Origin of the sequence: Reichenbachiella agarivorans, from assembly GCF_025502585.1 — a bacterium.
Lineage (GTDB): Bacteria > Bacteroidota > Bacteroidia > Cytophagales > Cyclobacteriaceae > Reichenbachiella > Reichenbachiella agarivorans.
The window spans coordinates 415,001-472,671 of sequence record NZ_CP106679.1; the positions used below are offsets into that span (position 1 = coordinate 415,001).

Sequence of the window (57,671 nt, forward strand, 5' to 3'; positions counted from 1 at the left end):
CGAGGGCAGAACCAAAATAGAAACAGTCGCACCGGTAGATGTGATCAATGTCTCTGAAATATCAGTAGGCATGGCACAAGTAGATATTGCACAAATGTTGGTGGCTACAGCTCCTTCATTCAGTGCGGTCAAATCTCAAGGTGGTGACTTGAACTCACACGTAGACTCACCTACATTGAGAGGACTGGCTCCTAATCAGATGTTGGTATTGATCAATGGTAAGAGAAGACACTCCTCTGCACTACTGACTAGCAATCAAACTGGAACTTTTGGCAATGCGGTTGATATGAGTTTCATTCCTGCTTCGTCCATTGCGAGTGTACAAATCCTAAGAGATGGTGCAGCCGCACAATATGGATCTGATGCGATCGCAGGCGTTATGGATATCATCCTCAAAGAAAACACGGGGGTGCTTTCTGGTAACCTGACCATGGGTGCTACACCCAACTTTGGTACTCCATCATTTGACAACAACTATGGTGGTTTGACGGCTGGTGAAAAAGAGCTTCAAAAAGAAGTGCCAAGAGACATGGATGGTGAAACCGTGCAATTCGATGTTAACTATGGATTAGACCTAGGCAATGACGGATTCTTGAATATCACGGGTTTTGTAAGGCAAGACAAAAGAGCAATCAGAGCCACCGTCTTGGACTATGAGCGATATTTGACCTACGATGGCACCTACCTCAACAACGAGAGAACAGACAAAAATGGCAATCCCATGATCACCAACCCTGAACTCATCGAAGCAATGGCAAAAGGTTCATACAATGGATATACACCTGAGCAATTGAGTACAAATGTTGGGCTATTGAATGCCAGAGGTCTGACTCAATATGACGTATCTTCCTATCTGGGATCTCCTGATGTCAACATTGCTGGGTTATCTTTCAACCTTGGGTTACCGCTGCGAAACGATTTTAACTTTTATGCCAATGGAGATATAGGATTCAAATATGTAGAAGGATTTAGCTGCTACTACAGGTCTCCATCTTGGACATCCAGAGCAGGCGCTCAAGGCTTGTATCCTAATGGATTCAGACCGCTGATGATGACCAACCAATCAAACACGGCCTTGACCACTGGCGTGGAAGGGAAATTGGGAGATTTCAAAATCGATGTAAGCAATACCTTCGGCAGAAATGCCATGGACATCCGGATGAAAAATACGCTCAATGTGACATATGGGGATGCCTCTCCAACAGAAATGTACTTGGGTAATCATTCATTCACACAAAATACAACAAACATTGACGTGTCTCGATTCCTTCCAGACGCACTCTCTGGTATCAACATCGCCTTTGGTGGTGAAATGAGAGTAGAAAAGTACGAGATTGTCAAAGGTCAATTGGAAAGTTACTCCAACAGCGATGCAGGAACCTATGAGGCTACTAGCATTGACCAACCCATGGTAGGTCCTGATGGTTTTCCGATTGAAAACGAAAACTCTAGCCCAATTGTGGATAGCAATGGATCCCCATTGTTGACTCAACCTTATGATGGTGGAACTACAGTAAAGAATTACTCTCAAGGCTGCCAGTGTTTCACAGGGTTCGGCCCCAACAATGAAGCCAATGCAGTACGTACGGTGATGGGTGCCTATCTAGATATCGAAGCAGACATCACAGACAAATGGTTGGTAGAAGGTGCTACCCGATATGAAACCTTCCTTGACTTTGGAAGTGTATTGACAGGGAAAGTAGCTACTCGGTATTCAATCCTAGACAATCTGGCGGTAAGAGGCTCTGCAAGTACTGGTTTCAGAGCACCTTCATTGCAAGAGCTCAATTACTCTCAGACTTTCACCTATTTCGTAAATACGATTCCTGCTGATGCCACGGTCTACACCAACAACAGCACAGAAGCGAGACTATTGGGTGTATCGCTAAAAGAAGAAACCTCTGTCAACTACAGTGTAGGTATTGCTTCCGAACTATTCAAAGGCTTCACCTTGACTGCAGATGCTTATATGATCACAGTGAAGGACAGAATTTTCCTGACAGACCCATTTACGGCAGCTGATGCGCCAGTTCTTGAGCCATTGATCGGAGATGGTGAGGCACAGTTCAGAATCAACGGAGGAACTATCTCTACCAAAGGTCTTGAAATCGTATCCAACTACGCCACCCAAGTTGGTCCAGGTAGACTGGGACTAACATTAGCCGCCACTTTCAGAGAAAACAAGTTTGAAAAAGCTACTGTTCCTGATTTGAACACAGCTCTTACAGATGAAGAGCTTGCTGAGAAATATGTAAGAAGAGCCAGCATAGCACAGTTCGAAACAGGAACTTCCTCTACAAAATTCATTGGTACGGTTACTTACAACATTGGCAAGTTCAATTTCATGGTGAGACCGACCTTCTATGGTGAAGTCACTAGCAGGCAAAATGACATGTCATCTATTGTAGATGTAAATGGAGCCTACGATATCTACACCGAAACAGCTCCTGCTACAGGAGAAACCGCTTATGCAGATCAAACTTACAGCCCAGAATGGGTATTTGACATGGGGATTACCTATACAGTGAGTCCAAAACTCAACCTATCAGTAGGTGGACAGAACGTATTCAATAACCTGCCAGATGTAGTGAGGTATGAAAACAGAGATTTTGGTCTATACTCTGATTATCAGCAGGGCTCTAGAGGAGCATATTACTTTACTCGTTTGAGCTTTTCATTCTAATTGATCATTAAAATATATACAAGATGAAGAATACATTTAAACATATATATACACTCCTAGCAGTGGTAGCAGTAGGCTTCTTATCCTCATGTGAATATGATCCCGCTGAACCTGCCTTGGAAATCGCCAACGGAGCAGGCACCCTGACTACCTACAAAGCATATACACTGGACTCCATCGCTGGACAAAACACCGAAGTGTACGGCAAAGTAGTCTTCTGGAAAAGTTTGGATAACAAAACACTGGTTCAGATCTCGCTATACAACATCTCGGAGAGTGCTGAACACGCCTCCGCTATCTTATCTGGTGCTTTCATGACTGGGGGGACAGAACTCATGTCTCTGTATACGATCACCAATACAGGCGAAGGCTATGATTTCGGCGAATTCTCGACCTCTAAGTTTTACATCATTGATGATGCTGCCTTCTTCGAAGAGCTGGATACCTATGATGCCAGCATCCAGATTTTCATGAGTCCGACGGACAACACTGTCATCTCTGGAGGAGATATCGGATTGAATGCAGATCCTGTTGAATAATATTTTAAACATCAAAAACTATAAAAATGGAAACTAAAATTAATAGAAGAAACTGGTTGAAGGCAGGCATGTTGACTGCTGGTGGCTTGGCCGTATCTCCATATTTCACCATGGCAGAGCTGGCAAAAGCGCCCATCAAGTTCAACGCCAAAGGCAATGCCCTTTACAGCCCTTTCTTTGAAGAATATGTACCGAAGGCATTTCCAGACGCCAAAGTCTTGAAAGCAAAACTCAATGCAAACGAAAACCCATATGGTCCCTCTCCGAAAGCCATCAAGGCGGTTCAGGAAAAGGCCTTCATGGGCAACCGCTATGCGTGGACAGAATTGTTTGATCTGATTGACAAAATCGCCGCACAAGAAGGAGTAGATCCAAAAAGAATCATGATGGGCCCTGGCTCATCTGATCTCTTGGAGAAAACGGCCATGGTGCTCTTCATGGAAGGTGGCAACATCGTCTCTGCGGATCCTTCTTACATGTCTTTGATTCAAGTAGCTCAATCCACAGGTGCAGAATGGAAAGCCATTCCCCTCAAAAAGGATTGGTCGCATGACCTCAAAGCCATGGAAAAAGCTATTGATTCAGAAACCAAACTGGTTTATATCTGTAATCCCAACAACCCAACTGGCAGCATGACTGACCATGCAGAATTGTTGGACTTCTGCTCTAGGGTATCCGAAAAAGTGCCGATCTTCATCGATGAAGCATACTTAGGTTTCTTAGACGATGCTGCGAAGAAGAGCATGGTGTCTTTGGTCAACGAAGGCAAAGATGTGATCATCGCACGTACTTTTTCCAAAATACATGGTATGGCAGGTCTGAGAGTTGGGTACGTAGTAGCCAGTGAAAAGATCGTAGACCAAATCAGTAAAATCACCCGTGGTGGAATGGGCATCTCTTATACTTCCATCTTCGCAGCGTCGGCGAGTATGGACGATGTAGAGTTTCAAAACAAATCTAGAAAACTCAATACCGAAGCAAGAAGCTATGTATGCAAAGAGCTAGACAAGCTAGGATATCAATACATCCCTTCCTCTACCAGTTTTGTGATTTTCCCCATTGAGATGGACGGTAAAGTCTTCTTGGAGAAAATGATGGATCTCGGTGTGGCCGTCCGCTCATTCAAAATCATGGATAAAACATGGTGCAGAGTAAGTATTGGTACCATGGACGAAATGAAAATATTTACAAGCTCACTCAAACAAGTATTAGTCTAGTCAACTGATGCAACCAGCAAGGCACGACTCATTCGCTCGTGAAAAGTGCCTTGCTTATTCTCCTAAACTCATCACAATGTTCTAACCCCTGCTGAGTCACTCCAATCTCACGATGGGGTCAAGCAGTACTTTGTTGCACACTTATCGAGAAAAAAATGAACTTCGCTTTACAAAAAACATTAGAACTGGTACTGGTCATAGCGTTAGGATTCTTCTTGCAGAAGAAACTCAGTTCCAAGGAGAGTCTCAGTGGTATCAAAATCATCATTTTGAGCATTGCTCTTCCTGCCACCATATTCGTTGCCTTGCTCAAAATAGACTTGGATGCCACATTGCTCATCTTTCCTGCACTGGCATTGGTCTTCAATCTATTGATGTTCTTAGCTACCAAGTATATGTCTGGCTCAGTAATCCCTACAGACAACGAAAGTCGCTCCAGAACCCTCACCATGCTACTGCCATCCTTGGCGCCTGGACTGTCTTGTTTTCCCTTCATTATGGTGTATTCGGGAGATGATAGTTTGGCCTTGGCTGCTCTGGCTGATGTAGGAAACAAAATCTTTGTCTTGATCCTACTATATATCCTCGCCATGCGCTGGTACCACAGCAGATCCGTCTCTACTACTGTCACCTCATCGTCTAGCAAACTAAAGAGTCTGGTCATCGCCTTGATCAACGAACCGATCAACTTGGTGATTATCGCTGCACTCATACTGCTCGGATTTGGACTGAATATCAACGCCCTTCCTTCATTTATGAGCAGTACTATCTTGAGAATCAGTGCCATCATGACACCTCTGGTGTTGCTGTTCATCGGGATGTCAGCCAAGATCAAATGGAAAGACCTCAGACACATCACCAACATCCTATTTTGGAGAGCTGGATTGACCTTTATGCTATCGGGACTGTTTATCCTGCTATTTCCTGCGTTGAGTCCTGCATTGGTACTCCTGATTTTGGTCTTCCCACAGAGCTCTTGTAGCTTTTGGCCTTTTGCCCATATGAGTGCGGTCAATAGTCTGGAAGAAAAGGACAATCAAACGAGCCCTACATTTGACATTGACTTTGCCATCTCTGTCATGGCCTGTTCACTGCCGTTTTCTACGTTGATGATTATATGCATCTACTCTTTCAGTTCCTTTTTTACCAGTCCTCCACTAGTACTCAGCTTGGGGTTCGTGATGTTCGCCTTGCCGCTAGTCTATAAGTATGCAAAAAAGTATAAAAAGGTACTGGAGCAAATGACTTAAAACAATAAACACCTAATAATGATGCAATTGAGGGGGTTAATGGAAAATGCTTAAATGGAGTCGCTGGTTATTAACCAAACAGATGAAATTACAATTGATGTCTTTAATAAGAAATCAATCACTTTTTAAACATTTTCTATTCTCTCCAAAGTTGCTATCACATGGTTCAAGTCGAAGCAATCAAACCAATCACTCTACCTCCACATTGCGTCCTTTTTGAGTATCGCTTTTCAGCTGATGGTTATCCTATTGGAGGATTCTTTCTAGACGACATCACTCAATATCCCACTATTTTGCTTTTGATGGGTGGCTAGGTATTAGCTAATCTGAATCTCAAACGAAAGACTGTGCACTACGTTCTTTCTGACACCCAACTTATTTCTTATCTATACTATCATCTTAAAGAAGTCTCGTGATCCACAATAGGGCAAATGACTTATGATAACCCTTGAAGGGATATTCAAAATCGAACTCGGGTTACCAATCTTATTCGCAAAAATTCATCATCCAGCCTCTCGCATTTGTCCTCCGAATATCTATCTCCCTGTTCAATCGAATTTTTCCTTTAAGTCCCTCCATAATCGGTCAATCCAAGCATCGACTCACTAGTAGTAGTGAGTCGATTTTCACTAAGACTAGGGATTTCGTGTCAGATGACGTAGACCTATTTTTGCATTATTTAGAATTCATATAAATAAAAAGCAATAAACTCCATGAGATACATCATTTACACATTAATTCTGACCCTTATCAATACCGCAACTTGGGCTCAACAAGGCAGCATTTCGGGAACTATCCAGGAAGAGAACAAACAGCCTGCTGCCTATGTTAACGTAGGTATTCAGAATACTAGTATAGGCACAACCACTGACAGTCAGGGTCGCTTCGAACTGAGAAACATAAAAGCTGGCAACTACACGATTCAAACTTCGTCTGTAGGCTTCATAAGCCATGAAATAGAGGTAAGTATAGCTGCTGGTGAGCATGTGATACTTCCTATTATTACTCTCAAAGAGGATATAAAGAGTTTAAACGAAGTGGTAGTAGAAGAGGAAAAAGACAATCCATACAAGGATGTGGCGCTTTCCAACTCGCTCAAACTCAAAACTCCAATACTTGAAACTCCGCAAAACATCCAAACAGTAAGTGCAGGTATGCTCGCAGGTCAACAGGTGATCAGCATGAGTGATGGCGTAATCAGAAATGTAAGTGGCACAGCTCGCATCGCACATTGGGGCGATATGTTTACAAAAATCAACATGAGAGGCAGCCGAGTACAGGCTTTCAGAAATGGAGTCAATGTAGTCAACTCTTCGTGGGGACCATTGACTGAGGACATGAGCTATGTAGATCATATTGAATTTGTAAAGGGACCCGCAGGGTTCATGCTATCCAATGGTGACCCTGCTGGACTCTACAATGTGGTGACCAAAAAACCAACAGGAGAAACCAAAGGTTCTGTAGGTATGACTATGGGTAGCTTCGATCTCTACAGAGCCACTCTGGATCTAGATGGTAAACTGAGCAAAAATGGCAAACTACTATACAGACTGAATGCGGCAGCACAAAACAAAGGCTCTCACAGACCCTACGAATACAACAACCGCTTCAGTATAGCACCAGTCATTTCGTACCAAATAGACAACAAGACAAGGATCACTGCAGAATACACCTACCAACATGCCAACATGAGTAATGTAGGATCATACTATGTTTTCTCAACAGAGGGCTATGGCACTTTGCCACGTGACTTTACTACACTCCCTAAAGGAATGTCTCCCACCAATATTGACGACCAAAGTATATTCATCAACCTAGAACATCATCTCAATGACAACTGGTCATTGACCACACAGATCGCTTATTTGAAATACGAGCAAGAAGGATCTTCCTTCTGGCCAGCAGCGGTAAACCCTGATGGCACTATGCTCAGAGGCTCATCTATCTGGGATGCTGAAAGCAAAACTGTACGCGGACAAGCTTTCATCAATGGCGAAGCTATCACAGGAGAAGTAAGACACAGAGTGCTAGGAGGTATTGACATAGGTACCAACAATTACATTGCTGACTGGAATCAATGGCATGCACTCGACACTTTAGGCAATTTGTTTGACACCAACAATCCCAACTATGGCACTCCCCCCAATGGCTTTCCAAATTTCGACAGAACCACCAGTCTGGAAAACAGAGCCAGCATTGGCTCTGCCGTTGATCAACAGTACTCTGGGCTCTACCTACAAGATGAACTGGCCTTCTTCGACAACAAAGTGAGACTGACATTGGCAGGGCGCTATTCCTACGTGACTCAAACCAACTATGGAATCACCTCAGATGCTAAACGATTCACGCCAAGAGTGGGACTGAGTGCATCATTGAACAACTCGACCACCGTGTACGCGATGTATGACCAAGCCTTTATTCCTCAAAATGGAATTCTCAAAGATGGAGGTGATGTACAACCGATCACCGGAAACAATATGGAAGTCGGTGTGAAAAAACAATGGGCTGGCGGGAGATGGAGCACTACCCTGACAACCTATAGAATCATCAAGAGAAATGAACTGACTGGTGATCCGGTAGATCCTACCTCGGGTCTGAGCGTGGAGCTGGGAGAAAAAACTTCTCAAGGTGTAGAATTTGACCTGAAAGGAAATATCATCACTGGACTCGACCTAATCACCAACTATGCATATACCGACTCAAAGGTGACTGAAGTAAGCGAAGGAATAACGTCCATTTCGAAGGGCGATGTAGTACCAGGTTTTGCGAAGCATACAGCCAACGCATGGTTGACCTATACCTTGCAGCAAGGAGCCCTCCAAGGTACGGGTATTTCTCTTGGAGGAAGCTATCTAGGTGAAAGAGCCCTAGGGACCTGGAGCAATGACACAGATGCAGTAGAAAATCTTCCAGACTACTTCAAAATGGACGGAGGACTGTCATGGACCAATGATAAACTAAGAATCAACTTGAATGTCTACAATCTACTGGACGAATACCTGTACGATGGTGGATACTACGGTTCGCTTTCCTCCTACTGGTGGCAGACCGAGCCAGGCAGAAATTATAAGCTCTCTGTGGCTTACAACTTCTAAACAATGTTTTTTTTTCACAAAAGGCTGCTCACAAAATGAGTAGCCTTTTTATTGATCTATGTGGGTGCTAAACCCACGCAATATCCGCACATTTCACTCAACCGTCAGTAAGGTGGCGCTCAATGATACCCTACTCTATACTTGATCCACAAATCAAGACAAACACTCCAGTCAGCAGCCAGCCCACACCACTCGAAACATGCGCTAAAGCCTATATTGAGTTCTATCCAAATACCCCCTCCTAGGCAAACAGCCAAGTAATTATCACTCGAAATGACAGGAGAGTATCTAATGATCGCGCCTACCAGCATCTCTTACCCAAAGGATTGCTACAACTGCTCCCAAACACTGCATGTATTATCATTACTACAGCATGAGTAATCAAAACATACTTATTCAATCATGACAATATAATAAATGAAGGAATAACCTAATCAATCAACAACATGAGCTCACTATTGATTAATAGTATCTCATTATTTATTAACATATGCTCACTATATATTGATATCAACTCAGCAAAAAATGATAAAATGACAAAGTAAAATGAAATAAACGCAGTAGAAAATCAAATAACCGCAGCATAGGATAACATTAACTCAGTACTACTCAATCATTTAGTGATTTTTACTTATTGACTGTTAATAGTTTATGATTTTGGAGTATATTTAGGTTGAATCAACCTTATTCTATTATGCTGACCTTGCATGTATCGCGATTGCTGCATATCCGTGGCATTCAAAAACCCTATAATTTCTTGAGAAATCTCGGACTGAGTCATAATGTGGCGCACCGTATGCTGTCCGACAAGGCAGTGGGCATCAAGCTCTATCAGCTGCAGAAACTTTGTCTCGCGCTGCATTGCACTCCCAACGACCTGATGGCTTGGGATAGCACGCAGACTTCTCTTTCGGCTGATCATCCCATCATGGAACTGGTAAGGCCCGCCGAGGATAGCCTCACCGTAGGAGAGCTACGCCAGCTCCCACTCGCTAAACTCAATCAAATCAAACAATTGCTCAAGGACATGGAATCATGAGATGGATTTGGCATATACTTGGCTGTTTTGGGAGGAAATGGATGGGATCAGCTTAACCTAAAATCCACCAATCACCGATTCATCAAATCAACAATCCCTGCGACAATCTGCTTGGGTGCTTGGGATATATCGAAGCGCCATGCGTAGGCCGGAGCTTCCAACACTTCCAGTTGATTGGCGAGCAATTTAGGATCAAAGAAATGTCCTTTTCTTGCACTCAGTCTCTCTGCTAGTGTCTTTTGGTCTCCGTGTAAGTACACCCAAATAATATCCCCATCATAATACTGGGACAAAGTCTCTCGGTACTTTTCCTTCAGGGCAGAGCAGGCGATGATGGCTCCCCGCTCTTTGGATTTTGTCTCAATATGCCGTGCCAGAGCCAATAACCAGGGCTCTCGATCCTCATCATCGAGCGGATGACCAGCAGCCATTTTATCCTTGTTGGCCTTGGGATGAAAATCATCCCCATCGTAGAAAGGCACATCTATCGCCTCTCCTAGCATCGCTCCTATGGTACTCTTGCCTGAGCCACTCACGCCTAGCACTACTATTATGGGCTTTGTTTCCTTACTCATCGATCAATTGAAATACTCCTTATAGTCCTCCACTGGTATTCTTATCTACCCAGAGTTTGAAATCACCTGCTTCAGCATGATTGTAACCTGGGTTATATACTATCATTCCATATACACAATACTCCTCGCAGAGCCATTTTACCTATTCACTTCAAAAATCTGAAGTGGCCCCATGTTGTTGGCGATGACTATAGAATTGGTTTTCCCATCCAAGATTTTGATTTTCTTGGAATCAAAAGGCACTAGAAACCCAGAAGTAGTCAATGATTGCGCTGCAAAATCACCCTTTCCATTACCCAACATCACCAGACCAATCCCTGCGTCATTTCGTGGTGTTTCGATTTCCGACGAGTACAGACCTCCTACAGAGACTATATCCAAATGTCCATCTTGATTGACATCCATGATCGCCCAATCATTGATCGATGAAAACTGGGCCTGGAATGGCAATTCTTTCAGCTTCATCTTTCCATTTTGATTTTCGATATAAACACTGGCGAAACTCTCTACACTGAAATGGTATGAACTATCCAGCATATCCGTCCCGAAAATATCCTGCATACTCGCTGTAGAAAAGGAGTTGTAATCCTTGTATGCCACCTTGATCGCAGGGATCTGCTGAGACGAACATTGTCTACCTCGGACAGGATACTCTTTGCCTCCATTGCGGTAGCTGAGTACTATATCACTCTTGCTGTTCTTGTCAAAGTCGTCTGCATAAATCGCAAATGGTGCCTGTGGAGACGCTTGGTATTTATAATTCTGCCCCATGTTGCCCAGCACGAAATCCATATCTCCATCCTTGTCAAAATCTGCCTGATCAATGCTGAACCACCAGCCAACCGTGTTGCCTTCGAAGTAATTGTCACTCTGATCCTCAAAACCTGCTGTAGTCTGAATGTACACTTTGATCGGCATCCACTCTCCTACGACAATCAAGTCAGCCTTTTGGTCTCCATTGATATCCGTCCAGATGGCATCTGTGACCATGCCTACATTTTGGACTGCTGGGATCAAATCAACAGTGACCTCTACATACTTGAGTGTGCCCGATTCTAGTTGGTTTTCTAGCAAAAAGCTCTTGCCAGGATAAGGATAGTTATGCGCTGACAATCGACCTCCTACAAACAAATCCATGTCTCCGTCCTGATCGTAATCGAACGGTCTCACACATCCGCCGCTGTAATACATCATCGGTAGTACATTGATCGCTCTGGTGAAAACACCCTGATCATTGAGATACAATCTGTCTTGGTAGTTTTGATGCCCTGCCTCGTCTTGATTGCCTCCGCTGACTATGTAAAGATCCAAATCACCATCGTTGTCCGCATCGTAAAATTCTGCATCTAAATCCTCGTGCCATATATTGCCCGATGGGTCTAAGACAGATTTGGTATATGTGCCATCCATATTCTGGACGAACAACCAACCTTCGTATCCTGAAGCTGCGCCATAGTAGAAATCCTCCAGTCCATCTTGATTGACATCAGCCACTGCCAATGCAGGCCCGAAATTGGACATCTTGTGAGGAAGGAGAACTTGGACATCAAAGTCATTGAACTCATTCTCGACATGCCACTCATCCTCGGCAAGCACCTTGCTGGTCACTTCTGAAAATAGAGTTTGAGTGGTGTTTAGCTGCGCTGCAAAACTCTTTGGTTGATCCCAAGAGAGAGTCAAGAGTTGATTAGCTGCCACATTGTACTGCTTGTCTATCACCTTTCCGTTTCGGAGCAAAAGCAATGAATCCACTGTACTCGCATCGGACAATCCAAAATGCAATATCGGTTCTACTGCTGATTGAAAACCTCGGACAGGATTCAATTGACCAATTTGCATCTGACCGTGTTGGTAGATTTTCACTTCCGATCCGTAGCCTCGATTGTTGGCTGCTGTACTTGTGACTGCAATTCGCAGATAATTACTTCCTTTGATCTGCTCGCTGTTGTTTCTGAAGATGGCTGCCTCACTGTCAATGTTGTTGATGACCAAATCCAAGTCACCATCATTGTCCAAATCTGCATAGCTCGTTCCATTGGAGAACCCAACCATTTCTACACCCCAGTCCTGATTCACTTTTTCGAATCCAAGACCACCTTTGTTTCTGAACATGAAATTGTCAATAGGTTCGGAGGGAATGCTATCCGCTAGTAGTTTCAATTCCTGATCGCTGGCCTTGTCCAGTACTCCTTCGAGAGCGAGAAAGAAATCACGGTTATTTATTTCCTTTCTGGTGCCGTTGGATATATATAAATCCTTGAAGCCATCATTGTCAAAATCAGCAAGCAGAGGGGTCCAGCTCCAATCGGTCGATGAGACGCCTGATATCCAAGCTACGTTGCTCATGACTGGTAGCGAATCCACGATTCCTTGATTCAACTGAAGTGCGTTGTACATGTATTGGTAGTGGAATCCGCTGTTGACCGTGGACCAAAACAAGGCAGGATTCATGCTCGCCATGTTGGCTTTGGATCGTCGGTTGTCTGCGGCGGACATATCTACCTGTATCAAATCGATGAGTCCATCATTGTTGACATCCGCTGCATCCGTACCCATGCCATAAAATGCAGTTTGCTTGGTGATTTTCTTTAATTCGTTTCTGAAAGTACCATCGCCATTGTTGATGTAAAAATAATCCGGCGTACTAAAATCGTTGGAGACATAGATATCATCCCAGCCATCTTGGTTGAAATCCACAATGCTGGCACTCAAACTCAGTCCAAATGAAAGCAAACCAGATTCCTCAGTCACATCGGTAAAATGACCATTGCCGTCATTTCTATAGAAGTGGTCACTTTTTTCCATCACTGGGTTATTGACCCACATATAGTAGGAAAAATTGGTAGTAGTAAATGGTGTGATAGGATAATTGGCTACAAAGACATCCAAATCTCCATCATGGTCATAATCAAAGAAAGAGGTCTGAACTGAATTGCCTGTATCCGCCAACCCATAAGCTTGGGCCGACTCAGTAAAAGTCAAGTCACCGTTGTTGATGTAGAGTTCGTTGCGTCGGTCATCTCCTAGTCCAGCTACGCTGTAGTAGAGATCCATGTAGCCATCTGCATTGATATCAACTATGCTGACACCCGTGTACCATTTGTGCAAACTACCTGCTAACCCTGATTTTGAAGTCAAATCCTCAAATATCAAATTTCCTTTGTTCAAATAAAATCTATTTGACACCATGTTGCCAGTGAATACCAAGTCCTGTAAACCATCATTGTCAAAATCCGCGATGGCAACCCCTCCACCCATGTAGAGATAGGGGTATTTGAAATAATTCAAAGTATCGGACTCAGTAAGTGTATTAGAAAATGAAACCTGTGAGTATTCCGTTGGGATTTTCTCAAACCTTTTTAGCGTATTTTCCCCACATGAGAATAATACTGACAAAACCACTCCACTACAAAAGAACCAAAAACTTACTTTCATATCTCTATGCTCTAATTATATACTAAGTTGTAAATAAAAAAAGGGCTGGAAAATCCAGCCCTTTTCAATTTATATTGTTTGGGCTTAGTTACCGCTCCAGACTGTATTTTGTTTCAGATTTTCTGAAATATCCAATGCACGCAATGGAATTGGGAAAATATTATGCTTTGCTTCATATGGACTTGAATTAAGAGAGGTAACGGTTCTCTTTTCATTGGCTATAAAAGTATTAATTTTATTTACCGCATAGTTAGGGTCATCTTGACTCCATCTTCTCAAGTCAAACAATCTGTGGCCTTCCATAGATAACTCCAATCTTCTTTCGAATCTGATTTTTTCTATAGCGGCATCACCCGTACCGAAACTTGCTGGTGTGTACTCAGCAATCACATAGTTTGCTGCATCATTACCACTTTCGTCCTTTACTCTAGTTGAGTTTATCGCACGCTTTCTCACTTGATTAACAAGCGCCATTGCTTCAACGAATTTACCTTGCTCAGCCTTTGCTTCTGCTGCCAACAAAAGAACATCAGCATACCTGATCACATTGTAATGTAGACCTGAGAACTGCTGTCCCCAATCGCCAGTACCTTGTGTGCTTGTTTCACCATTTTTATACACATTTTTCTTAGGTAGATATGGGCCTGCATCCAATTGTGCTCTTACCCAGTCAAACCCTTCGTGAATACCGTATCCATTGTACTCAATGCCTCTTCTTCCTATCGTATAATCCAATCTTGGATCAAGCTCTCCTGGATAAGTCAAGAAAAAGTCACTAGAAGTAAGACCATAGTCATTGTTGATATCAGATGCATTGTACCCTGTTACGTCTGGCAAACCATTCTTGGTTTTGAACGCATTGGCCAAATCCTGTGTAGGTTGATAGAATCCACAACAAGTTCCAAGTGGGCCACTACCTGGAAAGTTCAGTGTTCCTCCCTTGTTGCCATTGGCATTGTTGGTCGCTCCATCATTTGCTTCAAATTGAATCGAGAAGATTGCTTCCGCTGAATTTTTACCCGCAGCATTAAAGTTATCATTGAATTCTGCATTCAAAGCGTATGGTCCATTGTCGATCACATCATTGAAGATAGCCTCTGCTTCAGCCCATTTTTGTTGGTAAACAAGGGCTTTAGCCATATATGACTTAGCTGTCCAGGAATTGGCTCTTGCTACGCCATTGTCTTCTGGGAGATTGTCTATTGCAAACTGAAAATCAGTCTCTACTTCAGCCCATAGTGGTCCATCGTTTGGTTGATCAGGATTCTCAATGGCATTCACCTCATCTATATATGCTACATTTCCATACAACCTTGTCAGTTCAAAATTATAATGTGCTCTTAGGAATTTAGCCTCAGCAATCTTGGTAGTCAAATCTACGTCGGTAATCGAGTTAGCTAATGAAATCACAGCATTCGCTCTGTTCACTCCAGCATATAACGCTACCCACTTGCTATTGAAGTAACTATTACCAGTTGTCCAATTGTAGGTTTGCAAGGCATGTAGTGCAGGTTGATCTCCATTGGTACTACCTTTGTGCGAATCATCCGTCAATACGTCCATCCACCAGTTATCACCGGTTGGTTCCCAATCACCTACTGCTCCTACCTGACCATCTAGTGCACTGTATGCAGCAGTCAAAAGCAGGTCTACACCATCTGCATTGGCTAATGCAGCATCACTCAAAGCACCCTTGTTGGTACCTTCTGAAAAATCCTCACTACACCCCAGTACAACTAAGACTGTCAGGATATATATTATTATGTTTCTTTTCATCTTATTAATTCTTTATTAATTAAAAATCAACACTTAAACCAATCAAATAAGTCTGAGAAGTCGGGTAACTACCAAAATCTATCCCTGTATCGATATCAGAGTTGTTGAATCGCCCAATCTCAGGATCCAAACCGCTGTAATCAGTAATCGTGAAGAGATTAGATGCCTGAACATAGACTCTTGCTCTAGACATTCCAGCTTTTGAAGAAATAGTACTAGGTAGTGTGTAACCTAACTGAATGTTTTTCATTCTGAAATAGGACCCATCCTCTACAAAATAACTATTAGCCTGAGTTTCATTGTTAGTCACATTTTTACTCAATGCAGGTACATTCCCATTAGGATTAGTTGTTTCGTTGAAGGCATCTAATACTCTGGTACTTCTGTTTCCATCGTAGAAACTAGGAAAATCTGTGAAGATTCGAGTGTAGTTGTAAATCTCATTTCCTTGAGACCCTGTGAAGAATAAGGCCAAATCAAAACCTTTGTAAGCTACATCAATGTTGATACCGTAGGTAAAATCAGGGTTAGGACTTCCAATGTTTGTACGATCGTTATCATCAATTATACCATTGTTATCAATGTCAGCATACTGAAATCTACCCACGCCCTCTGCAGGAGTGTCAAAACCTTGATCGGGAGCAGCAGATACTTCTGTCTCACTTCTAAAAATTCCTATGACTTTTCTACCATAGAAACTAGAAACTGGACCACCAACGGCTGAATTGGTAAAAGTGATCCCTCTTAGGTTTCCTCCCACGATACTTGTCCCAAGTTCATCTGTTTTGATGATCTCATTCTTGTATTTAGAAAATTTCAAACCGATGTTGTAGGTAAAATCCGAAGTTGTTCCTGTGTTTCCGTAGTTCAAACTCAAATCAAATCCTCTGTTGTTGATTTCTCCATTGTTGATATATGGATTCCCGTTACTGGCTACTGGAGCAGTTGATGGAAGAGACGTAGAGATAATGTTATCCTTACTTGTCAAATCAAAATAATCAAAGGTGATTTCCAATTTATCGTTCAACAAACCTATGTCAACACCAATGTTCTTCTGTACTGAAGTCTCCCAAGTCAAATTAGGGTTTCCTGGTGTTGACAAGACGGCTCCTGGAGTATAATTCCCTCCGAAGTTATAAAACGCCAACTGATTGTTTGCTTGATTTACATTGATGGTAGGTGTAGCATTTGGAATCGATTGGTTCCCCATTTCTCCATAGGAACCTCTCAACTTCAAATTAGAAAACAAGTCTGGGATGAAAGCTTCTTCACTCAAAACCCATCCAGCACTTACCGCAGGGAAAACTCCTGTATTGTTTCCATCCTCGAATCTTGATGTCTTGTCTCTTCTAACTGTAGCAGTCAAAATATATTTACCTGCGTAGTTGTATTTCAATTGACCAAAGTACGAAAACAAGGTTGAAGTGGTATTGGTAGAACTTCCTATGGAAGTAGCGCCTACTCCATAACCCAATAGTCTATTGTCTACTACATCATTCAATAAAAAATCTTGTTGTGAAACTGCTGTAAATTCAAAGTGGTCTGAGATAGCTTCTATACCTGCTATCACTCCAACGTTATGTTTCCCAACAGTTTTTTCATATCTCAAAGTATTGGTCCACACATATCCAGAGCTTATGTATCTCGCAGTTGTCAAATTGTTGGTTGTAATCGCTTCACTGTGCTCTGGGTTCAAAGAATTGAATACATCCCCAGTTCCAGACCTATAGTTGACGCCAATATTTGATCGTGCAGTCAATCCATCGATGATATCTACTTCCGCATATGCATCTCCATAGATTCTCATGTTAGAGTTCAAATTGTCCTTTGCTCTGGTCATAACTGCTAAAGGGTTCTGTGCATTTCCCAAACCAGCGGCCGATTGATACGTCCCTGCAAAGTTCCCCCCCTCATCATAAGCAGGCATCAGAGGAGAAGCTCTATAAGCCAAGCCCAATGGACTGTCATCGCCATTTTGACCTGGGAACAAAGTTTGTCTAGAATAAGCGAAACTCAAATTTTGACCAATTCTTAATCTTTCCTTGATACTGAATTCTGTATTGGCTCTACCCGTGTATCTGTCATATCCAGTACCTGTCAAGATACCTTCTCTATCCAAATAGCCCATTGACATCATGTACTTACTAGCTTCTGACCCTCCGTTTACCGACACATAGTAATTTTGGTATGTTGCATCTTCGAAGATCTCACCAAACCAATCAGTACCAGCACTGGTTTTTGTCAAGCGATTGGTTTCTGCATCATATGGTAGGTCTCTGTCTCCTCTGTAGTAACCAGAAATATTCGGTTCTGCACCTACACCAAACTGAGGATGAGATGGCGCAACACCATCGTTAATAGCACTTTCCCAGAAAACTTCACCCAATTGCTCAGAGTTCAACATGTCTGGAGCGGTTACTGGAGTTTGTACACCATAAGAAATATCTAATGTGACTTTTGGCTTGCCTGACACATCATATCCACCTTTTCTTGTTTTGATTACAATCACACCATTGGTTGCTCTGGCCCCATATACTGAAGATACCGCAGCATCCTTCAATACAGTCACACTCTCGATATCACTGGTGTTCAAATCAGTCAAGAAATCAGGATCGTTGGTTTGATAGCCATCGATGATGTACAATGGATCGTTGTTACCAGTAGTTGCTACCCCACGGATTCTCACGATCGGTGCAGCTCCTGGGCTACCATTGGATACGACTGTGACACCTGACAATCTACCCTGAAAACCTTCGGCTGCTGACGTAGATGGAATAGAGAATGCCTTCTCTGTATCCAATGCATCAATCGAACCAGTAATGGTCTTCTTAGACTCAGATGAATAACCAGTTACAATAACCTCTTGCAAAGAAGCAACATCTTCCTCCATGGTTACATCGATCACTGACCTACTTCCTATTGCCAATTCTTGCGTTTTCATTCCGATGAATGAGAAAACAAGCGTTTCAGCATTATTGCCAACGGACAATGTGTACTGTCCTGAAACATTGGAAACGGTACCGTTGGTGGTTCCTTTGACTAAAATACTCACCCCTGGTAATTCATCGCCAGTAGTGGACACGATCTTTCCGCTAATGCTCCTGTCTTGTGCTTGAACTGTGTAATTATTCAGTCCCAACAAGATCAACAACACTACTGCCATGTTGGATAACTTGGCAGAACATATATATGATATTAATATTTTTTTCATGTTAATAAGTTTTCTTAGTGAGACTTAATTAAGGAGCTGCTACCACAAACCCAGTCTGAGTTACAATATCACTCACGTTTCCTGCAGCATCTACTTCGATGAAATAAACATCATAAGTACCCGCATCAAGAACGAGTGTAGAATTACCAGACCCACCAGCTCCGAACTCTGCCAATGTGGCTGGAGCTTCTGTTCCGCTCTTTAAGATCAACCATTCTCCAGAAGTCATCACGGTTACTACCTGCGTACCTGGATTGCTATCAGTTGCTGTCCCTGCTGCTATTGGAGCTATGTTGTCGATAATTAAGGACGCATCATCCAAAACAGTCGGCACATTGCCTGCCATATCTACAACCTCACTGACAGAGACATTCAGGTTAGTACTTGGGTCTTCATCAGATTCTCCATTTACTGTATAATCCAATGCCCAAACTGCTGCATCAGCAGTAGCCCATAGTGTATCCTTGACTGCTACCCCAGATCCATCTGCATAAGAAATATCAATGAAAATAAAATTGCTCTCTGCCCTTACTGCTTCATTAAATTGGGCAGTGATAGTGACTACTGTACTGTCATTAGCAGCAGACTGAGAGAATGAAATTGAACCAATAGGAGCAACATTGTCTACTTCTTGAATAAGTAAATAAACATTCTCAATTGTTCCTCCTCCATAGGACTCACTCAAAGTTGCACTTTTCACAATTGCTTCTGCTTGTCCATTGCCTGTACCCCCAGTAAAAATGGCAAAGTACTCCATATTGCTACCCTTATAAGATGCGGCAGAAGACAAAGTAGCCCCAGAAACAAATGGTGAGATGGCACTATCCATATCCCCTCTAAAAAAGGCAGATGTATCAGCTGCATTCAGACCATTCATAACTACCGTTGGCGCTGAAGCCAGAGGAGCTGAAAACGAAAGGAAAAGCGTATCAGTTGCCCCATTCTTTGCCTTTCCAAAATTCATAGAAGATTCAACAGCCGCTTCAACAGAGCTAACAATGACAGAATAAGTTCCTGACAATCCTCCATTGGTGGCTGTAATTGTGACATCTCCTACAGAAAGAAACTGAATTTCTGCAGTGGATGTCGTTGATGAAAGGATTTGAGCTGGCCCTTCAACTGTCCAAGATGTGGTACCTCCTATATCAGCCTGCAAATCATACGTGGCTGAAGTTTCGGGAAGTGCTCCAGTTGGCCCTTCGATAAACAGTCGAGGATCACCCTCCACTGTATTGTCCTCATCACAGGATGCCAGAAAAAGCATCACCAGAGAAAGCAATGAGAAAAGTGTCAGGCCTGAAAGCCTGAACTTCTTTTGTCTAAGTTTAATCATGCTAATAGATTTAAAAATTAGTAAATAGATTTAGTAATAATCGTTCATCAAACTTCCCAATTCCACATCCAATTTGCGTTGGGGATTTGTCACAAAGGAAGTAGGTAATTCCTTCAAAATGTCTCAAAATGTCCTTTCAGACTCTTTCTACAAAGTTTTTTCTGTTACATCTTGTGCGTATTCGGAGGGATTCACACCATATTGTTTCTTGAAACAATCTCTGAAATACTGCAAATCATTGAATCCTACTTGGTACGTAATCTCCGAAATATTCATTTCGTCCTGACGGATCAATTGCGCGGCACGCTTCAACCGAATTGACCTGATAAATTCATTGGCAGATAACCCAATAAGCCCTTTGAGCTTTCGATACAGCTGCATCCTGCTCATACCCAGTTCTCGACCCAGATCATCGACATAAAACTCCGAGTTGGACATGTTGGATTCAATGACAGCTACCGCTTTTTGCATGAACTCTTCGTCTCTGGATGCAATCTTTATATTCTTCGGCTCTATGTTGAAGGTATTTTTGTGTAGGAGCTGTCCACGTATCTGGTCTCTGGTTTTGAGGGCATTTCTCACTCTCAACGTCAATAGTTTGGGATTGAAGGGTTTGGTTATGTAATAATCAGCGCCCAATTCAAACCCATTGAGCGCACTGTCATTGGATGCCTTGGCTGTGAGTAATATGACTGGAATGTGACTTGTTTTTTCATCTAACTTGACTTCTCTACATACTTCGAATCCATCCTTGCCTGGCATCATGACGTCTGAGATGATGAGGTCTGGAATCTGGGCTTTTGCTTTTTCAATCCCCTCTTCTCCATCCTCGCCTTCGATCACTCGGTATTCTATCTCCAGGATGCTCTTGATGTAGCTTCTGATGTCTGCATTGTCCTCCACAACCAATACCAACGGCAGCTTCTTTCCTTCTTCCTCCAGCGCAATGTCGTTGGACGAGGTTGATTCATGGATTTGCTCCTCTAGTTCATAGATAGTCTGTTTCTCCAGAGACTGGGCTGGCAGGTCACCTTCTTCGACAAAATCCTCTGCATCAAAATGTGCCTTTCCCTTGAACAAATGAACTTCAAAAGTGGTGCCCTCATCCTCCTTGCTATGAAACTCAACATGTCCATGGTGTAGCTCCACCAGCTCCTTGGTCAAAGAAAGTCCAATGCCTGTACCCTTTCTTTTCTTCTTTTTGTTGTCTCTGACTCTATAATATCTGTTGAAAATATATGCTTGTTCCTCTTCAGGAATCCCAATCCCATCGTCTTCTACTTCCAAAATCACCTTATCTGCATCCTCTTTTAAACCGATGACAACCCTACCGTAATCATTGGTGTACTTGAATGCATTGGACAACAAATTCACGACAACCTTTTCCATCTTTTCTTTATCAAACGAAAGCTCGACCTTGGTCTTGGGCAATACGACTTTGTATGCGATACTTTTAGTATTGGCCATGGATGAAAACGAATGCACGATAGGTTTGAGAAAAGCGACCAGATCAGTCGTGACCAATTCCAATCTCATCTTGCCAGATTCGAGTTTTGAGAGTTCAAGGAGTTGATTGATCAGGTTGAGCAGATTTTCGGCGCTGCGCAGCATCATACTGGCTTGCTCTTTACTGCTCGAATATCTCTCCGTCTCCACCATAGCCTTGAGTGGCCCGAGGATCAACGTCAGCGGTGATCGAAATTCGTGAGAAATATTGGCAAAGAAACTGGACTTCATTTGATCCAATTCTTGCATTTTAGAGAGTTCCATATGCTCTAGGTACAGCTTGGATTGAAGCCTCTCTCGATTGACTACCGTCTGAAATGCCCAAAATAGAATTCCTAAGACCAACATACCATAGACAATGTGTGCCCAAGTAGTATCATACCAAGCTGGGGAAATGCTGACCACAAAAGAAGCCTCCTTCGTGCTCCAAGCACCTCCATTGTCTGTGCCCTTTACTCTGAATCTGTATTCTCCTGGAGGTACATTGGTATAGTATGCCTCTCGTCGATTACCAGCTTGCTGCCATTCACGGTCATAATTTTCGAGAATGTAAGCGTACTCGTTTTTACTGGATTGACTAAAATTGATCTGTGAAAATTCAAAACTGAGGTCATTTTGATCATACTTCAACGAAACATGACCTCCATCCAACAAACTACCCTCAAGTCCTTCCTTCTTGCTCCCCTTGATGGATTCATTGGAAATCTTGAAATCTGCCAAATAAATCTGGGGTTCTTCAAAATCATCTTTGATCTGCGTGGGATCGATCACATTGAAGCCATCTACACCTCCAAACAACAAAGAACCATTTGACAATTTGAAACTCGAATTCTTGAAAAATTCCATCGCCTGAATCCCATCACTGAGATCAAAATTCCGAGCTTGACCTGTTGAAACATTGAATCGGATAATCCCCTTATTAGTCCCTAACCAAAGATTTCCTAACTCATCAGCTTGGATCGCATGAATGGCTTCATCTACAAATCCATTTTCTGTCCCATACTTGATAAAACTTTCGCCTTTCTCATCGTATAGATTCAATCCTCCAGAAGTTCCAATCCATATTCTACCCTCTTGATCCTCGAGTACACACTCGACTGTATTGTCACTCAATGATGTGGCATCACTTCCATCATGGATGAACCTGCGAAACTTTCCTAATTCAGTATCTGGCATCAAGTTTAACCCAGTTCCTTCTGTGCCTACCCATATTCTACCTTTGGAGTCTTGGTAGACATGTCTGGTCAAATTGGAACTAATACTATTGGGATCCCTATCGTCCAATGCATATGATGTGAAAGAAGATGACCTAGGATCATACATGACCAATCCAGAGCGAAAAACTGCAAACCATATTCTACCCTGATCATCTTCCATCATAGAGAATACATTTTCTTTGCCTAGGTGCTTTTCAAATCCATGCTTCAACAAGAAGGGTTTAAAACCCTTTTGACCCTTTCTTTTCACCAGTACTCCTCCCTGCCAACTGCCAACCCAAACATTCTCATGCTGATCTATCATGAGAGTTAAAACTTGATCACTCATTTGAGGATATTGATCCTTTCTGTAGTGCGAAAAGGTTTCATTTTTGACATCCCAATAATCTAAACCTCCTCCGTCAGAAGCTATCCATACGTTATGATCTTTGTCCTCAAAAAAAGAGCTAATGGCATTGTGAGTCAAAAAGCGGTCATCGTAGGGGTTGTGTTTATACACTGCCAGTTTACGGTTGCTTTCATCCAGTTTGAAAAGTCCTTTGTTGAAAGTCCCCACCCAAATGACTCCATTGGTATCTTCAAAAACAGACCATATGGAGTTGTTTTTGATACTGTACAAGCTTTTGGAGTCGTTGGTAAACCATCTGTATTGATTGTTGGTCAAGTCCACTCTGCACAATCCATGATTTTCACTACCAATCCATAGACGCTGCTGCTGATCCTCCACGAGCATCAGTACAAAAGGATCTTCTCCTCGGGCATTGGGAGTCGGTATATGCTCGAACAGGTATTTTCCACTCTTGTCATAGCTCACTTTATCAATCCCTCGGTCCGTACCGATCCAGATATGATCCTTTCCTCCATAGTTGATACAGCGCACAATATCTGAAATTGGCGTATTGGGATTTTCATCACTATGTCTAAAGGGAATAAAACGCTTGGTGTTGGTATCAAACAAATTGAGTCCTCCACCCCAGGTAGCCACCCATAGATTGCCCCTTCCATCTCCAATCACCCCGTTCACTACGTTAGAAGAAATACTCCAAGAGTCATTGTCATTGTGTCGATATTGTGAGAATGCATTGTCCCTTTTGTTCCATACCAAAAGGCCATTTCGCTCGGTCGCAAACCAAATATTCCCCTCTCTGTCCTCATAAAAACCATTGATGGTAGCAGAAGCAAGTTCTGATGGTACATTATCAGCTTGCAATTGATAGAAGGTTTCGGATGCCTCGTCATAGATGCTATACCCTGCTGCCAATGTCCCTACCAAAACCTTGTTGTCAGATGTCACATATAGAGAACGGACATAATTGCTACGAATAGATAAAGAATCATCAGCATCGTGCAAATACGATTGCATGTTGATACCATCATACTTGTTGAGCCCACCTCTCGTCCCCAACCATAGGAATCCATGCTGGTCTTGGACGATCGCCGAGACTGTGTTTTGAGACAGCTCCTGATCTGTGGTTAAAAACTGATAGTCAGATATGCCTTCCTGAGACACCACAGACTGAATAGTAATCAGGCTGATGAATAGTAATATCCCCAATGCTTTCATAATACATTCTTTGGTGTAAATATTTCAATAATTATCCGTAAGCCGAATACACTGTACAAATTACCTCTGTTCTTTGGTATATATACCGCCGTAGAACAGAGTACTTCAGAATGATCTTTGTTCTCGTTAAAAATCAAAGTACACAAAACAAGTATGATAGTAAAATATACTAAAATTCTTTTTGGTATCGCAGCAATTGCTGCCATCTCGTTGGTCTCCTGTCAACCATCGACAACCTCTACTTCCAAAAAGTCCCAAGATAAAAGAGTGACAGACTTGATCAGCCAAATGTCTACCGAAGAAAAAGTCGGGCAAATGACGCAGATTACACTCAGTGCACTCTACACAGATGGTCAGTTAGATCTGGAGAAACTCAGGTATGGCATAGTCACCAAAAACATTGGATCTATACTCAATGTAAATGGCCTTCCACTGAGTATCACCGAATGGCACCAGTTACTTACACAAATTCAAGACATAGCCACACAAGAGACTAGTCTCAAGATTCCAATATTGTATGGTATCGATGCGATCCATGGCACGACTTATACGCAAGGTTCAACGTTGTTTCCCCACAACATAGGAATGGGAGCCACTAGGAATACTGATCTGGTGGGACAATCAGCCAAAATCACTGCTCTAGAAACTCGTGCCTCGGGTATCAGATGGAATTTTGATCCAGCATTGGGAATTGCCCGTCAGCCACTTTGGTCACGATTTGAAGAAATGTACGGAGAAGCAACCGCACTCTCCATTGCTATGGGTAGTGCGGCTATCAAAGCATATGAAGAAGACGGGTTGGATCAAATCACCGCGGTAGCATCATGCATGAAGCACTACTTGGGCTACTCTGTTCCACTCAGTGGCAAGGATCGAACTCCTGCATATATACCAGAAGCACAATTGAGAGAGATATTTTTACCTCCATTCATCGCGGCGGTCAACAGCGGCACCTCTACAGTCATGATCAACTCAGGTGAAATCAACGGCGTACCCGTACATGCGAGCAAGTATTACTTGACAGACCTACTCAGAGGAGAATTAGGATTCGAAGGGTTGGCTGTGACTGATTGGGAAGACATCATCAGATTGAACTACAGACATCACGTGGCTCCCACCAACAAAGAGGCTGTAAAAATCGCAATCAACGCAGGCATAGATATGAGCATGGTACCACAAGATTACTCATTCTATGATGACTTGGTCGCTTTGGTCGACGAAGGTGAAGTGCCTATGTCTCGGATAGATGAAGCGGTGTACAGAATCATGAAATTGAAATTTGATTTGGGCTTGTTTGACAATCCATACCCGGAAAAAGCTGCCATAGCCAACTTCGGCAAAGAATCATACCAAGAAGTGGCACTGACGGCTGCATTGGAATCTATCACCCTGCTAAAAAACGAAAATGGAACACTCCCATTGGATACAACTGCTAAAGTTTTGCTCATGGGACCAGGAGCCAATAACCTAGGTGCATTGCACGGATCATGGTCCTATACTTGGCAAGGTCAAGATGAAAATCAATTCGCAGACGAGACCTTGACTCTCAAAGAAGCATTGGAAGCTAAAATTGGTGTCGCCAATGTCATCTGCAACACAACTGGCAATTTTGATGATTCTGAAAACACCAACATTGCATTCCTCAACAGCCATGCAGCCAAATCGGATGTGATCATGTTGGTGATTGGTGAAAAATCCTATGCTGAGTCTCCAGGAGGCATTCACGACCTCAACTTGGCAGATAATCAAATACAACTCGCCAAGGCTGCCTATGCCACTGGCAAACCTGTAGTACTACTCATCGCAGAAGGACGCCCTAGAGTGATCTCATCTATCGTGGATGGTGCAGACGCCATCATGCAATTGTACCGACCCGCTAGTCAAGGTGCTGCTGCGACAATGGAGATTTTATTTGGAGATTACAATCCCAATGGCAGACTACCATACTCCTATCCACGACATGCGGGAGACATCATCCTCTATGACAGAAAACATACCGAAGAAGTTACGGAATTCGTCCCGGATTCTTATGGCGGAGGTGGTTACAATCCTCAGTGGGAATTTGGACATGGACTCAGCTACACTACTTTTTCTTACGGAGAGATCAAATTAGACAAATCTGAATACACGACTACAGACAAGATCCAAGTAAGTGTAGAAGTCACCAATACAGGTAATAGGGCTGGAAAAAATAGCATCGACCTCTTCGTATCAGATCACTACGCTTCATTGACTCCTAGTTTCAAGGTATTGAAGGGCTTTACCAAGGAGAACTTTGAAGCTGGTGAATCTAAAATGATAAGATTTGAATTGGATTCAGATGATCTTTCTTTCATCAATTCAGAAGGGGAAAAGACAATAGAAGCAGGAGAGTTTAGTGTAAGAATTGGTGATAAGATATCAACCTTTAGATTGAAGTAGGTCACTACATAGATTTAAAACGGTATTTGCTTTTTGATTTTAACACTTAAAAAGGCACCAACCTAAATGCAGCACTTCTGCTTCTTCTTTATACCCAGAAAATAATAGTTAATAGTTCAATTTTCATTTTAGTCTTGATAGAAAACCCCAGCTGCTTGGGGTTTTCTATTTTGTAAGTTTCTGTGAATGACTACTGCTCTTTTGGGATGCGATCCCAATATTTTTCTATCAGTGCTTTGGTCATTTTGATACCTTCATGCTCTGACACACCGTCTCCTTCGAATTCTACACCTATGTATCCATCAAAATTGCTCGCATTGACCATGTCAAAAATCCTCTTATAGTCTGTCTCCACCGCTTCACCATTTTCATCAAAACGGAAAGTCTTGGCACTAATCCCAAAACTATAAGGCAGCAAATCCTTTACTCCTTGATACTTGTCATAGTCTGCAAAATTGCCAAAATCAGGCAGTGCTCCTACGTTTGGATGATTGGCAATTGCCAAAACCTGAGATAACCTGGTCCCATTGCTAGAGAAAGAATTCATATTCCAAGAGCCATCAGGCATGCTGACACCATGATTCTCTATGATCACCATCAGCCCCTTTTCCTTCGCCAAATCTCCCAGTTCCCTCATGGACTTCACCAAGGCAGCACTAACATCCTCATCTGTGCCAAACCCATTGCCATTGACACGTATTGAGAGGCATCCTAGAAATTCCGCCGCTTCCAGCCATTTGACATGGTTTTGTACCGCTATCTGACGAGCGACCTCTGTGGTATCACCCAGATTGCCTTCGTGATCCACCATGATCATTGTGCTCTTGACATGATAGCGCTCACAGCTGTCCTTGAGTTGCTGTAGATAGGCTGCATCGTAGTTATTATCAGGAAACAACTGCGAGACGTACTCTACCGCGTAGATCCCAAACTCCTGAGCAGCCACTCTAGGAAAATCTAGGTTATCCATTTTACCACTTTTGATCGCTCTGTGGAGAGACCACTCGGCCAAAGAAATTTTCACATCTGGTTGTTGCTTCTCTTCACTTTTTGTCAAAGTGCAACCTGTATTTATCCATATAATGGATACAATTGACATATAGAGTAATAAGCTTTTCATCATGCTAGTTTGTTTTATGTTAGAAACTAAAAAGAGCGAAGTTTACTCATCACTGATTCACTGCGCTCTCTACCATTCAATATTTTAGATGACTATCTATAATTATTCGATCACCACAGTTTGGATTGCATGTGGCAAAATAGTCACTTTGATTCCCTCAGATTTGACATAGAGATTGTAATCCATTTCCATATCACTTTGATTCATCACCACAGTCACCAGAGAGCCATCTTCATTGATAAACGACGTACTCAACAACTGACTTCTGCTCGATACAGTACTCACTCGTTTGGCTCTAGGACGAATAAATTTTGAAAAGTGCCCAATGTAGTAAAAAGATGGAGTATAGATCAACTCTCCTGTGCGGGTATCAGCATGGATGGGTGAAAAACAGAAGTTTTGAACGTGATTAGGTCCGCCCGTCTGATCCAAGAGGATATTCCAATCCGTCCATCCGACAGTACCTTGGTTAAAGTCATTAATCATAGATCCACCATATCTCTCAGCGTTAGGCCAATATTGATATTTAGCAGAATCAAACTTCTCCACACAACCCTCGGTAAATAGCAGCTTTTTATCTGGATAGGCTTCTTGCACTTTGTCCAAATTATCGAACATCGGTTCTCCGCCAGTCCATGTTTCGTACCAGTGAAATCCAATCCCCCAAGCATACTTGGCAGCCTCAGGGTCTTCAAAAATCGTGGCAGCCCTATGGTTGATCAAGTCTCTGTTGTGATCCCATACCACGATTTTCTTATCTCCTAGTCCTTCCCTTTCCATGATCGGACCTAGATGATCTCTCAAGAAATCTCGCTCATCCTCTGCAGTGTAGATACATGACTCCCAAGTCTGGCTAGCCATAGGTTCGTTCTGAATCGTGATCCCCCAAATAGGCATTCCCTCTTTCTCATAAGCTTTGATGAACTTGGTGTAATACAATGCCCAAGCATCCCTGTATTCAGGCAGGAGTTTTCCTCCCTGAAGCATATCCTTGCTGTCTTTCATAAATGCAGGAGGGCTCCATGGGCTCACGTAAAACAACAATTCACCACCTGCCATCTCTAGGGCTCTCTTGATCATCGGTATGCGATACTTATAATCGTGACTGATGTCAAATGTTTTCAATTCCTTGTCTTCGTCAGATACGTAGGTATAACTAGCAGGGCTAAAATCACAACTATGAATTGGTGTACGCAACAACGAATATCCGATACCTTGTGCTTGACTATAGTAGGATGTAAGAAACTCTTGTTGCATTTCTTTGGACAACTGTGCAAAAGTCTCGGCTGAAGCATCCGTAATAGCTCCTCCGATCCCTATAAATTCTTGAAATGTTTTGTTAGGATTAACAAAAACCGAAACTTCACTTTCAACTGGTTGGCCAACAGGTTTGAAATTTGCCTTACCTGTGATTGACAATCGTAGTTTGGTCCCACTGGCTGTGGTATATATCATTACTTTTTTACCAATCGCCGAATAAGCAATTGCTGCATTTTCAGCTTGATTTTGTTCTACGACTGGCTTCTTGTTTTCTGGCATGCATCCCAACAAGGAAACAGCAACAAGTGCTGTGATGAGTTGATTTTTCATGTATTGAATAGAGTTATTAATTTAAATAAATAAGTCCGCACAGTAATATACCGTGGTGACCCTACCATAAACATCCTCTGAGATATTGTCATGCCCATTAGTCTGAGACAATGCTTATGCAACAAATCTAGTACAAGGAGGATTAAACAACACTTGTATTTCTTTCAAAAAAGACAGGGAATTATAACGTATCTAATCGTTATACAAAGGTTATCAAGTAATAAAAAAAATCCCAAGACCGCAGCCTTGGGGAGGGGTGATTAAATCCGAAGATTCGTTCGCCACAGCAAAGCTAAATCATTCTAAACGAACAAAGCCTGAGCATGTCTGCTCAGGCTTTGTTATCAATTTTTGAATCTTATTATTTGATCAAGGTCTGCTTGCGATCTGGGCCTACAGACACGATATCAATAGAAAGTCCTACTGCGTTCTCGATGTATTCCACATATTTTTTCAAACTAGCCGGCAAGCCATCATAGGATGATACACCTGTCAAGTCTTCTGTCCAGCCTTCTAATGTTTCATAAACTGGCTCGAAAGTATCATCGGACAAATCAAATGGCATATGATCGGTCAAAGTACCATCTTGACTTTTGTAGTGTGTACACACTTTGATTTGTTCAAATCCAGAAAGCACATCTGCCTTCATCATGTACAATCTCGTAGCACCATTGACCATGATCGCATATTTCAAAGCCGGCAAGTCCAACCATCCACATCTTCTTGGTCGGCCAGTTGTTGCACCAAATTCAGCACCATTTGCTCTCAAAGTTTCACCGATTTCATCATTGAGTTCGGTTGGGAATGGTCCACTACCTACTCTTGTGCAATAGGCTTTGAACACACCGAATATCTCGCCTATTCTGTTGACTGCTACACCTAGACCTGTACAGGCTGCTGCGGTAGTCGTGTTTGAACTCGTCACGAATGGATAGCTACCAAAATCAATGTCTAGCAAAGAACCTTGTGCACCTTCGGCCAATACTTTGTCTCCTGCACTCAAATGCGCGTTGAGCATGTATTCACTGTCTATCAATTCAAATTTCTTCAAGAATTCTACTCCTTTGAAGAAAGCCTCTTCCAACTCCGTCAAGTCAAACTCAAAATCATATCTCTTCAAGATGTCAAGGTGACGCTTCTTAGAGGCCTCATATTTGAACATGAAATCAGCACCTAAGGTGTCGCCTGTTCTGAGTCCGTTTCTTGAGATTTTATCTTCGTAAGTTGGGCCGATACCTTTCAAGGTTGATCCGATCTTCTTATCACCTTTGGCATTTTCGTAAGCTGCATCCAATATCCTGTGTGTGGGCAAGATCAACTGTGCCTTTTTTGATATTTTCAACTTGCTGGCGTCATAGTTTTCAAACTTCTCCAACGCCAAAATTTCCTTTTGGAATATAGCTGGATCCAATACCACACCATTTCCAATTACATTGATAGCTCCTTTATGAAAAATACCAGAGGGGATCTGGTGCAATACGTGTTTCGTATCTCCAAATTTCAATGTGTGGCCCGCATTGGGTCCGCCTTGAAATCTGGCAATCACCTTGTAATTAGGTGTCAAGTAATCAACTATTTTTCCTTTACCTTCATCTCCCCACTGGAGTCCCAGCAATACATCTACAGACATGCGCTTATTATTTATTCAGTTCCTTTTTTGCTTGATCCAAGTCATCTACGATTGCAAATATTGCATTCAGTTTGGTGATGACAAGTAGTTTTTTTACGTGATCAGAAGGGTTAACTAGTATGACCTCTCCACCTTTATTTCTAAACTTGGTCAAGATAGTAATCAATACTCCTATACCGCTACTATTGATATATCTCACTTGAGAAATGTCAATCGCGCATTTGGTAATGTTGTTGTTTAATGTGTTGTTGACACTTTCGATGATCTCTGGGCCATTTTCTTCCCCAATCAGGTCACCTTCAAATTGAATGATCATCAAATCATTCTCTTGATTGAAATTAAAAGTCATTTCTTGCGAATTAATTAATGATTCTTGTCTTTTTTATCTTTTGCGAAGAAATACAAGGAATGATGGGTAATATCAATGTCAAACATTTCTTCTAAGGTTCGCTTGATGTTCTGAATCCTAGGGTCACAGAATTCCAGAACTTCTCCAGAACCTTGCATCAATATATGATCGTGCTGCTTGAAGCCGTAAGACTTTTCGTACTGTGCTAGATTTTGTCCAAACTGATGCTTGGTGACCAAATCGCACTCTACCAGTAGATCTAGTGAATTGTAGACAGTCGCTCTACTCACACGGTAATTTTTGTTCTTCATACTGATATATAAGGTCTCTACATCAAAATGACCCGATTTACTATATATCTCTTCCAAGATAGCATAGCGTTCTGGTGTTTTGCGCAGTGACTTTCCTTCCAAAAATTTAGTGAAGATGTTTTTTACTTCTTCGTAAACTTTGGTTTTGATATCAATATGTCCTTCTGTTTGGCTCAATTCTTTACTTTATCGGTGATTTTTGAGTACCGGCCTGCAAATATAGTTTTTTATCGAAATTAATCTTCAAATAAATCAAAGCGGTACACACTCTCTATACCCTCGACGCTCTCCAGTTTGTGAATCATCGTCTCCAAATGCGATGTATCATCGACATAAACCTTAATATTTCCTTCAAAGATTCCATTGTCTGTATCAATACTCATCGATCTCATGTTGACCTTTAGGTCATTGGATATAATCTGCGTGATGTTATTGATCATCCCTAACCGATCGGTTCCTATGACTTTGATCCCAGCCAAGAAAGCAATCTCTTGCTGTGAGGTCCATTTGGCTTTGATGATCCTATAGCCATAGTTGGACATGAGTTCGGTAGCATTGGGGCAGGTAGTCCTATGAATTTTGATTCCATCACTCACTGTCACAAATCCAAAAACGTCATCCCCAGGGATAGGTTTACAGCAATTGGCAAATTTGTAATCCACCATGCTCATGTTGTCTCCAATAATCAACAGCTCACTGTTAACCTCCTTGGCCTTTTTGGTGGCATGCACCACTTCATCTACAATGTCTGCCTTCCTTTTGGGCTTCTTGACTTCTTTGACCTCCGAAATCTTCTTGATATCCTTTGGGTCAATTTTACCTTTTCCTACTTCGTAAAAGAAATCCAAAGGAGATTCAGCACCAAAATAGGCCATCATTCTACTGATGGTGTCATTGTTGAGATCCAGCTTGATCTGCTTGAGTTTTCGGAGTACAATCTCTTTCCCCTCAGATGCTGCCTTTTTCTTTTCTTCCTTGAGGTAATCCTTGATACTCGATATCGCCTTGGAAGTGATCACATACTTGAGCCATCCCTCGTTGGGTTTTTGCTTGGAAGAGGTAAGGATTTCTACTTGATCACCATTTTTGATTTTGGTATTGAGTGAAACCAGCTTTTTGTTGATTTTGGCACCAATGCAGCCTCCACCTACTTCTGTATGGATATCAAAGGCAAAATCCAAGGCACAGGCTCCATTGGGTAGCGTGATCAGTTTGCCTTTGGGTGTGAATGCATATACCTCCTCTTGAAAGAGGTTGGATCTAAAATCATCAACAAATTCAATGGCAGACATGTCATTCTGCTCTAGGGATTCTCTGACCTTGGCGATCCAAATATCCAATGAAGATTCGGACGATCCGTCCTTGTACTTCCAGTGCGCTGCATATCCCTTCTCTGCGATATCGTCCATTCGTCGGGTTCGTATCTGTACCTCTACCCACTGACCTTTGTTGGTCATCACGGTCGTATGCAGGGATTCATACCCATTGGTCTTGGGGATGCTGATCCAATCTCTGAGACGATCAGGATTGGGCGTGTAGTAATCCGTCACGATTGAGTACAGATGCCAGCATGCTGCCTTTTCATTGTCTTCCTCTACATCGACAATGATTCGGATGGCAAACAAATCATATACCTCCTCGAAAGGTATGTTTTGCTTTCTCATCTTGTTGGCAATCGAAAATATAGATTTTGGACGTCCTTTGATCTCCACATTGTAGCCTAGATCATTGATGGTCTTCTGAAATGGTCGGATAAAATTTCTGATAAATCGGTTTCTCTCCTCTTTGGAATCATTGATTTTTTTGACCAAAAAATTGTACTCATCAGCCTCTCTGTATTTCATAGAGAGGTCTTCTAGTTCGGTTTTGATAGCATAAAGCCCCAATCTATGCGCTAGTGGCGCATACAGATAGAATGTCTCGGAGGCGATTTTGAGTTGCTTGTGACGCGGCATGCTTTCAAGTGTCCGCATATTATGTAGTCTGTCGGCCAGCTTGATCAGGATCACACGCGTATCCTTGGATAGAGTCAGCAGCATCTTACGGAAATTCTCCGCCTGCTCAGACATACTCTCTCCTGGGACACCTGATATTTTGGTCAGGCCATCAATGATCCGCATGACCTTGGAACCAAACTCGCGTTGCACATCATCCAGCGTCCAATCGGTGTCTTCTACCACATCATGGAGCAGTGCAGAAATAATTGATGTCGTCCCCAGTCCTATTTCAGAAGCACAGATATATGCCACCTCCAGCGGATGATAAATGTAAGGCTCTCCTGTTTTGCGGCGCATATCCTTGTGTGCCTCTGCAGCAGTTAGAAATGCCTTACGAATTTCTTTGGCATCATTGTCTTTCAAAAAAGGCTTGGCACGCCTGAGCAGCCTACGATACCGTCTTAATATTTCCTTTTTCTCCTCTTCTTCATCTATGAGCACTGTCTCTCCCATTCTTATTCTTTAGATAAAAAACCTACCAATCAACCTTTGTACAAAGATCATCATACAGGCTAACAATCAATTACGAAAATGATTGAAATATTTTTGAGTTTGATACTGAAATATTCATTTATCCCATTAGTTTTGCACTTCCAAATTTTTCGATCACGCGGATGTGGCGAAATTGGTAGACGCACTAGACTTAGGATCTAGCGCCGCGAGGCATGGGGGTTCGAGTCCCTTCATCCGCACTCAACAATCACCCTCTACCTGATTTTCGGGTTAGAGGGTTTTTTAATTTTGATAACTAGTACAAATTAACACAGACAGTTTTGGACATACAATTAGATCAAATCTCAAAGACAGAAGCCCTAATTAAAATTAGTTTAAAGGAGGCTGATTATCAACCTAAAGTTGAGGAAAAGATCAAGGAGTACGGCAAAAAAGCCAGTATCAAAGGTTTCAGACCAGGAAAGGTTCCTATGTCCGTCATTCGAAAAATGTACGGCAAATCAGTTCTCGTGGACGAAATCAACCAAATGGTCTCTCGTCAGGTCATGGACTATATCAAAGAAAAAGAAATCCAACTCTTGGGCGAGCCACTCCCTAATCAGGACAAAATAGCTGAGCAAGATTGGGATACAGCCAAAGACTTTGACTTTGAATACAGCATCGGAATGGCACCAGAGTTTGAAGTCTCTGTTGATAAAAAAGTAAAAGTTGACACTTTCGCTATCAAAGTTGATGACAAATTGATCAACGAAACACTTGAAAATCTAAAAAATCAATTTGGTGATGTAACCAACCCTGAAACTGCCGAAGAAGGCGATTCATTGTATGGCTTCATCCAAGCAGATGGCGAAGAAGAGCCTGCAGGCACGACTCTTGATCTGAAAGAAGTTGAGAAAAAAGATCAAAAGAATTTCATCGGAAAGAAAAGTGGAGACACCATCGAATTCGATCCAAGCAAGTCTATCAAAAACGAAACGGTAAGAGCTCAGTTCTTGGGTGACAATGCAGAAAGCAAAGGTAAAATTACTTTTGAGATCAAAAATGTAAACCGTACCACACCTGCAGAACTCAACCAAGAGTTGTTCGACAAAGTTTTCGGAAAGGATCAGGTAAAAACTGAAGCAGAATTCATCGAGAAAGTAAGGACTGCTATCTCTGACAACTACACGAGAGAAACAGATGGCTATACGCAATTGAAAATTAGAGATACTTTCATCGACAATATCAAAATAGAGTTGCCAGATGAATTCTTAAAAAGATGGTTGAAAGTATCTAACAAAGATATCACAGACGAACAAATCGAAACAGAGTACCCACTCTACACCAATGATTTGAGATGGTCTATGATCAAAAACAAGATCGCCAAAGCCAATGACATCAAAGTAGAAAACCAAGATGTAGTAGACGAAGCTAAAAACATGATTCGTCAGCAATTTGGCTCGATGGGTATGTCTGAACAAATGGAAGCCAACATTGATGCCTTTGCGGACAACTACCTCAGAGCTGAAAATGGCAACAACTATATGAAACTACATGAGACAGTCTTCAATGATAGAATCATTGCATTCATCAAGGAAAATGTCACTATCAAGGCAAAAGAAGTAAGTGCTGAAGAATACAGAGAAAAAGCATAAACTTTTGCTGAATAAGATTCGTCTAAGAATAAAAGTCCTTTGATATAAGGGCTTTTTTTGTTTTTTTGTATCTGTATTAAAAAATTATAAAATGGACAAGAAAGAGTTTAGAGATTTTGCCGTCAAAGGCAGAAACATCAATGGGAATACCTTCGACCAATACACTGGCCATATTGAAAATATGACTAGAGCCGTCATCGAAGAAAGACCTACGAATTTTAGAGAAATCGACGTATTCTCTAGACTGATTATGGATAGGATCATCTTCTTAGGTACTGGTGTAGACGACAATATCGCCAACATCATCACCGCACAACTGTTGTTCTTGGAGTCTGTAGACTCTAAAAAGGATATCCTACTCTATGTCAACAGTCCAGGAGGATCTGTTTATGCAGGTCTTGGCATCTACGACACGATGAACTACGTCAATCCAGATATCAACACCATCTGTACAGGACTAGCCGCATCTATGGGAGCTGTGCTATTGGCGGGAGGAGCTGCAAAGAAAAGAGCTGCACTACCTCATGCACGAATCATGATTCACCAACCGATGGCTGGCATGCAAGGACAAGCTTCTGACATGGAGATATCTTTGAAGCAGACCCTTTCTGTCAAAGAAGACCTTTATAAGATCTTGTCGCATCACAGCGGCAAAACTTATGAAGAAATCGAAAGAGACTCGGACAGAGACTACTGGATGAGAGCAGATGAAGCTAAGAAATATGGCTTGATTGACGAAGTACTCGTGAGAGAGACAAACAAATAATTTGTATATTTAAGGTAAAGAAGAGGAAATGGCACAAGTAACATGTTCGTTTTGCGGCAGAAATAAGAAAGATGTGGATTTGATGATATCAGGCATACACGCGCACATCTGTGACAAATGTATCAGTCAGGCTAATCAAATCCTGTCAGAAGAGTTGAAGACGAAAAATGACATTTCCTCTCCTAACTTTAATCTCATCAAACCAAAGGAGATGAAGGAACACTTGGATCAATATGTGATTGGACAAGATGAAGCCAAAAAAGTCATCTCTGTAGCGGTGTACAACCACTACAAACGCCTGATGCAAGACAAGAAAGATGATGATATCACGATCGAAAAATCTAACATCATCATGGTCGGAGAAACGGGCACAGGTAAAACCTATTTGGCTCGATCATTAGCAAAAATCCTTCAAGTACCATTTTGTATCGCAGACGCTACGGTACTGACAGAAGCAGGCTATGTAGGTGAAGATGTAGAGAGCATCTTGACAAGACTCCTCCAAGCAGCTGATTATGATACCGAAGCAGCTGAAAGAGGCATTGTCTATATTGATGAGCTTGACAAAATCGCTAGAAAATCCGACAACCCATCCATCACTAGAGATGTGAGTGGAGAAGGTGTACAACAAGCATTGCTCAAGCTGCTAGAAGGAACCTCAGTGAATGTACCCCCACAAGGAGGAAGAAAGCATCCAGATCAAAAAATGATCAATGTGAACACTGAAAATATACTATTCATCTGTGGAGGTGCCTTTGATGGCATCACAAGAAGCATCGCTTCTAGATTGAACACGAGACCACTTGGATTTAGTTCGGCATCCAAGGGAAAAGATTTGAGTGAACTGAACCAAGATAATTTGCTGCAATATGTAACTGCTCCTGACCTAAAATCATTCGGATTGATTCCCGAATTGATTGGTCGTCTCCCAGTGTTGACACATTTGGATCCATTGGATGGAGAAGCATTGAAAAGAATCTTGACTGAGCCAAAAAATGCCTTGGTAAAACAGTACACCAAGCTTTTTGAAATGGAAGGGATAGAAATAGATTTTAAGAAAAATGCCATCGACTACATCGTAGAAAAAGCATTGGAATACAAACTAGGAGCAAGAGGACTTAGATCGATCTGCGAATCCATCGTCAACGATGCGATGTTTGAATTGCCATCAGACACTAAGACCAAAAAGCTTTCGATCACCAAAGCCTATGCAGAAGAGAAATTCGAAAAATCGAAATTCAATAAATTGAAAGTCGCTTAAGAAGGTAGTATCTAAAAAACTGTGTAAGTGAGGTCTGGGGTATAAACTCAGACCTTATTTTTTTATATTTAGATACACAGTTAATAAGATGAAACCAGAAGATTTTATTGATGATGCCTTTCTTAAACAGTTTAAGGATGGTAAGGAGTTTATGTCTTTTATGGATCAGATGTACAAGCGTGGAGTTGAGAAGATGCTCGAAGGAGAGCTTGACGCCCATTTGGGTTATGAGAAGCATGATAAAGCAGAAAAACAGACTAACAATTCCAGAAATGGGTTTGGTAATAAATCTGTCAAAACTGAGCATGGGGAACTTAGTATCAAAGTGCCCAGAGATCGTGATGCCACCTTTGATCCTCAGATTTTACCCAAGCGAAGTAAGATGTCTGAGGGAGTAGAAAAGCTCGTAGTATCTCTCTATGCTAAGGGTATGTCCAATGCAGATATAGAAGAGCAGCTCCGGGAGTTGTATGACTTTAGGCTTCCTCCCTCGACTATATCTACGATCACTGCTAGAGTAACAGAGGATGTGATCGCTTGGCAAAACCGACCATTAGATCCGCTCTACTTTATTGTTTGGATGGACGGTATTGTCTTTAAAGTGCGCGACAATAATAAAGTCATCAACAAGACTATTTACCTAGCTGTAGGCCTTAATAAAGAGGGTAAGAAGGAGGTTTTGGGCCTTTGGTTGGGCAAGAATGAAAGTAGTTCTTTTTGGATGACAGTACTTACAGACTTACAAGCCAGAGGTGTAGAAGATATGCTCATCACCTGTACTGACAACCTCAATGGTTTTACGCAAACGATCAAATCAGTATTTCCTCAGTCCACCACTCAGGCCTGTGTGATACATCAGATTCGCAATGCAAGTAGGTATATGTGGTATGGAAAGATAAGAAGTTGTTCTCTGCCGACATGAAGCTCATTTACACTGCTCCAACCAAGCAAATGGCTGAGCAAGAACTCCAAGTCTTTGAAGAAAAATGGGGAAGTAAATATCCTTATGCCGTCAAAAGTTGGAAAGTTAACTGGGATGAGCTCACCGTGTTTTTTGATTTCCCTTTGGAGATCCGAAAAATCATTTACACTACCAATTTGATAGAAAACCTCAACGGAAAAATAAGGAAGTACACTAAAAATAAGATGTCCTTCCCAACTGATGATGCTGTTAAAAAATCGGTATATCTAGCCCTAATGGAGGCTACTAAAAAATGGACAATGCCCGTCAGGCACTGGCCAATATTACTAAACCAATTTATGGCTATATTTGAAGAAAGGGTCAAAGTCTGACACCCTAACCCTAAATCTCATTTACACACTTTATTGGATACTGTCCTTAAGAATCTTTAATAAAACTTAGAAACAAAAAGAGCCTCTTCACATGAAGAGGCTCTTTTTGTTTAACGTGTATATTATAATGGGCTTTCTGAATTGAATAATTAAGAAAACCCATTACATTATTACCTTATTTATCCCACCAAACAGGATCCAATAGATTACCATACACCTCAGCTACTGGATTGTACAATCTCTCGTTTTGAGGAGTAATTAATCTTACAGGAATACCAGTTACTAAACCATCTGGATTAGGTGTCAAAACAGGAAAACCAGTTCTTCTCCAGTCTGAGTATGACTCAACTTGAATAAATAATGCTATCCATTTTTGATTCATTATTTTCTCCAAAGTTATAGTCGCTGCAGTTTCAGAAGCATAAACGCCTTCATATGCAACATCACTCGCCCCTGTAATCTTCAAAATAGAGGCACTTACTGCTTCATTATAAGCAGTAGCAGCATCAGAAGCATTAGATAATCTTAGTTGCGCTTCAGCTTCAATGAATTTAGACTCAACATAACTGACCAACGGAATCGGTGAATCTTCTGATGCGTAATAGTCTCCTACATAAGATGTCGCTAAAACATCCACATCATCAAATGGTGTACCTGAATAACCACCATTTGCATCTTTAGATAACAATACCGGCAATCTTGGATCACTGCTAGCTGTTAGTACGTCTACAAACGTTTCACAAACTCTCATGTATGAAGGACGACTAGCTTCATAATCATTCCACTGATTAAGAGCTGTTCCCCCAGCAAAAATCATATTACAATCATCAGTTTCAGTCATATTCGCACTTGTAATATAACTTAATGCATCCGTTGCAGACCCAGTTGGATCAATTGCGCTCAACCTATTGGCATATCTTGCCTTTAACACGTAAGCAGTAGAAATCCATTTCGCTACATCTCCTTCGAAGATAAAATCATCCGTAGTAGGAAACAGTGAATTAGACGATGCAGGACTCTGCAAATCTGTAATTGCCTCAGACAATAAAGTTTGAATCTTACCAAGTACAACTTCCTGCGACTCATACGCTGGTTGCAATATACCTACACCAGCTTCATCAAATGGAATATTACCCCAAAGATCAGTAGCCAAACCAAAGTTAAGAGCTAAAAGCACTTTTGATATGCCTGCATACCAAGGGTTTTCATCTCCATATAGTGAAATCAACGCATTTCCATCTGAAATAGCTCCTGCATAAATTGTATTCCACTCATTTTCATTGGTCAACTCAGTAATGTTGTATTGAGCAATTTCAATAGATTGAGAACCAGCACTTGTACCCGCCATTTGCTGAGTCATTACACTAGACTGTCTGGCCAATTGACCGCCATATGACGCAAAAGTTGCAATTTCAATACTGGACAACATCAAAGCAGGTGTAGCACTCGAAGGATTATTTGGACTTGCTATATAATCCTCAAAATAACTATCACAGCCCGTGCCGCCGATAGACAAGGTCAAAATAAGACCTAATATTTTATATATACTTTTCATTTCTAATTCGATTTAAATTTAGAATCCTAACGATAAGGTAAACAAGTATGATTTAGATCCAGGGTTATTAAAATAATCTAACCCGTTGATATTAGATCCTGCACCTGTAAGACTACTTTCTGGATCTACACCCTTGTAATTCGTATCCAAGAACAAGTTTCTCCCTGCTGCGGTCAACTTAAGATAATTCACTCCTAGTTTAGAATCTTTGAGGTCGAATGTATATGAAAGAGACATATCTCTTACTCTGAACCAATTCACTTCCTCCACAAATTCTTCAGCAGCTCCTCCTGCATCCCCCACTACAAATCTATAATAGGTATTAGCTGTAATCTCGGTGGCGTTAGTCTGACCTGACACATCAACACCATCAACAACAGTACCAGGGGCGTAAACTCCCTCCACTAAGTAATTTCGCTCTCTGTCTTCAGACTCAGCAGTACCACCATATTGATTAATTCTAGCATATGTACCATTCCATATCGACCCCCCTCTTCTAATATCAAGCAAGAAAGAAAAAGACAGGTTTTTATATGTAATTGTATTCCTAATACCTGCCAACCAATCTGGAAGTGGATTCCCTACGTTTCCAGACTCAGGGCTAATAATTGGTCTACCATTCGCTCCAATCAACTTATTACCTGCATCATCACGTTCCCATTTGGTACCATAGAATACACCTAGAGGCTCACCAACTATTGCAAATGAACCAATTGAGGCAAATGCTGATTCAATAGAGACCTCTTCTACACCTTCAGCTAGTTTGGTTACTTCACTGATATTTTTCGACCAGTTTAAGCCAATTGTCCAATCAAAATCATTTGTACGAATTGGATTGATACCAAGTGCAATTTCATGCCCCTTATTCACCAATTCACCAGCATTGGTATAAGAACTAGTATAACCACTAGACCCAGGAAGTGGTAAATACATAAGTAAATCCTTTGAAGTCTGATTGTAATAAGTATAATCAATTTCAAACAAACCATCCATGAAGATCAAATTCAAACCAACTTCATTTCCAACTTGTATTTCTGGCTTCAGATCACTGCTAAATAAAGCGTCTGATTGAGAGAAAGCACTTACTCCATTATACGGAACAGATAATCCGTTTGTAAAACCATCTGTGAAAGTAGGTGATGAATACAAAGGTCTTGTAGCATAAGCCACAGGGCTAATACCAACTTGAGCATAACTGTAACGTACTTTACCGAAAGTAAACCAATCTGGTTTAGGAAATAACTCAGTAAATACTACGCTTGCACTTGCTGATGGATAAAAGAAACTATTGTTCTCCAGTTCAAATGTTGAAGACCACTCATTTCTCCCAGTTAAACTTAAATAAAACCAATTGCCATAATCAAAGCTAAGTTCACCAAAAAGCGCTTGAGATCTAATTTCACTTTCAGATTGTGAAGCATATAGATCGCTGGTATTATTCAAATTATAAAAATTAGGTATAGTCATCATCCTACCCCTAGCAAATACGTTATCTGAAGTTCCTATTCTGAAGTTATGACCTAATCGTGCATTCACAGTCAACTTTTCTCCTACTTTACCTCTATAACTTAAGATACCGTCGCCATATAATTCAGTGGAGCCAATTCTATTTTCATTGATTTGACCTAGCCCTCCAAAATCATCTCCTTGAGAAGAAATTGCAAAGACACTCTTCCTGTTGTCACTATACACATCTGACCCTAATCTGTAAGTAAAATTGAAATTATCACTTATTTTGTAATCAAGATATATATTCCCTAAGAATCTATTTACATCACTAGTGAACGGGTTCTCATATGCTGTGTAAAATGGATTATCATATACACCAAAATATGTGTTCTGAAAACCAGCGTCATTGATATAGTTTCTTGAATCATAATTGATAGGCATCCTTAACAAGCCCAACATGATACCTGCAAGGTTAGAACCATTTTGTGGTGCAATCTGCGAACTATGAATATAGTTTGCTGTACCTCCTACTTTTACATTTTTGCTCAAATAAGTATCTAGTGTCAATCTAGCAGTTGTTCTATCAAATTCTGAATTAGGTATCATACCACTTTGTCTCAAATCACTTACCGAAAGACGTACACTAGTGTTTTCATTGCCACCAGTCACTTCTATACTGTTCGTATATGAAACCCCAGTTTCAAAAAAGTTGTCATTGTTGTCATATATCACATCACCTGGACCTGCTTCTGGCCCCCAAGACAACTGAGTACCTAGTGCAACATCATCGGCAGTAAAAAACAAACCGTCAGGCCCTGGATCTCCCAATGGAAGTGCTACACCATTATTTCCAGCTATGTATTTATCATTCATTTCAGGTAATTTATTGACCTGAGTAAACTCTACGCCTGTAGACACCTTTACTCCAAGTCCTTTCTCTCCCTTTCCACGCTTGGTAGTATAAATTATAGCTCCATTTCCAGCACGCTCTCCATACAAAGCTGCAGCCGCTGGTCCCTTAAGAATGGTAACAGATTCAATATCAGCTGGGTTAATATCCACTGCTCTGTTAGAGTTGTTTACACCTTGCAAATTTTCATTAAAAGGATAATCTCTAGGAGATGACTGTGTTGTGGAGTTATCAATTGGAATACCATCCACAATTATCAATGGCTGAGTAGCACCAGTCAAAGTAGCGGCACCTCTCAATAACACCTTGCTAGAAGCACCTGGTGTACCTGCAGAACTTGTGACCTGAACCCCAGGAGCCTTAGCTGCAAGAGACTGAATAATATCATCCTCACCAGATCTCACAAGATCGTCATTGTCCAAACTACTAACAGCATATCCCAAAGATCGTTTTTCTCTTGAAATACCTAATGCCGTTACAACTACCTCTGTCAATTGCTTGGCATCAGAAGCCATGGCTACATCAACTACTGATCTAGAACCTATCTCAACTTCTTGAGCTGCCATGCCTACGAATGTAAATACCAAAGTACCTCCATCTGATGGCACGCTTAATTTCCAATTTCCGTCAATGTCGGAAGTTGTACCAGTTGTTGTTCCCTTGAGTATAATGTTAGCTCCAGGGATTGATTCGCCTGTGTCATCGGTTACCTTACCAGACACGGTACGATCTTGTGCCCACGACTCTGTCACGAGTGCAGACAACAACATGAAACAAATAAGTAGAATCCTCTTCATATCGTATGTTTTAATTGTTAAAAAATGTTTAATAGTATGTTTTCTGAATCCAAACATATGGGTTTTCGTTTACTTTCACTAGTCTATACTAACAATTATTAGTTGGTGCGCATACTGTTTTTTTGCAGTATTTTAACTGTACGTAGAATCTTGTACTTAAAAGAGGTACATAACCCGAATAATCTACTTAATAAGTACCACATTACTGAATTATTAAATTAATCTTTGGAAACAACTACGTACTCCTACACTACTACTATTGTCCTATTTCAAGTACCAAAAACTCAATTCGTCGGTTTTTTGACATATCATTTGAGTCATTTTCAATTGTAAGAGGCTGACTTTCCCCATAACCTTTATAACTCAACTGGGTTGATCTGACTCCTTTATTTATTAGAAAATCATATACTGTCTTGGCGCGCTGTGTCGAGAGCTTCATGTTATAATTTTCCGATCCCTGTTGGTCACTGTGCCCAGCAATTTCCATCCTCACTTTAGGGTTGTTCTTTAGAAAGTAATAAACCACTCTCAACTCTGAAATAGACTCTGGTTTGAGATTAAAATCATCATGATCGAAGAAAATATTCCCTAATCTACTAGATGCACCCACTTTTATTGGTTGCATTTCGATGTTGAGCAGATTCTGATCAAAAGACTTGAGTTCGTTCAAAGTGAACGAAAAATCCATAAACATGTACCCCTCACATGTCACATACACCCCGTACCTGTACCCCTCTGTCAACACTAAGGTGTACTCTCCATTGGAGGCATCAGATTCAAGTTGTGAAAAATAATTTTCATCCGAAAGCTTATATACTTGAATCTTAGAAGCTAACGGGCGTTTGCTTTCTTTATCAACCACTGTCCCCTTCAAATACGCACTTTGACGAGTAACTTGAAAAGAATCGGGTAAATCAAAAGCATACAATTTGCTTTGAAAACCCCGCTTGGTCTCCTTCTCTATCGTGTACACGCCCGTCTTGCCGTCTGATGCTATATACAAAGAAACTTGATCATTCGCATCATTGAGAGGATATCCCAAATTGATTGGTACTTTCCAAAGAGAGTCTCTCTCAATTTCACTCATATATATATCCAATCCCCCCATTCCTTCCAGTCCATTGGAAGCAAAATAGATTGTTTCTCCATTGGCGTGTAAAAAAGGGCTTATTTCGTCCTTAGCCGTATTGATCCTTTTTCCTAGATTAAAAGCAGGCTGCCATTCTCCATTCCTATCCTTAGTCGATATCCAAAGATCCTTTCCACCCTGACCTCCACGACGATTGGACACAAAAAGAATGGTTCGACCATCAGCAGAGAGAGAGGGTTGTGCCTCCCATGCGGCCGAATTGATGTTTTTCCCGATATTCATGGGCTTGCTCCATACATCTCCTACCTTTTGTGCTGTATAAATATCACAACTACCGTACCCTCCTCGTCCATCACAGGATGTAAACACAAGTGTACGACCATCTGCAGAAACAGAAGCTGCCCCCTCATTGCCATCTGAGTTAATATTTCCAGAAATAGACTGTGGAATGGTCCAACCACCCGTCATACTATCTAGATCACAGTAATAGATATCCTCGTCATCTGAATTATTCAAACCTACCCTTCTCGTAAAATAGATCCGCTGATTATCCACAGACAAAGCTGGGAAGTACTGTAGTTGAAATGAGTTAACATGAGCAGGTAACTCTTGGATATTGTAGTCAAAAGGATGCTCTATCGCCTTCATCGCAAAACGACAATTAAAGATAAGTGACTTGGACAATTTTTCTTTTTCAGGATCATCAGGAACGGTTCTAAGATAATGCTCCAAATATGCTGCTGCGCTATCATACACTGACTGTCTATAAAACTGCTCTCCAATTGCCTGGTATGCATACTTCGACTTCTTGTAATCAGGATCAATCTGAATGGCCTTTTTGAAATATACAAATGATAGACTATCCCAACCCAATCTCGCACTGGCACTCCCCAAGGCCAACCATACTTCAATAAAATCTGGATCACGTTTGACAGCATCCTTGAGTGGCTCCATGGCCTCTCTGAACTGTGCACGTTTGAGTAGCTGTCGCGCCTCTTCATAGTCATTGAGAGCTCGCTTATCCTTCGTGTGATAGGAGGTGTATTGACTATATGTCAGGGGGATGGACATAAAAAGAAATACTGGTAGAAGCAAAATCCGCATAACAATAGATAATAAAATCAACCTGACCTATTACGTTCAGGTGTAAATACTGATGGTTCTAGATTGGCACAAAGGCATTATACGTGCCATTCAATGGTTGAAAATGTTTTGACATAAAATGACAATCATCTTAATTTTGACTATTTGCCACGTCATATCAACACTGGATTTTGAATCCAAAACTTAGAATAAAGTAAATGATTATCAGACGAAATCCTTAGGGTATGTTGAGATATTTGTGTGTTTGCAAAGAAATATTCCATTCTGGGTGTGCTTTTGCATAGTCGATGATTTGTGGGGTCATCTTTTCTGCCTTAGACCACTCAGGTTGCAAATATAGCTTGCACTGTTTGGGAACTAAACTTCTATGTTGCTCTGCAAATTCAAAATCTGACTGATTGAATACGATGGCTTTGAGCTCACTGGCATGAGCATAAATGGAAGTATCTGGTGTTTTGAACTTCTTAGGAGAAAAGCACACCCAATCCCAAACTCCCGTCACTGGATAAGCTCCTGAAGTCTCAATATTGAGCTGATAATTATGTCCCTTTAAAACAGTAGTCAACTCTTTCATGTCATACATGAGTGGTTCGCCACCCGTGATGACGATCATTCGACAAGGATACTCCTTTATTTGATCTATGATCTCGTCCACTGTAAAAAACGGATGATCTGCTTCGTTCCATGATTCTTTGACATCACACCAGACACAGCCCACGTCACAGCCTCCCAAACGGATGAAAATCGCGGGTGTACCCGCATAGTAGCCTTCCCCTTGAATAGAGTAGAATATCTCCATGATGGGGAGTTTGTTTGCTATTTTGGGAACGAAAGCCAAAATTACTTCAAGTTATTTTTGGCAGCTTGTAGTGTATTGATCATCAATGAAGCGATGGTCATTGGCCCCACTCCACCTGGTACGGGGGTTATATGACTTGTCAATGGAGCAACTTCCTCATAATCCACATCGCCAGACAATCTGAAACCAGACTTTTTACTGGGATCTTCGATACGAGTAGTTCCTACATCTATCACCACAGCACCTTCTTTGACCATGTTTTTGGTGACTAGACCAGGTTTACCTACTGCTACCACCAAGATATCCGCTTCGCGTGTATGGCTTGCCAGATCCTTGGTGTACTTGTGACATAGGGTGACTGTTGCATTGGCCTCATTGGACATCATCAGTGCCAGAGGAGCTCCAACCAATCTGCTCGCCCCTACTATTACACAGTTTTTTCCTTCCGTTTCAATCTCATACCTTTTGATTAGCTCCATCACGCCTAGTGGAGTAGCTGGCATTAACAAAGGCACTTTGGAAGTAATGCTGCCAAAATTTTCGTTGGTAAAGCCATCCACGTCTTTCTCTGGAGAGATACTCATGGTGATTTTTTCTACCGAAATATGAGCTGGCAAAGGTAGTTGTACAATGAATCCGTCAATATCTGTGTCGGCATTCAACTGATCCACATGTTTCAACAGTTTGTCTTCTGAAATCGTACCCGCAAACTGCATCAAGGTGTAATCAAAACCCACCGCTTTGCAAGCGGTGATTTTTCCTCCCACATAGGTATGGCTCGCACCATCATCTCCCACGATGATGATTGCCAAATGTGGTGCGCGTTTCCCTTCATTCTTGAGTGCTTCGACTTGTAGTTTGATTTCGTCACGGATATCTGAGGATATCTTCTTTCCGTCTATGATGGTAGGCATATTTAATCCAGTTTTAGTACTGCCATAAATGCATCCTGTGGTATCTCTACGTTACCCACCTGACGCATACGTTTCTTTCCTTTTTTCTGCTTGTCAAGCAATTTTCTCTTACGAGAGATATCCCCTCCATAACACTTAGCCAAGACGTTTTTACGCATGGCTTTCACAGTCTCTCTGGCGATGATCTTGGTACCAATAGAAGCTTGAATGGCAATCTCAAACATCTGTCTTGGCAATAATTCCTTTAGCTTTTCGCAAAGGCGCTTGCCCCACTCGTAAGCTTTGTCTCTATGAACCACAGCAGACAAAGCGTCCACGGGCTCACCATTGAGCATAATATCTAGTTTGACCATCTTGGAGACTTTCATTCCGATGAGTTCATAATCCAAAGAAGCGTAACCTCTTGAAATGGTCTTTAATTTGTCAAAGAAGTCAAACACAATCTCAGACAGTGGCAACTCAAAAGACAATTCCACTCTATCTGATGTCAAGTACACTTGATTTTGGATCGTCCCTCTTTTGTCCATGCAAAGGGAAATAATAGGGCCTACAAATTCTGACTTGGAAATGATCTGGGCGCGAATGAAGGGCTCTTCGATGTGTGTAACCCGAGTAGGATCTGGCATTTCGGATGGCGCATTGATATTTTGTACAGACCCGTCCGACATTTGGGCTTTGAACTGAACTGATGGCACAGTCGTGATCACCGTCATGTCAAACTCACGCTCCAAACGCTCCTGCACAATCTCCATGTGTAGCATCCCCAAGAATCCACAACGGAATCCAAACCCTAGGGCAGCGGAAGTCTCAGGTTCCCATACAAGAGAGGCGTCATTGAGTTGGAGTTTTTCCATCGAGGCACGAAGCTCCTCGTACTCTGTGGTGTCTACTGGATAGATACCTGCAAAAACCATTGGTTTCACATCTTCAAAACCTTTGATCATCTGCTGAGTTGGGCGATGTACGTGAGTGATCGTATCCCCTACCTTGACCTCTTTGGCTACCTTGATCCCAGAGATGAGATACCCAACATCCCCTGTTTTAATCTCAGGCATGGGGATTTGTTCCAGACCCAAAATACCGATTTCATCCGCTTCATAGGTCTTCCCTGTCGCTACAAATTTTACTTTGTCACCTTTTTTGATCGAGCCATTAAATACTCTAAATATTACTTCGATCCCTCTGAAAGAATTGAATACCGAATCAAAAATCATGGCTTGCAATGGCTCCTCAGGGTCTCCCTTTGGTGCGGGTATTCTCTTTACGATCGCTTCTAGGATATCATCAACCCCTACTCCTGTCTTACCACTAGCATGGATGATGTCCTCTGCATCACAGCCAATCAAATCAATGATTTGATCAGATACCTCATCAGGCATAGCGCCTGGCAAGTCAATTTTATTGAGAACAGGAATAATCTCCAAGTCATGTTCCAAAGCCAAATACAGGTTGGAAATCGTCTGTGCTTCGATCCCTTGAGACGCATCAACGATCAACAATGCCCCCTCACATGCCGCGATAGAACGCGACACCTCGTAAGAGAAATCCACGTGACCAGGCGTATCTATCAGGTTGAGAGTATAGTCCTTACCCTCATGTTTGTATTTCATCTGAATCGCATGACTCTTGATGGTAATACCTCTTTCACGCTCCAAATCCATGTTGTCGAGCAATTGCTCCTGCATGTCTCTGCCCGTCACTGTACCTGTATTTTGAAGCAACCGATCGGCCAATGTACTCTTGCCGTGATCGATATGTGCTATGATGCAAAAATTCCGTAGATGATCCATTTTTCTAAAAAAGAAGGCAAAAATAGATAAATAAAATTTCACATTTGCATAAAAAATAATCTACCGTCAACTGCCCGTTTCTGATTTATGACCTGAGCATGAGACGACTGGCACAGTGTCAAATATTTATGGAGCAATCACAAAACATCACCGAGCACATCATCAACCTCTACCGCAAAGAAGATCTCATGCGAGCCTATCAATTTGATTTGGAGAAATTCGGGAACCAGGTGATCAATTTCTTTCCTATCTCTCCCAAAGAAAAACTCGCTGAAGTAAATCACTACGAGGAATTCATGCAAAAAATGAAGGAGCAAGGGATCGAACAATCAGGCCATCTGACTGAAGTCAATGAAATCGTAGCACAACTAGACCATCTCCATGAAGAGCTCAAATCCTCTGACGAAAACTACAACCACGTATATCTTAAAACCAAAGCCTACATCGACGAAAATATGGAGGTAGCCAAAGGCAGCATCACAAGCGAAATACAAATATGCCTCAATGGCATCTATGGCTTTCTACTCCTCAAAATAGAAGAACGTCCCATCAAGCCTGAAGAGCAAGCCATGATCGATCAATTTGGCAACCTCCTCTCGCTACTCAGCTACAAGTACAGCGAACGAAAAAACATGAACTAACAAAACGCAGGTATTACATCAGCAAAAACGATGATCCATACATTGACATATTAACGAAGTGTACCTAACTTCCCATCTCAAATCAAACCTAACTAATCATGCCGAATCCCAACCTTCATCATACGATACCTGTATTGTTGCTTTTCACTTTGTTGCTCAGCTCATCTTGCAAGGAAGACGAGGTGCGAAAAGGAGCAGAAATCATCACCAAAGAAATTTTAGGCTGTACCAACCCTCTATCCGAGTCCTATGATCCAAAAGCAACTACCAATGATGGCAGTTGTGCCGCTACAGACTGCTCTACTTGCAATTTTTTTATCTCAGGTGATGTCTTTGGTTTTGATGGTGTCAAGAAAGGTGTAAAACCTGGAGACATTATATGTCTAGACGGAACAGTGACCTACAAAGAACCCCTATCTCTCAGCAACATTGTAGGTACTGCGGACAACCCAGTATTGATTATCAACTGTGGCGGCCAAGCTGTCATCGATATGTCTAGTAAAAATGCTTCCTATGCCATCAGAACCAGTGGAAGCAAGTACTTCCGTATCTCGGGTGCTGGATCCAATGATCACGAATATGGAATTGTGTTAAGTAACACCAAATCTTTAGGAATAAGTTTGGATGGATTAAGTAGCAATTTTGAAGTCGATCACTTAGAAATTTTTGAAATTGGTTTTGCTGGAATCATGAGTAAAACTGATCCCAGCTGCGACGCTGCTACCCAAAGAGACAATTTCGTCATGCAAGATATTTCTATCCATGACAACTATGTCCATGATACAGGAGGCGAAGGATTATACATTGGCAACTCTTTTTACGAAAAAGGGCGTAACCTCACTGATTGCGGCACGGTCTTTCCTCACGACATCAAAGGTGCGGATATTTACAGAAACAAAGTCATCAATGCTGGTTGGGAAGCCATCCAAGTGGGTTGTGGTGTGGAAGGTGTCAAAATTCACGACAACTACATAGAAAACTACGGTACTGAAAATGAGACCTACCAAAACAATGGACTCCAAATCGGTGAAGGAACGGGTGGGCTGCTATACAATAACTACATAGCCAAAGGACCAGGAAATGGTGTAATCATGCTCGGGTTAGGTGACAACATCATGTTCAACAATGTGATTGTAAACGCTGGAGAGAGCGGTGTATTCTGCGATGAACGATATACACCAGGAGACGGTTTTAGTTTCATCAACAATACCATCATCAATCCAGAAGAGAATGGAATTGTCATCTACGCTGAAAAAGTACCTTTGAATCATGTCATCAACAACGTCATTGTTAATCCCGGTGCTTATAAAAGTGAGCCAGAAAAGGCATACATCAAAAAACTCAACAACGATGTAAAAATAGACATAGCAGCGAATTTCTTTACTCAAGATATTGCAGCGGCAGGGTTTGAAGCAGATGGATATCTATTAAGTGCTGATTCTGAATTGATCGACACGGGTGAGGATGTCTCTGATTTTGGAGTGACATTTGATTTCATCGGTACAGATCGACCATCTGGGACAGGATTCGATCCTGGTGCATACGAATACAAACAATAAGTGATAGAAAAAAATGATACTTGCTATCTCGGGTAGCTCCAGAAAAAATCATCCAATGGGGCTATTCTTCAATGCCCTAGCAATTGCTAATGTTTCCTAAAACTGTCCCGTCCCCAGCATGACTAGCGTACATGCTTCGATAGTCTCAATGCCTTTAGCCTGAGCAGCACTCGCCAATGCTTCATTTTCTGTGCCTGGATTGAAAATAATGCGCTTAGGATTCAGACTGAGGATGTAATCCTGCCACTCATCCAAGTTGTCCGAACCAATGTAAAGGGTCACTGTATCAACACCCTCTATGTCAGGTTTGTTTCTCAAATTCTGAAACGGCTCACCAAACAACTCACCCTTTTTGATGGATAGTAGTTTGATTGGATGTCCATGCTGATGCAATCGATCAGCTGCCATATATGCATAACGTGTCGGGTTTGTACTTGCCCCTAATACCGCCGTAAGTTTCTTCTCGTTCTTCATAAGTCTGTTGTTGACCGTTAACAGTCAACCATATTTTTCTTTGTCTAGCGTCTAAAATCTAGCATCTAATATCTAAATACGCTTCAATCAACTTCTCGGCGCATTTCTCTCCATCTATGGCTGCTGACATGATGCCTCCTGCATAGCCTGCTCCCTCCCCACAAGGAAACAGCCTCTTGACCTCAACGTGTTCCAGCGTCTCACGGTTTCTAGGCACGTGTACTGGAGACGACGTTCGACTCTCTACTCCTAAGACTTGCGCCTCGTTGGTATAATAACCCTTCGACTTTCGTCCAAAACTTTTGAATCCATCGACTAACCTTAGGTAAATAGATTCTGGCAAAAATTCCTTCATATTGACCGAAGCTAGTCCTGGTTGGTATGAACAATCAGGGAGATTGGTAGAAATACGTCCTTTCACAAAGTCGACCAATCGCTGAGCGGGAGCAGTCTGAGTTCCTCCTGCAGCTAGACACGCATTCTGTTCTACTTCCGCTTGGAATGCCAACGCTTTGAAATCACCTTCCTCTTCATAAGCTTGTAGATCTTCGTTTTCTACAGCCACGACGATCCCAGAGTTGGCAAATTTGGAATCTCTCTTGGATGGACTCATACCGTTCACGACGATTTCCCCATCGGCAGTAGCTGCCGGCACGATGAATCCTCCAGGACACATACAGAAAGAAAATACTCCTCGCTGTTTGCCCTCAAACTGTGTCTGAGTGGCCAAACTATAGGCCGCTGCAGGTAAAAACTCTCCTCTGCTATCACAGTGGTATTGTATCTGATCAATAATTGTCTGTGGATGCTCCACTCTTAACCCCAAAGCAAAGGGCTTGGACTCGATTTTGATCCCTGATTTTTGGAGTAGCCTGAATATATCTCGGGCAGAATGTCCCGTAGCAAGGATCACTCCGATTCCCTCTACGATACTGCCATCTTGGATTTTGACACCCTTTATTTCTTGATTTTGGATCACAAAATCCTCTACACGGGTATTGAAATGGATCTTTCCTCCTCTGCTCAAAATCGTCTCTCGCATATCTGCGATCACCTTGGGCAGCTTGTTGGTACCGATATGAGGATGCGTATCGACGAGAATATTCTCATCCGATCCATGTGCAACCAATATCTCTAAGATACGCGTCACATCCCCGCGCTTTTTGGATCGAGTATAGAGTTTTCCATCAGAGTAGGTACCTGCTCCACCCTCTCCAAAACAGTAGTTGGAATCAGGATTGACTTTGTGCTCTTTGTTGATAGCAGCTAGGTCTCTGCGTCTCTCTTGGACATCCTTGCCCCGCTCCAACACAATAGGCTTGGCTCCCAACTCGATACACCGCAGCGCGGCAAACAATCCCGCAGGTCCCGCACCGATTATCACTACTTCTGGTTTATTCGCCACATGATTGGTCGGTTTTTCATAGAGAAAAGGTCTGGGATTTTCTCCTTTTTCCGACAATCCTATCTCTACCTCTACAGAGACTCTTTTGCTGCGTGCATCAATGGATCGCTTCAGCAACTTCCATTGCGCTGTGTCGCCCAATTTGGCATGCACAAAGGCTGCAAAACTCGCCTCATCCAGAGCAATCTCTGGTTTCAATCTATATCTTAGAATCTTCGTCATGTTTTATCTGACAGGGCTATTGACTTGAAACTTTTTGAATCCCAGATAGCCTATGTTAATACCAAAAAAAATAGGCACATACACGCCTGTACTTGGGACAGTCGAAAAAACAGCATCATAACTATTTCCCGAATATCCGTCTTTTATGTTCCTATACCCTACCCCCAGACCAAAGTACACATCGAGGGTAAAACCAGCATTGCCAGGGTTGGCCATCCAACGATCCCCCACCAAGACCCCATAATATGCACTGATCTCCTGCTGGGTAACTGTCTCCAATGCTGTTGGCTGGTTTATACTATTGGTGCGTGCAGAATGCTTGTCTACATCTACCCCAACCTCATGCCCAAAATAAATCATCCCATGTGGCTGATCTCTACGATAAAACTTCTGTTTGAACTGTAGGGTGTGTCCCTCGCTAAACACCTCGTTGGTATCGAGTCCCTCGCGTGTAGCATAAAACGGACTCCTATGATACATGTACAACAGCTCATATCCCAATCTCTCCTGAAGGTAGTACTCAACCGAAAATGGGGCATAACCTACCAGTGTCAGCAATGGATTGGTCGCCAAGATCACACCTTTGTACTCGTTGACCACTGGCGTAAAGGTCCTGGATTTTTTACGAACCGAACGGTACTCTGGCTTTTCATAATCTTCATAGTTCCTACCGTCATTGAGTCTCTCTTCGGTCAAGAATACAGGATTGTCATCTTGGTAGACGGGGTGGTATTTCCCAGCGACTTCTCCATTTTTTTTGTACAGTGTCCATTCACCTATCCTGCGTCCTCCTTCAATTTTTCCAGTCATCTTGAGACTACCATCTAGGTAATAGCCTTTGTATCTACCCATTCCCTCTACAAAATCTGCTTCCCCTTCTATGTTGCCTTCTTCGTCAAAGTATGTCCAGTGTCCGTCATTGAGATCGTCTTTGAAATGTCCATTCATTTTGAGCTTGCCACTGATGTAATACTCGTTGTATTCGCCAGTACCATTGTCAAACTCACCGATCCCTTTCATCTCACCTGTCTCATAAAACATCTTCCAATAACCATCCTTTTGACTATCCTTTTGCAAACCTTCGGCACTTTTGGCACCATTTTCATAATAGTATATCCAGTTACCCAGCGTTTTACCCTCTACATAGCCCCCTTCTGCTGATACCTCTCCGCTTTTGAAAAAATACTTCCAAGGCCCAGTTTTCAACCCTTGTTTGTAGTAGCCCTCTGCCATTTTTTCTCCAGATTCGAAATAATAGGTCCAAAGACTGTCACTTTTTCCATTGCGATTGAGCCCTTCCATTTTGAGTGTACCTGAGAGGTAATACTCTTTGTATTGCCCTTTGCCATTCTTAAAATATGACTTGGCCTTGAGGGAGCCTTCTTCATAATAAAAATTCCACATGCCCTCACGCACACCTGCAGTATAATCTCCCTCGCTCTTCAGCCCACCGTCTTCAAAATAAAAAGTCCATGTTCCAGCACGCTCATTGTCATCCAGTATGCCTTCGGATCGTTTGCGCCCGTTTTCAAAATAATAAGTCCAAATCCCAACGGATTTGCCCCTGTAAAAAGAACCCGTATTCCTGATATTTCCGTTTTCAAAATAGTAGACCCAATCCCCCGTAGCACGGTTGTACAAGTACTCTCCTTCAGACTTCATTTTGCCAGAAAGATAATAGGATCGGTAGGGACCATTGAGCAGATTCTCTAGTGTATCATTGACATAAAACACTTCTTTGAGTACGGACTTGGCTTGGTCATAGTAGGTTCTTCTCTCCACTCCTTGTCCATATCCATGGAAAGTCATCAGCAGACATCCTAACAGCACTATGCTATACTTCACTTTTTGAACCACTATCTGTTTGAACCTAAAATGTTATGATTTGAAAACCGTCTCTTCGACCCAACTTCGACCCCAATTTTCTAATTCGTCTTCCGACCAAAGCTCAGGATAAAAGATAACTTTCTGAAATCTCGGAGGCAAATATTGCTGCCAATTGGTGCCACCCGTCGCTGCGATGATATCTGGATCTTTTTGCAAGTAGCGAACAGCAGACTTGTAATGCGCCAATCTCCAGTTGACATTGGCCAGCAGATCGAGTTGTTTGAGCAAATTTTGGATGGCTTGAGCCGTTGCACAACCTTCATAGTCTGACTTGTATTTCGCCCAAATATTCTTGAATTGGTAGTTGGTGGCGTGCTTGACAAACTGCTCGGCATACTTCTCTTCGAACTGGCGCAGCGTCAAGGTCTTCTTGCCAGTAGCAAGTTCAGTTGCTCCCTTTTTCCAATACAGATGCGGGTACATTGCCTCTATGTCATTGGCATCCAAAGCTGCTCTTTGGGTCTTCTCGACCAAGTTGATCATCGGTGCACAAGAGAACTCGATCAAGCGCAATTGACCAGATTGGAAACCACTTGCAGGCAACAGCGACATCCTAAATTGCAAAAATTGCTCCTGATCCATCCCGTCGATCATCACATCAAAAGAATCCACCAGATGTAGCAAGTAGCGATTGATCCGCTTGAGTCGGATGGCAAACCACTTTTCGTCTGGCGTCTCCGTGTTCGCAATCTGCTCGATCTCGTTGAGGATCAACTGGAAATATAGCTCTGTAATCTGGTGATAGATGATGAAGATTTTCTCATCTGGAAAGTGCGTCTTAGGATTCTGAAGACTAAGTAGCGTATCGAGATGGATGTAATCCCAATAGGTTAAATAATCCGCATGTAGCAGCCCATCCAAATAGGAAGACAAATCCTGCCCCATGGCGTCATATTTTTCCTCCAGCTTCTTGACTTGTGCTAAGATTTTAGGATCTATATGTTCTGCACTCATTTTGGGTGATTATTTGATGTTGTAGCTGTAAATTTGATAAGAATACATGGAAACCATGAGATAATTACACAAATTAGTCCTGTGCCGCGACAAGCGGTACGATGGGACTGACTCATGATTATTCAAATCCCCAAGACAAAGTCCACATCGACAAAACAGCATAGCCATGAAAAACAAAGACCATTTTGAGTCTCCCGATTTTTATCAACTAGATGACTTGCTCACCCCTGAGCACCACATGATCCGTCAAAGCATCCGAGACTTCGTCAAAAAAGAAATCAGCCCCTACATCGAAGACTGGGCAGAGCGAAACCACTTCCCCTACGAGATCGTCCGAAAATTTGGAGATATCGGGGCTTTTGGACCGCAACTCCCTGCGGAGTATGGAGGTGGCGGATTGGACTACATCGCCTATGGTCTGATCATGCAGGAGATCGAACGGGGCGACTCAGGTATGCGCTCCACCGCATCTGTACAGGGCTCTTTGGTGATGTATCCCATTTACAAATTTGGCTCAGAGGAGCAAAAACAAAAGTACCTCCCCAAACTAGGTTCGGGAGAGATGCTGGGCTGCTTTGGACTGACCGAGCCTGATCACGGCTCGAACCCCAGCGGCATGGTGACCCACTACCAAGACGCAGGAGATCACTACCTGCTCAATGGTGCCAAGATGTGGATCTCCAACGCCCCAAAGGCTGACATAGCTGTCGTCTGGGCCAAAAACGAAGAAGGCCGCATCCATGGCCTGATCGTAGAGCGCGGCATGGAGGGTTTCAGCACACCAGAAACCCACGGCAAGTGGTCACTGCGTGCCAGCTGCACAGGCGAACTCGTATTTGACAATATCAAAATCCCG

Annotated in this window: 35 protein-coding genes, 1 tRNA gene and 1 pseudogene (2 of these 37 running past the window's edge); 15 read left to right on the forward strand and 22 right to left on the reverse strand. The window is 42.1% G+C overall.

What is annotated here, in order from left to right:
* The 6 genes from N6H18_RS01675 to N6H18_RS01700 all read left to right on the forward strand — a co-directional run.
* On the forward strand, window positions 1-2,683 hold the 3' portion of the coding sequence (locus N6H18_RS01675) for a TonB-dependent receptor (protein WP_262310108.1). 338 nt of this gene lie to the left of the window's left edge; 2,683 of the gene's 3,021 nt are visible here — the last part of the coding sequence; its start codon lies off the left edge, out of view; it ends in the stop codon at window positions 2,681-2,683.
* Window positions 2,684-2,706: 23 nt separating this feature from the next.
* Entirely contained in the window at window positions 2,707-3,222 is a 516-nt protein-coding gene (locus tag N6H18_RS01680) for a hypothetical protein (protein WP_262310109.1), read from the forward strand.
* Between the two features lie 26 nt (window positions 3,223-3,248).
* A complete protein-coding gene (locus tag N6H18_RS01685; RefSeq protein WP_262310110.1) occupies window positions 3,249-4,439 on the forward strand; it encodes a pyridoxal phosphate-dependent aminotransferase in 1,191 nt (396 codons plus the stop codon).
* Between the two features lie 155 nt (window positions 4,440-4,594).
* Window positions 4,595-5,689: an AEC family transporter gene (locus N6H18_RS01690; RefSeq protein ID WP_262310111.1), complete on the forward strand. Its 1,095-nt coding sequence runs from the start codon at window positions 4,595-4,597 to the stop codon at window positions 5,687-5,689.
* A 713-nt stretch (window positions 5,690-6,402) separates the two neighbouring features.
* Window positions 6,403-8,784, forward strand: coding sequence for a TonB-dependent receptor (locus tag N6H18_RS01695; RefSeq protein WP_262310112.1), 2,382 nt, complete (start codon window positions 6,403-6,405; stop codon window positions 8,782-8,784).
* Window positions 8,785-9,478: 694 nt separating this feature from the next.
* Complete coding sequence (locus N6H18_RS01700; protein WP_262310113.1) at window positions 9,479-9,823, forward strand: helix-turn-helix domain-containing protein; 345 nt, start codon at window positions 9,479-9,481, stop codon at window positions 9,821-9,823.
* A gap of 71 nt (window positions 9,824-9,894) precedes the next feature.
* On the opposite strand, the gene N6H18_RS01705 is transcribed toward N6H18_RS01700, so the two are convergent.
* The 6 genes from N6H18_RS01705 to N6H18_RS01730 all read right to left on the reverse strand — a co-directional run bounded on the left by N6H18_RS01705 (window position 9,895) and on the right by N6H18_RS01730 (window position 24,440).
* Window positions 9,895-10,398: a gluconokinase gene (locus N6H18_RS01705; protein ID WP_262310114.1), complete on the reverse strand. Its 504-nt coding sequence runs from the start codon at window positions 10,396-10,398 to the stop codon at window positions 9,895-9,897.
* 138 nt (window positions 10,399-10,536) lie between these two features.
* Window positions 10,537-13,833 (reverse strand): VCBS repeat-containing protein, encoded by a 3,297-nt coding sequence (locus tag N6H18_RS01710; RefSeq protein ID WP_262310115.1) that lies wholly within the window; start codon window positions 13,831-13,833, stop codon window positions 10,537-10,539.
* Between the two features lie 84 nt (window positions 13,834-13,917).
* The gene (locus tag N6H18_RS01715) at window positions 13,918-15,609 is read right to left on the reverse strand and encodes a RagB/SusD family nutrient uptake outer membrane protein (RefSeq protein WP_262310116.1); all 1,692 of its coding nucleotides are present in this window, start codon (window positions 15,607-15,609) and stop codon (window positions 13,918-13,920) included.
* Window positions 15,610-15,628: 19 nt separating this feature from the next.
* Complete coding sequence (locus N6H18_RS01720; RefSeq protein WP_262310117.1) at window positions 15,629-18,820, reverse strand: SusC/RagA family TonB-linked outer membrane protein; 3,192 nt, start codon at window positions 18,818-18,820, stop codon at window positions 15,629-15,631.
* Window positions 18,821-18,848: 28 nt separating this feature from the next.
* The gene (locus tag N6H18_RS01725; RefSeq protein ID WP_262310118.1) at window positions 18,849-20,153 is read right to left on the reverse strand and encodes a hypothetical protein; all 1,305 of its coding nucleotides are present in this window, start codon (window positions 20,151-20,153) and stop codon (window positions 18,849-18,851) included.
* 147 nt (window positions 20,154-20,300) lie between these two features.
* Entirely contained in the window at window positions 20,301-24,440 is a 4,140-nt protein-coding gene (locus N6H18_RS01730) for a two-component regulator propeller domain-containing protein (RefSeq protein WP_262310119.1), read from the reverse strand.
* A 153-nt stretch (window positions 24,441-24,593) separates the two neighbouring features.
* Here N6H18_RS01730 and N6H18_RS01735 point away from each other — a divergent pair, with 153 nt between their 5' ends.
* The gene (locus tag N6H18_RS01735) at window positions 24,594-26,861 is read left to right on the forward strand and encodes a glycoside hydrolase family 3 N-terminal domain-containing protein (protein ID WP_262310120.1); all 2,268 of its coding nucleotides are present in this window, start codon (window positions 24,594-24,596) and stop codon (window positions 26,859-26,861) included.
* Window positions 26,862-27,051: 190 nt separating this feature from the next.
* Here the strand turns inward: N6H18_RS01735 and N6H18_RS01740 are convergent, their stop codons facing one another.
* The 6 genes from N6H18_RS01740 to N6H18_RS01765 all read right to left on the reverse strand — a co-directional run bounded on the left by N6H18_RS01740 (window position 27,052) and on the right by N6H18_RS01765 (window position 34,311).
* The gene (locus N6H18_RS01740) at window positions 27,052-27,984 is read right to left on the reverse strand and encodes a sugar phosphate isomerase/epimerase family protein (protein ID WP_262310121.1); all 933 of its coding nucleotides are present in this window, start codon (window positions 27,982-27,984) and stop codon (window positions 27,052-27,054) included.
* A 99-nt stretch (window positions 27,985-28,083) separates the two neighbouring features.
* A complete protein-coding gene (locus N6H18_RS01745) occupies window positions 28,084-29,571 on the reverse strand; it encodes a glycoside hydrolase family 30 protein (RefSeq protein ID WP_262310122.1) in 1,488 nt (495 codons plus the stop codon).
* A 361-nt stretch (window positions 29,572-29,932) separates the two neighbouring features.
* Window positions 29,933-31,201 carry an adenylosuccinate synthase gene (locus tag N6H18_RS01750; protein ID WP_262310123.1) on the reverse strand — a complete coding sequence of 423 codons (1,269 nt, stop codon included), beginning with the start codon at window positions 31,199-31,201 and terminating at the stop codon, window positions 29,933-29,935.
* 7 nt (window positions 31,202-31,208) lie between these two features.
* Window positions 31,209-31,550 (reverse strand): STAS domain-containing protein, encoded by a 342-nt coding sequence (locus N6H18_RS01755; protein ID WP_262310124.1) that lies wholly within the window; start codon window positions 31,548-31,550, stop codon window positions 31,209-31,211.
* Between the two features lie 14 nt (window positions 31,551-31,564).
* Window positions 31,565-32,017, reverse strand: coding sequence for a Fur family transcriptional regulator (locus N6H18_RS01760; RefSeq protein WP_262311570.1), 453 nt, complete (start codon window positions 32,015-32,017; stop codon window positions 31,565-31,567).
* 80 nt (window positions 32,018-32,097) lie between these two features.
* Window positions 32,098-34,311, reverse strand: coding sequence for a RelA/SpoT family protein (locus N6H18_RS01765; RefSeq protein ID WP_262310125.1), 2,214 nt, complete (start codon window positions 34,309-34,311; stop codon window positions 32,098-32,100).
* Window positions 34,312-34,468: 157 nt separating this feature from the next.
* Between N6H18_RS01765 and N6H18_RS01770 the strand changes: the two genes are divergently transcribed.
* The 5 genes and pseudogenes from N6H18_RS01770 to N6H18_RS01790 all read left to right on the forward strand — a co-directional run bounded on the left by N6H18_RS01770 (window position 34,469) and on the right by N6H18_RS01790 (window position 39,265).
* Window positions 34,469-34,550: transfer RNA gene (locus N6H18_RS01770), tRNA-Leu, on the forward strand.
* An 81-nt stretch (window positions 34,551-34,631) separates the two neighbouring features.
* Window positions 34,632-35,945 (forward strand): trigger factor, encoded by a 1,314-nt coding sequence (gene tig, locus N6H18_RS01775; protein ID WP_262310126.1) that lies wholly within the window; start codon window positions 34,632-34,634, stop codon window positions 35,943-35,945.
* A gap of 91 nt (window positions 35,946-36,036) precedes the next feature.
* Complete coding sequence (locus N6H18_RS01780; protein WP_262310127.1) at window positions 36,037-36,711, forward strand: ClpP family protease; 675 nt, start codon at window positions 36,037-36,039, stop codon at window positions 36,709-36,711.
* A gap of 28 nt (window positions 36,712-36,739) precedes the next feature.
* On the forward strand, window positions 36,740-37,972 hold the full coding sequence (gene clpX, locus N6H18_RS01785; protein ID WP_262310128.1) for an ATP-dependent Clp protease ATP-binding subunit ClpX: 1,233 nt from the start codon (window positions 36,740-36,742) through the stop codon (window positions 37,970-37,972).
* 88 nt (window positions 37,973-38,060) lie between these two features.
* Window positions 38,061-39,265, forward strand: a pseudogene (locus tag N6H18_RS01790) (IS256 family transposase).
* Between the two features lie 175 nt (window positions 39,266-39,440).
* Here N6H18_RS01790 and N6H18_RS01800 read toward each other — a convergent pair.
* The 6 genes from N6H18_RS01800 to lepA form a co-directional block, all read right to left on the reverse strand.
* Complete coding sequence (locus tag N6H18_RS01800; protein ID WP_262310131.1) at window positions 39,441-40,820, reverse strand: SusD/RagB family nutrient-binding outer membrane lipoprotein; 1,380 nt, start codon at window positions 40,818-40,820, stop codon at window positions 39,441-39,443.
* A gap of 18 nt (window positions 40,821-40,838) precedes the next feature.
* A complete protein-coding gene (locus tag N6H18_RS01805; protein WP_316044827.1) occupies window positions 40,839-44,033 on the reverse strand; it encodes a SusC/RagA family TonB-linked outer membrane protein in 3,195 nt (1,064 codons plus the stop codon).
* A gap of 199 nt (window positions 44,034-44,232) precedes the next feature.
* Window positions 44,233-46,137: an OmpA family protein gene (locus N6H18_RS01810; RefSeq protein WP_262310132.1), complete on the reverse strand. Its 1,905-nt coding sequence runs from the start codon at window positions 46,135-46,137 to the stop codon at window positions 44,233-44,235.
* 250 nt (window positions 46,138-46,387) lie between these two features.
* On the reverse strand, window positions 46,388-46,969 hold the full coding sequence (locus N6H18_RS01815) for a 7-carboxy-7-deazaguanine synthase QueE (protein ID WP_262310133.1): 582 nt from the start codon (window positions 46,967-46,969) through the stop codon (window positions 46,388-46,390).
* 41 nt (window positions 46,970-47,010) lie between these two features.
* The gene (locus N6H18_RS01820) at window positions 47,011-47,883 is read right to left on the reverse strand and encodes a bifunctional 5,10-methylenetetrahydrofolate dehydrogenase/5,10-methenyltetrahydrofolate cyclohydrolase (RefSeq protein ID WP_262310134.1); all 873 of its coding nucleotides are present in this window, start codon (window positions 47,881-47,883) and stop codon (window positions 47,011-47,013) included.
* Between the two features lie 2 nt (window positions 47,884-47,885).
* Complete coding sequence (lepA, locus tag N6H18_RS01825; protein WP_262310135.1) at window positions 47,886-49,673, reverse strand: translation elongation factor 4; 1,788 nt, start codon at window positions 49,671-49,673, stop codon at window positions 47,886-47,888.
* Window positions 49,674-49,801: 128 nt separating this feature from the next.
* On the opposite strand from lepA, the gene N6H18_RS01830 reads away from it, so the two are divergent.
* Both N6H18_RS01830 and N6H18_RS01835 read left to right on the forward strand, forming a co-directional pair.
* Window positions 49,802-50,314: a DUF4924 family protein gene (locus tag N6H18_RS01830; protein WP_262310136.1), complete on the forward strand. Its 513-nt coding sequence runs from the start codon at window positions 49,802-49,804 to the stop codon at window positions 50,312-50,314.
* Between the two features lie 98 nt (window positions 50,315-50,412).
* Complete coding sequence (locus N6H18_RS01835) at window positions 50,413-51,873, forward strand: right-handed parallel beta-helix repeat-containing protein (protein ID WP_262310137.1); 1,461 nt, start codon at window positions 50,413-50,415, stop codon at window positions 51,871-51,873.
* A gap of 96 nt (window positions 51,874-51,969) precedes the next feature.
* On the opposite strand, the gene N6H18_RS01840 is transcribed toward N6H18_RS01835, so the two are convergent.
* Genes N6H18_RS01840 through N6H18_RS01855 form a run of 4 tightly spaced genes read right to left on the reverse strand, consistent with a single transcriptional unit; the run spans window position 51,970 to window position 56,815 of the window.
* Complete coding sequence (locus N6H18_RS01840; protein WP_262310138.1) at window positions 51,970-52,347, reverse strand: CoA-binding protein; 378 nt, start codon at window positions 52,345-52,347, stop codon at window positions 51,970-51,972.
* A gap of 58 nt (window positions 52,348-52,405) precedes the next feature.
* Window positions 52,406-53,974 (reverse strand): NAD(P)/FAD-dependent oxidoreductase, encoded by a 1,569-nt coding sequence (locus N6H18_RS01845; protein ID WP_262310139.1) that lies wholly within the window; start codon window positions 53,972-53,974, stop codon window positions 52,406-52,408.
* A 3-nt stretch (window positions 53,975-53,977) separates the two neighbouring features.
* Window positions 53,978-55,819, reverse strand: a complete 1,842-nt coding sequence (locus tag N6H18_RS01850) for a toxin-antitoxin system YwqK family antitoxin (RefSeq protein WP_262310140.1) — start codon at window positions 55,817-55,819, stop codon at window positions 53,978-53,980.
* 33 nt (window positions 55,820-55,852) lie between these two features.
* Window positions 55,853-56,815: a tryptophan 2,3-dioxygenase family protein gene (locus tag N6H18_RS01855; protein ID WP_262310141.1), complete on the reverse strand. Its 963-nt coding sequence runs from the start codon at window positions 56,813-56,815 to the stop codon at window positions 55,853-55,855.
* A 166-nt stretch (window positions 56,816-56,981) separates the two neighbouring features.
* Between N6H18_RS01855 and N6H18_RS01860 the strand changes: the two genes are divergently transcribed.
* Window positions 56,982-57,671, forward strand: the 5' portion of a protein-coding gene (locus tag N6H18_RS01860; protein ID WP_262310142.1) for an acyl-CoA dehydrogenase family protein. It continues 492 nt past the right edge of the window; the window shows 690 of its 1,182 coding nt (coding positions 1-690); it begins with the start codon at window positions 56,982-56,984; the stop codon falls past the right edge of the window.

Bases quoted from the DNA above. Each gene is read 5' to 3' on its own strand.
- N6H18_RS01680 (WP_262310109.1), top strand. From the start codon at position 2,707: ATGAAGAATACATTTAAACATATATATACACTCCTAGCAGTGGTAGCA.
- N6H18_RS01685 (WP_262310110.1), top strand. From the start codon at position 3,249: ATGGAAACTAAAATTAATAGAAGAAACTGGTTGAAGGCAGGCATGTTG.
- N6H18_RS01690 (WP_262310111.1), top strand. From the start codon at position 4,595: ATGAACTTCGCTTTACAAAAAACATTAGAACTGGTACTGGTCATAGCG.
- N6H18_RS01695 (WP_262310112.1), top strand. From the start codon at position 6,403: ATGAGATACATCATTTACACATTAATTCTGACCCTTATCAATACCGCA.
- N6H18_RS01700 (WP_262310113.1), top strand. From the start codon at position 9,479: ATGCTGACCTTGCATGTATCGCGATTGCTGCATATCCGTGGCATTCAA.
- N6H18_RS01705 (WP_262310114.1), bottom strand. From the start codon at position 10,398: ATGAGTAAGGAAACAAAGCCCATAATAGTAGTGCTAGGCGTGAGTGGC.
- N6H18_RS01710 (WP_262310115.1), bottom strand. From the start codon at position 13,833: ATGAAAGTAAGTTTTTGGTTCTTTTGTAGTGGAGTGGTTTTGTCAGTA.
- N6H18_RS01715 (WP_262310116.1), bottom strand. From the start codon at position 15,609: ATGAAAAGAAACATAATAATATATATCCTGACAGTCTTAGTTGTACTG.
- N6H18_RS01720 (WP_262310117.1), bottom strand. From the start codon at position 18,820: ATGAAAAAAATATTAATATCATATATATGTTCTGCCAAGTTATCCAAC.
- N6H18_RS01725 (WP_262310118.1), bottom strand. From the start codon at position 20,153: ATGATTAAACTTAGACAAAAGAAGTTCAGGCTTTCAGGCCTGACACTT.
- N6H18_RS01730 (WP_262310119.1), bottom strand. From the start codon at position 24,440: ATGAAAGCATTGGGGATATTACTATTCATCAGCCTGATTACTATTCAG.
- N6H18_RS01735 (WP_262310120.1), top strand. From the start codon at position 24,594: ATGATAGTAAAATATACTAAAATTCTTTTTGGTATCGCAGCAATTGCT.
- N6H18_RS01740 (WP_262310121.1), bottom strand. From the start codon at position 27,984: ATGATGAAAAGCTTATTACTCTATATGTCAATTGTATCCATTATATGG.
- N6H18_RS01745 (WP_262310122.1), bottom strand. From the start codon at position 29,571: ATGAAAAATCAACTCATCACAGCACTTGTTGCTGTTTCCTTGTTGGGA.
- N6H18_RS01750 (WP_262310123.1), bottom strand. From the start codon at position 31,201: ATGTCTGTAGATGTATTGCTGGGACTCCAGTGGGGAGATGAAGGTAAA.
- N6H18_RS01755 (WP_262310124.1), bottom strand. From the start codon at position 31,550: ATGACTTTTAATTTCAATCAAGAGAATGATTTGATGATCATTCAATTT.
- N6H18_RS01765 (WP_262310125.1), bottom strand. From the start codon at position 34,311: ATGGGAGAGACAGTGCTCATAGATGAAGAAGAGGAGAAAAAGGAAATA.
- N6H18_RS01780 (WP_262310127.1), top strand. From the start codon at position 36,037: ATGGACAAGAAAGAGTTTAGAGATTTTGCCGTCAAAGGCAGAAACATC.
- clpX (WP_262310128.1), top strand. From the start codon at position 36,740: ATGGCACAAGTAACATGTTCGTTTTGCGGCAGAAATAAGAAAGATGTG.
- N6H18_RS01800 (WP_262310131.1), bottom strand. From the start codon at position 40,820: ATGAAAAGTATATATAAAATATTAGGTCTTATTTTGACCTTGTCTATC.
- N6H18_RS01805 (WP_316044827.1), bottom strand. From the start codon at position 44,033: ATGTTTGGATTCAGAAAACATACTATTAAACATTTTTTAACAATTAAA.
- N6H18_RS01810 (WP_262310132.1), bottom strand. From the start codon at position 46,137: ATGTCCATCCCCCTGACATATAGTCAATACACCTCCTATCACACGAAG.
- N6H18_RS01815 (WP_262310133.1), bottom strand. From the start codon at position 46,969: ATGGAGATATTCTACTCTATTCAAGGGGAAGGCTACTATGCGGGTACA.
- N6H18_RS01820 (WP_262310134.1), bottom strand. From the start codon at position 47,883: ATGCCTACCATCATAGACGGAAAGAAGATATCCTCAGATATCCGTGAC.
- lepA (WP_262310135.1), bottom strand. From the start codon at position 49,673: ATGGATCATCTACGGAATTTTTGCATCATAGCACATATCGATCACGGC.
- N6H18_RS01830 (WP_262310136.1), top strand. From the start codon at position 49,802: ATGGAGCAATCACAAAACATCACCGAGCACATCATCAACCTCTACCGC.
- N6H18_RS01835 (WP_262310137.1), top strand. From the start codon at position 50,413: ATGCCGAATCCCAACCTTCATCATACGATACCTGTATTGTTGCTTTTC.
- N6H18_RS01840 (WP_262310138.1), bottom strand. From the start codon at position 52,347: ATGAAGAACGAGAAGAAACTTACGGCGGTATTAGGGGCAAGTACAAAC.
- N6H18_RS01845 (WP_262310139.1), bottom strand. From the start codon at position 53,974: ATGACGAAGATTCTAAGATATAGATTGAAACCAGAGATTGCTCTGGAT.
- N6H18_RS01855 (WP_262310141.1), bottom strand. From the start codon at position 56,815: ATGAGTGCAGAACATATAGATCCTAAAATCTTAGCACAAGTCAAGAAG.